Here is a 56,803-nt window from a genome sequence, read left to right as displayed (position 1 = left end):
AAATGCGCCAGGCACCGTTCATGCTGTGGATAACTGACCTGTCGATCAAAGACCCGTTCTTTATCCTGCCGATCATCATGGGCGCGACCATGTTTATCCAGCAGCGCCTGAACCCGACGCCGCCGGATCCGATGCAGGCCAAGGTGATGAAAATGATGCCAATCATCTTCACCTTCTTCTTCCTGTGGTTCCCGGCTGGCCTGGTTCTGTACTGGGTGGTCAACAACGTGTTGTCGATCTCTCAACAGTGGTACATCACACGTAAAATCGAAGCGGCTACCAAAAAAGCCGAGGCGTAATTTACTCTGTGGGTAACCACTCAAGACGCCCCCTAGTGGGGCGTTTTGCTTTCCGTCACTTTTATTCTGGAACCTGCTGATGAGCGCTCCTCGTGAAACCATCGCTGCTGTCGCTACCGCTCAGGGTCGCGGCGGTGTCGGTATCGTTCGTATTTCCGGACCGCTCGCCGGTATTGCCGCGAAGGCCATCAGCGGGCGAGAGTTGAAGCCGCGCTATGCCCATTACGGCCCGTTCCTCGGCTCTGATGAGGAAGTATTGGACGAAGGCCTGGCCCTGTATTTCCCGGGACCCAACTCCTTCACGGGCGAAGACGTGCTGGAATTGCAGGGGCACGGCGGCCCGATCGTTCTGGATATGTTGCTGCAACGCTGCCTGCAGTTGGGTTGCCGCCTGGCTCGCCCAGGTGAGTTCAGTGAGCGGGCATTCCTCAACGACAAGCTCGACCTGGCACAGGCCGAGGCGATTGCCGATTTGATCGAGGCCAGTTCTGCGCAAGCTGCACGCAATGCGCTGCGCTCTCTGCAGGGCGCTTTTTCCCTGCGTGTGCATAACTTGACCGAACAGTTGATCAGCCTGCGCATCTACGTCGAGGCGGCGATTGATTTTCCTGAAGAGGAAATCGACTTCCTTGCCGATGGCCATGTATTGGCGATGCTGGATAAGGTCCGTGATGAGTTATCCACAGTCCTTCGGGAAGCCGGGCAAGGCGCGTTGCTGCGAGACGGCATGACCGTCGTGATCGCCGGGCGTCCCAATGCGGGCAAATCCAGCCTGCTCAATGCGCTGGCGGGGCGTGAAGCAGCCATTGTCACCGAGATCGCCGGCACCACCCGGGATATCCTGCGCGAACATATCCACATCGATGGCATGCCGTTGCACGTCGTCGACACCGCCGGTTTACGCAATACCGATGACCAGGTGGAAAAGATCGGCGTGGAACGCGCGCTCAAAGCCATCGGCGAAGCGGACCGGGTACTGCTGGTGGTGGACGCCACCGCGCCGGAGGCTGTGGATCCTTTTGCATTGTGGCCGGAATTCCTCGAACAACGGCCAGACCCGGCCAAAGTCACCTTGATTCGTAACAAAGCCGACCTGACGGGTGAAACCATTGCGATGGAAACCAGCACTGATGGCCACGTCACTATCAGCCTGAGCGCCAAGTCTGCGGGTGAGGGCCTGGAATTGCTGCGCGAGCATCTCAAGGCCTGCATGGGTTACGAGCAGACGTCGGAAAGCAGCTTCAGTGCGCGCCGCAGGCACCTGGAGGCGCTGCGCCATGCAAGCGCGGCATTGGAGCACGGCCGGGCGCAGTTGACCTTGGCGGGGGCGGGGGAGCTGCTGGCTGAGGATCTTCGCCAGGCGCAGCAGCTGTTGGGAGAAATCACCGGCGCATTCAGCTCCGATGATTTGTTGGGACGGATCTTCTCCAGCTTCTGTATCGGCAAGTAGGAGTTGGCTTGCCAGCGATAGCGGCTTGAAGAATATTTTTGATTCTTCAGGCCTTCGTCCATCACCAGTTGTACGAAACAGTCCCAAGCAGTGTACGACTGTCACCCCAGTAGCAGCGGCCCGCGTCGTTGCAGCCAGAAACATACTCCTTGTCGAACAGGTTCTTGGCGTTCACGTCCACTGACCAGTGCTTGTCGATCTGATAGCCGACGGCTGCGTCCACCAGAGTGACGCTCCCAGCATCCAGCTTTCCGTACAGGCTTGGCTGGGTGTAAGAAAACGTACTGTCGAAATAGCGCACACCGCCGCCCAGGGACAAGCCCTTGAGTTGGCCATCGAGGAAGCGGTACTTGCCCCACACCGAGGCCTGGTTGCGCGGAACCCCCGTCATCTGATGCCCCTCGACCAGCGAGGTAGCCGAGTCCTTGGTAATACGAGCGTCAGTGTAGGTGTAGGCTGCGGTCACATTCAGGTTGGGCGTGATGTTGCTGTTCACCTCGACCTCGGCCCCTTTGGCCCGGCTTTCGCCCACCTGGCGGTAGCTGTTGGTGGTGGCGTCGAGGTAGGTGTCGTCTTCCTTGCGCAAGTCATACACCGACAGGGTCATCGCCGTATCCCAGCCGACCGGTTCGTACTTCACACCCACTTCGTACTGACTGCTGGTGATCGGTTTCAACGGTGAGCCGGCGTTGGAGATCTGCTGTACGGGCACAAATGCGGTGGAGTAGCTCACGTACGGTGTCAGGCCGTTGTCGAACTGGTACATCACCCCGCCCTGGTAGGTAAACTTGCGGTCTTCGGAGCCGGTGTTGCTGGCCTTGTTGACCTTGTCGCGGAAATCACTGTCGACCCAGTCCTGGCGGCCGCCCAGCAGGAACAACCAGTGGTCATACTTGCTCTGGATTTGTGCATAAACACCCTTCATCTGCTGCTCGAGCAAGGTGTTTTGCACAGCCACCGGGGTAAGCGGCTCACGCAGGTACACGGGGTTATACACATTGATGGTGCCGGCGAAGCCTGCGTCCCAATCCTGGTTGAACGAAGTGCGGTCATAACTGGCGCCGAACAGCACCGTATTTTCCAGGTCCCCTACCTGGAATTTGCCTTCCAACTGGTTATCCAGGGAGTAGACCATCGACTTGTTGTAGCGGTCGTAGGCCGTCATGTTCAATTGGGTGCCGAAACCGCCATTGTTCAATGTGCCCGGCCAGGTTTCGTGACGGTTGATGCGCGATTGCATGTACCGCGAGTTCTGGCGGAACTGCCACTCATCATTGAAGCTGTGGCTGAATTCGTAGCCGCTGCTCCAGGCTTCACGTTCGAACGTATTCCAGTCCGGGTCGCCGAGCATGGTGTGCTTGGACAGCTTTCCGTTCGGATTTGTAAGCAAGGTCCCCGCGGCGGGTAGGCCGAGTTCCAGATTGGTGTGGTCCTTTTGGTAATTGGCCAACAGCGTGAGCGTGTTGAAGTCGTCGAAATTCAGGGTCAATGAAGGCGCGATGTACAGGCGATCATCAGGAACATGGTCAGTCTGCGTATCGGACTTGCGGCCGAGCATCACCACCCGGCCAAGGATGTTGCCGCTGTCGTTGAGTGGACCAGAGATATCCACACCCAACTGACGCCGATTATTCGAGCCATAACCGAGCTGCACTTCACCTTGCGGCGTGGCAGTCGGATGTTTGCTCACCAGGTTCACTAAACCGCCAGGCGCGTTTTCACCGTACAGCAGGGAAGAGGGCCCACGGAAAATTTCGACCCGCTCCAGGCCATAAGGCTCACTGGTGGTGTCGTACCGATTGCCTTGTACACGCAGGCCATCTCGCAGCAGGCCGTAGCCGTAATCCGTGGCATTGAAACCGCGGATGAAGAACAAGTCACCCGCGAGACCGTCGCCAGCAGCAAAGGGCGGCGCGAAGATACCTGGCACGTAGCCCAATACTTCAGTCAGGGACTGCGACTTCTGGTCCTTGATGCGCTGGCCGGTGACGACCGATACCGAACGCGGTGTTTCCGACAGAGGCGTGCTGGTCTTGGTGCCGATACGGCTGTTTTGCGCTTTGTAGCCCACATCCCCGGCAATCTCTTGATTGAACCCAGCCTGTTGATAAGTGCTGACCGTGGTGGGCGCGAGCGTGAGTTGCCCTGTAGGAATGGCCTGCAGGACATAGCTGCCTGGCGCCTGGACTACCGCTTGTAACCCCGAGTTCTGCAGCAACAGTGCAAAGCCTTGCTCAACCGAATAGTCACCTTCCAGCCCGGTGGTGTTCAAGCGCGCGGTTTGTTGGGGCGAGAAAGACAGAATCACATTCGCCCTGGCGGCAAATTGGCTCAAGGCATTGTCCAGGGGACCGGCCGCAATGGCGTAATGCTGCACCGCGCTGGCGGCCATGGCGTCACTGGATAGCAAAACACCGGCTGTGGCTGCTGTGCCGAGCAGCAGGCTGCACGTCATACCGTGGTAGGAAAGTCGCTGGCGGAGCTTGGTGCGAAGGCGCATAGGTGGGTAAGCCCTGAAGGTGGCGTCGTGATTACCTTTAGGGCCGTGCCAGGTAAAAAAAAGATAACCCCTTGTGAGGATATTTTTTGCGATCAAGCGATTCGCTTCACCGAAACCCAATAGCGCGTGAAGTATTTCACCTGAATGGGCAAGGTTGCCTGCAGATTCGCCAGTACCGCATCGGTGGAGTCGAGGCGGAAAGTCCCGGAAACACGTAGGCGTGCACTAGCCAAGTCGCATTTCAGGACGCCGGGACGGTAGCGGGCAAGGTCTTCGATCACATCCCCGAGGCGAGCATCCAATACGATCAGCTGGCCATCGACCCAGGCAGCCTGGGACCCGCTATACGTGTGGCCAAGCCCTATGTTTTGACGATCAAAGTCAGCGCTTTCACCGGCACCGAGCAGTCGAGCATGGTTGGGCCGGTCACCAGGGGCGACACTTACGCGATCCTCCAGAACACCGACACGCGTGGAATCTGGCAACTGGCGCACTGTAAACCGAGTACCCAGAGCCTGGACTCGGCCTTGGCGGGTTTCGACATAAAAGGGCGTTTGCCCGCCCAGCTTGCCGGTGTGGATAAGTACTTCACCTTCACGCAGCCGGATCAAACGTTGGCGCCCGTCGAAGATCACGTCAATCGCCGTGCTGGTATTCAGATCAATCCGTGTGCCGTCAGCCAATGCGATACGCCGGCGCTCACCCACGGACGTCCGGTAGTCGGCCCATACATTGCCCAGGGAGGTGTGTTGCTGGACATTCCAGCCCAGGTACCCGGTACCGCCCATTACCAGCATCCACTTCAATACCTGACGACGTTGTTGTGTGGTCGATAATGCCCGGCGGGTGAAATCCTGGGGCAGGGCGCCGAGACTGCGCTGCAATTGCTCCATCTGGTTCCACGCCGCCTGATGGGACGGATCGCCGTTGAGCCATTGTTGCCAGGCAAGGCGTTCAGCGGCCGTAGGCGTTTGGGATTGAAACTGTACATACCAGTTAGCAGCGGCCTCGAAGGTCTTGCGATCGGGGGCGGCCATTACAGGCTGGCCATGATCAGCGAGCATTCAGTCAATGAACGGATCATGTGCTTCTTCACCGTGGTCAGCGACACCTGCAGTTGATCGGCGATCTGTTGATAAGTCAGCCCTTCGATCTGCGACAACAGGAAGATCCGTCGCGCTCGCTCACCGAGGCCGGACAGGGCTTTATCCACAGCCACCAGCGTCTCGATGATGATGGCTTTGTCTTCTTCACTGATGGCCGTGGCTTCAGGCCGTTCGGCCAAGGTTTGCTTGTAGGCCTGCTCGATGGCATGCCGGCGATAACGATCAATCACCAGGCCCCTGGCGATGGTTGCCAGATAGTCACGCGGTTCAACGATCTGAGCTGCATGCCGCCCAACCAGAATGCGCACGAACGTATCGTGCGCCACATCGGCTGCATCGCAGGCGTTATGCAACTTACCTTTGAGCCACCCGTGCAACCAGGAATGGTGCTGCTCGTAGATGTTCTGAACCGCAGCCGTGTGTGAAGAAGGAGACATAGGGCATGACAAGGCAGGTTAATGATAATCGCTATTATTAACTGCCTGGCTGTTTTCTCACAATAGATCTCTTTTTAACGTGCTCACCCCCGAATAGAAAGATTCGGTTGGCTTCGCCGTGGGCGAAATTCACATCATTGCACGGATTTCTGTGGATTAAGCTCTGTGAATAACCGCCCCTGTGCCCAGTTGATAACAGGGCTCGAAACCTGAGTAAAAACCCCTCTGTGGATAACCACCTGTTTAATCCACAGGCTTAAAGCACTTATCCAAGGGTCTCGTTGGCACATGAACACAGACTTTTGAATCGCTGTACACATTGTAAATAAAGGCCTGTAGAGATCTATCCACAGAAACGGTGCCCAGTAGAAATAAACATAAAAACAAAGATTTAATAAATTTCTCTCTTTTAATTTCTATTGTCTGTGATTCATCCACAGCTGGTTAAATTTTGTGCAAAGGGTTCTTTAGGAAGGGCGAAGTCCCTATACTTGCCGCCAAAGCTCCAAAACCCTTTCAACAAACAATTCCTGATTACCTACATAAGCAGGCACGAGGTGCGTGGTGGATTTCCCTTCCCGTTTTGAAGTGATCGTCATCGGCGGCGGTCATGCCGGTACCGAGGCAGCACTGGCGTCAGCACGCATGGGCGTAAAAACCCTGTTGCTGACGCATAACGTGGAAACCCTCGGGGCCATGAGTTGCAACCCCGCCATTGGTGGGATCGGCAAAAGCCATCTGGTCAAGGAAATCGACGCCCTTGGTGGCGTGATGGCCGAGGCTACCGACAAGGGTGGTATTCAATTTCGCGTGCTCAACAGCCGCAAAGGCCCGGCCGTGCGTGCCACTCGGGCCCAGGCAGACCGCATCCTGTACAAAGCCGCGGTCCGCGAAACCCTGGAAAACCAGTCCAACCTGTGGATATTTCAACAAGCCGCCGATGACTTGATCGTCGAACAGGACGTGGTTCGCGGTGTAGTTACCCAAATGGGCCTGCGTTTCTTCGCAGAATCCGTGGTGTTGACCACCGGTACGTTCCTCGGTGGACTTATCCACATCGGCATGCAGAACTATTCGGGTGGCCGCGCCGGTGATCCTCCGTCGATTGCCCTGGCAAAACGCCTGCGCGAATTGCCGCTGCGCGTGGGTCGCCTGAAAACCGGGACCCCGCCGCGTATCGACGGGCGTTCCGTGGATTTCTCGGTGATGACCGAACAAGCAGGCGATACTCCGATCCCGGTGATGTCGTTCATGGGTTCCAAGGAGCAGCACCCCAAACAGGTGAGCTGCTGGATTACCCATACCAATGCGCGCACTCACGAAATCATTGCCGCGAACCTCGACCGTTCGCCGATGTACTCCGGGGTAATCGAAGGTATTGGCCCACGTTACTGCCCGTCGATCGAAGACAAGATCCACCGCTTTGCCGACAAGGAAAGCCACCAGGTCTTCATCGAGCCGGAAGGTCTGACTACCCACGAGCTGTACCCGAACGGGATTTCCACTTCCCTGCCGTTCGATGTACAAATCCAGATCGTGCAATCGATTCGCGGCATGGAAAACGCACACATCGTGCGTCCGGGCTACGCCATCGAATACGACTACTTCGATCCGCGTGACCTGAAGTACAGCCTGGAAACCAAGGTTATCGGCGGCCTGTTCTTCGCCGGGCAAATCAACGGCACCACCGGCTACGAAGAAGCCGGCGCCCAGGGTTTGCTGGCCGGGACCAACGCCGCATTGCGTGCACAAGGCAAAGACAGCTGGTGCCCGCGGCGCGATGAAGCGTATATCGGCGTGTTGGTCGACGACCTGATTACCCTGGGAACCCAGGAACCGTATCGGATGTTCACTTCCCGAGCGGAATACCGCCTGATCCTGCGCGAAGACAACGCCGACCTGCGCCTGACCGAAAAAGGCCGTGAACTGGGCCTGGTCGACGATGCGCGCTGGGCGGCTTTCTGCAAAAAACGCGAAAGCATCGAGCTTGAAGAGCAGCGCTTGAAAAGTACCTGGGTTCGCCCCGGGACCGAGCAGGGCGACGCGATTGCGGAAAAATTCGGCACGCCGCTGACTCATGAATACAACCTGCTGAACCTGCTGTCCCGTCCGGAAATCGACTACGCTGGCCTGGTCGAAGTGACCGGCGGTGGCGCCGATGATCCACAGGTTGCCGAGCAGGTCGAAATCAAGACCAAGTACGCCGGTTACATTGATCGCCAGCAGGACGAGATCGCTCGTCTGCGCGCCAGTGAAGACACCAGGCTGCCTGTGGATATCGATTACACCGGTATTTCCGGATTGTCGAAAGAAATCCAAAGCAAGCTGGGGATAACTCGCCCCGAGACCCTCGGCCAGGCTTCACGTATCCCCGGCGTCACCCCGGCAGCCATTTCGCTGTTGATGATTCATTTGAAAAAACGCGGCGCGGGCCGTCAGTTGGAGCAAAGCGCTTGAGTTCGTTGGTCACCTCGCAACACGCCGAAGAGTTATCCACAGGTGCGCGCCAATTGGGCGTGGACTTGACCGAGGCCCAGCACGATTTGCTGCTGGGCTACCTGGCCCTGTTGATCAAATGGAACAAGGCTTACAACCTGACGGCTGTGCGTGACCCCGACGAAATGGTTTCCCGTCACTTGCTCGACAGTCTGAGCGTGATTCCGTTTATCGAAAACGGTCGTTGGCTCGATGTCGGCAGTGGTGGCGGTATGCCTGGCATTCCACTGGCTATCCTGTTTCCTGAATCGCAAGTGACCTGCCTGGACAGCAACGGCAAGAAAACCCGCTTCCTGACCCAGGTCAAACTCGAACTCAAGCTGGATAACCTGCACGTTATCCACAGTCGCGTCGAAGCCTTCACGCCTGAGTTGCCCTTCAACGGAATTGTTTCCCGGGCGTTCAGCAGCATGGAGAACTTCAGCAACTGGACCCGTCACCTGGGCGACCGCGACACCCGCTGGCTGGCAATGAAGGGCGTCCATCCAAGCGATGAGCTGTTAGCATTGCCAGCAGACTTCCACCTCGATAGCGAACACGCCTTGGCCGTACCCGGTTGCCAAGGCCAACGCCATCTGCTGATACTGCGCCGCACGGCATGATTGGGAACACAAGCAAGAATGGCTAAGGTATTCGCGATAGCGAACCAGAAAGGTGGCGTGGGCAAAACCACCACCTGCATCAACCTCGCAGCATCCCTGGTCGCCACCAAGCGTCGGGTGCTGTTGATCGATCTCGATCCACAGGGCAACGCCACCATGGGTAGCGGTGTGGATAAACACGGCTTGGAAAACTCGGTCTACGACTTGCTGATTGGCGAGTGCGACCTGGCCCAGGCCATGCACTACTCCGAGCATGGCGGTTATCAACTGCTGCCGGCCAACCGCGATTTGACTGCGGCGGAAGTGGTGCTGCTGGAAATGCAGATGAAGGAAAGCCGTCTGCGCAGCGCTTTGGCACCGATCCGCGAGAACTACGACTACATTTTGATCGACTGCCCACCGTCGCTGTCGATGCTCACGCTTAACGCATTGGTGGCTGCCGATGGGGTGATTATCCCCATGCAGTGCGAGTACTACGCGCTGGAAGGGTTGAGCGACCTTGTGGATAACATCAAGCGTATTGCCGAGCTGCTCAACCCGAACCTGCAGATCGAAGGCCTGCTGCGGACCATGTTCGATCCGCGCCTGAGCCTGATGAACGATGTGTCGGCGCAGCTCAAGGAACACTTTGGCGACCAGCTGTACGACACCGTGATTCCACGCAACATCCGCCTGGCCGAAGCGCCAAGCTATGGCATGCCCGCGCTGGCGTATGACAAATCATCCCGTGGCGCCATTGCCTACCTGGCATTGGCCGGCGAGATGGTTCGTCGTCAACGCCGCAACTCACGCACCGCTGCAGCCCAGCCAACTTAAGGAATCCCCATGGCCGTCAAGAAACGAGGTCTCGGACGTGGACTGGATGCACTGCTGAGTGGTCCGACCGTCACATCGCTTGAAGAACAAGCGGTGCAGGCTGACGAACGCGAGCTGCAGCACCTGCCCCTGGACCTGATCCAGCGCGGCAAATACCAGCCACGCCGGGACATGGACCCCCAGGCCCTGGAAGAACTGGCCAATTCGATCAAGGCCCAGGGCGTGATGCAGCCGATTGTGGTGCGCCCGATTGGCGGCGGCCGCTTTGAAATCATCGCTGGTGAACGCCGCTGGCGCGCCAGCCAGCAGGCGGGCAAGGACACCATCCCTGCGATGGTGCGCGATGTACCGGATGAAACCGCCATCGCCATGGCGTTGATCGAGAATATCCAGCGTGAAGACCTCAATCCCATCGAGGAAGCGATCGCCTTGCAGCGTTTGCAGCAGGAATTCCAGCTGACCCAGCAACAGGTCGCCGAGGCCGTGGGTAAATCCCGTGTCACCGTGTCCAACTTGCTGCGCCTGATCGCGCTGCCGGAAGTCATCAAGACCATGTTGTCCCATGGCGACCTCGAGATGGGCCACGCCCGTGCTTTGCTCGGTTTGCCGGAAAATCAACAGGTTGAAGGGGCGCGACACGTTGTCGCACGAGGGCTCACCGTTCGTCAGACCGAGGCCCTGGTTCGCCAGTGGCTCAGCGGCAAACCTGCACCGGTCGAAACGGCCAAACCTGATCCGGATATTGCGCGTCTTGAGCAGCGCCTGGCCGAGCGCCTGGGCTCTGCGGTACAAATTCGCCACGGCAAGAAAGGCAAAGGGCAATTGGTCATCGGATATAACTCCCTTGATGAGCTTCAGGGCGTCCTTGCCCACATCCGCTGAAACATTTGCTTATGTAGCGCGTGATCGGAAATCACTACCCGGCAGTTGAATAGGGGCAGAACCGCCCCTATACTCTGCGCGCATTTTGTCGGCACAAATTATGCCAAGTTATTGATTTCCGGCAGCCGACTATTGAGGAGCAAGAGTGATGGAAACCCGCACGCCAAACACGTTGCCCTTCCATCGCTTGGCTGTTTTTCCGGTTTTATTGGCTCAATTTGTCATTTTGCTGATCGCCGCATTGGCGCTTTGGTACTGGCATGGAGTCGTAGCCGGATATTCAGGACTTTGCGGAGGCCTGATAGCCTTGCTGCCCAATATGTATTTTGCTCACAGGGCCTTTCGGTTTTCCGGCGCCCGAGCAGCCCAGGCTATCGTCCGGTCTTTTTATGCCGGCGAGGCGGGGAAACTGATTTTGACGGCAGTGCTGTTTGCACTGACCTTTGCAGGTGTGAAGCCATTGGCGCCGCTGGCTGTATTCGGCGTCTTCGTGTTGACCCAACTGGTCAGCTGGTTCGCTCCCCTGCTGATGAAAACAAGACTTTCGAAACCTTAGGGCGTTTGAGGCAACCATGGCAGAAACAACCGCTTCGGGCTATATCCAGCACCACTTGCAGAACCTGACCTTCGGTCAGCTTCCCAACGGCGGCTGGGGCTTTGCCCACTCCGCAGCAGAAGCAAAAGAAATGGGCTTCTGGGCTTTCCACCTGGATACTCTGGGCTGGTCGGTCGCTTTGGGTCTGATCTTCGTCCTGATTTTCCGCATGGCGGCAAAGAAGGCGACTTCCGGTCAGCCAGGTGCTTTGCAGAACTTCGTTGAAGTACTGGTCGAATTCGTCGATGGCAGCGTGAAAGACAGCTTCCATGGCCGTAGCCCGGTGATTGCACCGTTGGCACTGACCATCTTCGTCTGGGTGTTCCTGATGAACGCCGTCGACCTGATCCCGGTTGACTGGATTCCTCAGTTGGCCATGGCGATTTCCGGCGACCCGCACATTCCATTCCGTGCCGTATCGACCACTGACCCGAACGCTACCCTGGGCATGGCCCTGTCGGTATTTGCGTTGATCATTTTCTACAGCATCAAGATCAAGGGCATCGGCGGCTTCATCGGCGAACTGACCCTGCACCCGTTCGGCAGCAAGAACATCTTTGTTCAAGCCCTGCTGATCCCGGTGAACTTCCTGCTGGAATTCGTCACCCTGATCGCCAAGCCGATCTCCCTGGCCCTGCGACTGTTCGGCAACATGTATGCCGGCGAGCTGGTGTTCATTCTGATCGCTGTGATGTTCGGCAGCGGCCTGCTCTGGCTTAGCGGCCTGGGCATTGTTCTGCAGTGGGCGTGGGCTGTGTTCCACATCCTGATCATCACCCTGCAGGCCTTCATCTTCATGATGCTGACCATCGTCTACCTGTCGATGGCGCACGAAGAGAACCATTAAGGCCAGTCTCGACTAGTCTGATGTCCTTCCCGGTGAAACGGGAAGGTGGCCCACCAGGGCTATGAAACGATTTGTTTTACCGCTTTAAAATCTAAAAAACCTAAACCATACGACGTAAAAGTCGGGAGGAAAGATGGAAACTGTAGTTGGTCTAACCGCTATCGCTGTTGCACTGTTGATCGGCCTGGGCGCCCTGGGTACTGCCATTGGTTTCGGCCTGCTGGGCGGCAAGTTCCTGGAAGGCGCAGCGCGTCAGCCAGAAATGGTTCCAATGCTGCAAGTTAAAATGTTCATCGTTGCCGGCCTGCTCGACGCCGTGACCATGATCGGCGTTGGTATCGCTCTGTTCTTCACCTTCGCGAACCCCTTCGTTGGTCAACTCGCCGGTTAATCACTCGTTTTTCGAGTGATTGGTGTGTTGTGCAACGAATGAGCGAGGTATTGGCGTGAACATTAATGCAACCATTATTGGTCAGTCCTTAGCGTTCTTGATTTTTGTCGTTTTCTGCATGAAGTTCGTATGGCCTCCGGTCATCGCAGCTTTGCACGAACGTCAAAAGAAGATCGCGGATGGACTGGACGCTGCCGCACGAGCAGCTCGCGACCTGGAGTTGGCCCAAGATAAAGCGGGTCAGCAACTGCGCGAAGCGAAAGCTCAAGCAGCCGAAATCATTGAGCAAGCCAAGAAACGCGGTAACCAGATTGTTGAAGAGGCTGTTGAAAAAGCCCGTATCGACGCTGACCGTGTGAAGGTTCAGGCTCAAGCCGAGATCGAGCAGGAACTGAACGGTGTCAAAGATGCGCTGCGTGCCCAACTGGGTGCTCTGGCCGTCGGCGGTGCTGAGAAGATCCTGGGTGCCACAATTGATCAAAACGCGCACGCGGAGCTGGTTAACAAACTGGCTGCTGAAATTTAAGCGAGGGCGATCATGGCAGAATTGACCACGTTGGCCCGACCTTACGCTAAGGCAGCCTTCGAGCACGCCCAGGCCCACCAGCAGCTGGCCTCTTGGTCAGCCATGCTCGGCCTGGCTGCAGCAGTGTCGCAAGACGGCACCATGCAGCGCGTGCTCAAGGCCCCGCGACTGACGAGCGCAGACAAGGCCGCCACTTTTATTGAAGTGTGCGGCGACAAGTTTGATGTGAAAGTGCAGAACTTCATCAATGTCATCGCCGAAAACGACCGTCTCCTGCTTTTGCCGGAGATTGCCGCTCTGTTCGACCTGTACAAGGCCGAGCAAGAGAAATCGGTAGACGTTGAAGTGACCAGTGCTTTTGCATTGAACCAAGAACAGCAAGACAAACTCGCCAAGGTTCTCAGTGCACGACTCGACCGGGAAGTGCGCCTGCAAGTTGCGGAAGACCCATCCCTTATTGGGGGTGTTGTCATTCGCGCCGGCGACCTGGTTATCGATGGCTCGATTCGCGGCAAACTCGCGAATCTTGCCGAAGCATTGAAATCTTGAGTTTGAAGGGGCAGCAGAGCAATGCAGCAACTCAATCCTTCCGAAATAAGTGAAATTATCAAGGGCCGCATCGACAAGCTCGATGTGACCTCCCAAGCCCGTAACGAAGGCACTGTCGTCAGCGTATCTGACGGCATCGTGCGGATTCACGGTCTGGCCGACGTTATGTACGGCGAGATGATCGAGTTTCCGGGCGGCGTCTACGGTATGGCCCTCAACCTGGAGCAAGACTCCGTAGGTGCCGTTGTATTGGGCGCGTACACCAGTCTGGCTGAAGGCATGAGCGCCAAGTGCACTGGCCGCATCCTGGAGGTTCCGGTTGGTAAGGAATTGCTGGGTCGTGTAGTCGACGCACTGGGTAACCCTGTTGACGGTAAAGGTCCACTGGGCAACACCGAGACCGACGCGGTCGAGAAAGTTGCTCCAGGCGTGATCTGGCGTAAGTCGGTAGACCAGCCTGTACAGACTGGCTACAAGGCTGTCGATGCCATGATCCCAGTCGGCCGTGGCCAGCGTGAGCTGATCATCGGTGACCGTCAGATCGGTAAAACCGCTCTGGCGATCGACGCGATCATCAACCAGAAGAACAGCGGCATTTTCTGCGTCTACGTAGCGATCGGTCAGAAGCAATCGACCATCGCCAACGTGGTTCGCAAGCTGGAAGAAAACGGCGCCCTGGCCAACACGATCATCGTGGCTGCCAGTGCTTCGGAATCTCCTGCGCTGCAATTCCTGGCACCGTACTCCGGTTGCACCATGGGTGAATTCTTCCGCGACCGCGGTGAAGACGCGCTGATCGTTTATGACGATCTGTCCAAGCAAGCAGTGGCTTACCGCCAGATTTCCCTGCTGCTGCGCCGTCCACCAGGCCGTGAAGCCTACCCAGGCGACGTGTTCTATCTCCACTCCCGTCTGCTGGAGCGCGCATCCCGCGTTTCGGAAGAGTACGTAGAGAAGTTCACCAACGGCGCAGTGACCGGCAAAACCGGTTCCCTGACCGCACTTCCGATCATCGAAACCCAGGCTGGCGACGTTTCCGCGTTCGTTCCGACCAACGTGATTTCCATCACCGACGGTCAGATCTTCCTGGAATCGGCCATGTTCAACTCGGGCATCCGCCCTGCAGTGAACGCCGGTGTTTCGGTATCCCGTGTGGGTGGTGCCGCTCAGACCAAGATCATCAAGAAGCTCTCCGGTGGTATCCGTACCGCTCTGGCTCAGTACCGTGAACTGGCGGCATTCGCCCAGTTCGCTTCTGACCTGGACGAAGCGACCCGTAAGCAACTTGAGCATGGTCAGCGCGTTACCGAGCTGATGAAGCAGAAGCAATACGCCCCAATGTCGATCGCTGACATGGCGTTGTCGCTGTATGCCGCTGAGCGTGGGTTCCTGACCGACGTTGAAATCGCCAAGGTCGGCAGCTTTGAACAAGCGCTGATTGCTTACTTCAACCGCGATCACGCCGAATTGATGGCGAAGATCAACGTGAAGGGTGACTTCAATGACGATATCGACGCTGGCATGAAAGCCGGTATCGAGAAGTTCAAGGCCACCCAAACCTGGTAAGCCGCAGCGGGAGCCGCAAGGCTCCCGCTTGCTAACCTGATAGGTGTTACATGGCAGGCGCAAAAGAGATTCGCAGTAAGATTGCGAGCATCAAAAGCACGCAAAAAATTACCAGCGCCATGGAAAAAGTGGCGGTCAGCAAAATGCGCAAGGCACAAATGCGCATGGCTGCTAGCCGTCCTTATGCGGAGCGTATCCGCCAGGTAATTGGGCATCTGGCCAACGCCAACCCGGAATACCGCCACCCCTTCATGATCGAGCGCGCCGTCAAGCGTGTGGGTTATGTGGTAGTGAGCAGTGACCGTGGTTTGTGCGGTGGTTTGAATACCAACCTGTTCAAGGCCCTGGTCAAGGACATGGCGGTAAACCGCGAAAACGGCGTCGAGATCGATCTGTGTGTTGTTGGTAGCAAGGGTGCGGCCTTTTTCCGCAACTTCGGCGGTAACGTCGTTGCAGCTATCAGCCACCTGGGTGAAGAGCCGTCGATCAATGATTTGATCGGCAGTGTGAAGGTGATGCTGGATGCGTACCTGGAAGGCCGGATTGACCGCCTCTCCGTGGTATCCAACAAGTTCATCAACACCATGACCCAGCAGCCAACCGTGGAGCAATTGATTCCACTGGTGGCGACTCCGGATCAGGAACTCAAGCACCACTGGGACTACCTCTACGAACCAGACGCCAAAGAGCTGCTTGACGGCTTGATGGTGCGCTACGTGGAGTCGCAGGTGTACCAGGCGGTGGTCGAGAACAACGCAGCTGAACAAGCGGCGCGGATGATCGCGATGAAAAACGCTACCGATAACGCCGGTGATCTGATCAGCGATTTGCAGCTGATCTACAACAAGGCGCGTCAGGCTGCGATCACCCAAGAGATCTCGGAAATCGTCGGCGGCGCTGCCGCGGTTTAACGGTTCAAATATTCAGAGGATCCAGCTATGAGTAGCGGACGTATCGTTCAAATCATCGGCGCCGTTATCGACGTGGAATTTCCACGCGACAGCGTACCGAGCATCTACAACGCGCTGAAAGTACAAGGCGCGGAAACTACTCTGGAAGTTCAGCAGCAGCTGGGCGACGGCGTAGTTCGTACCATTGCGATGGGTTCCACCGAAGGCTTGAAGCGCGGTCTGGACGTTATCGACTCTGGCGCTGCCATCTCCGTACCGGTCGGTAAAGCGACCCTGGGCCGGATCATGGACGTACTGGGCAACCCGATTGACGAAGCTGGCCCGATCGACACCGAAGAGCGCTGGGGCATTCACCGTCCGGCACCTTCGTTCGCGGAACAAGCTGGCGGCAACGACCTGCTGGAAACCGGCATCAAGGTTATCGACCTGGTTTGCCCGTTCGCCAAGGGCGGTAAAGTCGGTCTGTTCGGTGGTGCCGGTGTAGGCAAGACCGTAAACATGATGGAACTGATCCGTAACATCGCCATCGAGCACAGCGGTTATTCCGTGTTCGCCGGTGTGGGTGAGCGTACTCGTGAGGGTAACGACTTCTACCACGAGATGAAGGACTCCAACGTTCTGGACAAAGTGGCACTGGTCTACGGTCAGATGAACGAGCCGCCGGGAAACCGTCTGCGCGTAGCACTGACTGGCCTGACCATGGCAGAGAAGTTCCGTGACGAAGGTAACGACGTTCTGCTGTTCGTCGACAACATCTACCGTTACACCCTGGCCGGTACTGAAGTATCCGCACTGCTGGGCCGTATGCCTTCCGCAGTAGGTTACCAGCCGACCCTGGCTGAAGAGATGGGCGTTCTGCAGGAACGTATCACTTCGACCAAGGAAGGTTCGATCACTTCGATCCAAGCGGTATACGTACCTGCGGATGACTTGACCGACCCATCGCCTGCGACCACCTTCGCCCACTTGGACGCCACCGTCGTTCTGTCCCGTGACATCGCCTCCCTGGGTATCTACCCAGCGGTCGATCCACTCGACTCGACTTCGCGCCAGCTGGACCCGAACGTGATCGGCCAGGAGCACTACGACACCGCTCGCGGCGTTCAGTACGTGCTGCAGCGTTACAAAGAACTGAAGGACATCATTGCGATCCTGGGTATGGACGAGCTGTCGGAAGCCGACAAGCAGTTGGTAAACCGTGCTCGTAAGATCCAGCGCTTCTTGTCGCAGCCGTTCTTCGTGGCTGAAGTCTTCACCGGTGCTTCGGGTAAATACGTTTCCCTGAAAGACACCATTGCTGGCTTCAAAGGCATCCTCAACGGTGACTACGACCACCTGCCAGAACAAGCGTTCTACATGGTCGGCGGCATCGAAGAAGCGATCGAGAAAGCCAAGAAACTGTAATCCAGGCGCCCGGAAACGGGCGCTCATCAGGTTGAGGCAATCAGATGGCTATGACAGTCCATTGCGATATCGTCAGCGCGGAAGGGGAAATCTTCTCCGGTCTGGTAGAAATGGTGATTGCACACGGCGAACTCGGTGACCTGGGTATTGCCATGGGCCACGCGCCATTGATCACCAGCTTGAAGCCAGGTCCGATCACTCTGACCAAGCAAGGCGGGGAAAAGGAGGTGTTTTACATCTCCGGTGGTTTCCTTGAGGTTCAGCCGAACATGGTCAAGGTACTTGCCGACACCGTGCAACGTGCTGGCGACCTGGATGAAGCCTCCGCTCAGGAAGCCGTCAAGGCTGCCGAGAAGGCCCTGAACGAAAAGGGTGCGGACTTCGACTACAGCGCTGCTGCTGTACGTCTGGCCGAGGCTGCAGCCCAGCTGCGCACGCTCCAGCAGATCCGCAAGAAGTAAGCGGCAAAGCCGTGATGCTTATGCGCGATTGATTAAAAAGGGTAGCCTCGGCTACCCTTTTTCTTTTTTAGCAAAACACATCTTTGGTCTGAAGCCGGACCGCCCAGGATTGGTAGCCATTCATGTCTCTTGAAATCGTCATTCTCGCCGCAGGCCAGGGCACCCGCATGCGTTCGGCCCTGCCGAAGGTGCTGCACCCGGTCGCGGGCAATTCCATGCTTGGACATGTTATCCACAGCGCTCGTCAACTGGACCCGCAACGTATCCACGTGGTGATCGGCCACGGTGCTGATGTGGTGCGCGAGCGCCTGGCGGCGGATGACCTGAATTTCGTATTGCAGGACAAACAACTGGGCACTGGCCACGCCACCGCGCAAGCTGTGCCGTTCATTACCGCCGACACCGTGCTGATCCTCTACGGCGACGTGCCGCTGATCGAAGTGGAAACCCTGCAACGCCTGCTCAAGCATGTGGTGCCCGGCCAGATGGGCCTGCTCACCGTTGAGCTGGATGATCCAACGGGCTACGGGCGCATCGTGCGCGGTGCCGACGGCAAGGTCGCGGCGATCGTCGAGCACAAGGACGCCAGTGAAGCCCAGCGAGCTATCACCGAAGGCAACACCGGTATTCTCGCCGTCCCTGCCAATAAGCTCGCCGACTGGATGAGCCGCCTGTCCAACAACAACGCCCAGGGCGAGTACTACCTCACCGACGTGATCGAGATGGCCGTGAGTGATGGCCTGCTGGTCGCCACCGAACAGCCCCACGACCCGATAGAAGTGCAGGGCGCGAATGATCGCAAGCAGCTTGCAGAGCTCGAGCGTCACTACCAACTGCGTGAAGGCCGCCGCCTGATGGCCCTGGGCGTGACCCTGCGCGACCCTGCGCGTTTTGACGTACGCGGTGAGGTCACCGTGGGCCGCGATGTGCTGATCGACATCAACGTGATCCTCGAAGGCCGCGTGATCATCGAAGACGACGTGGTCATTGGCCCGAACTGCGTGATCAAGGACAGCACCCTGCGCAAGGGCGTGGTGATCAAGGCCAACAGCCATATCGACGGCGCCGTAATGGGCGAGGGCAGCGATGCCGGTCCGTTTGCGCGGTTGCGTCCGGGCACTGTGATGGGCGCCAGGGCGCACGTCGGCAATTTTGTCGAACTGAAAAATGCACGCATGGGCGACGATGCAAAGGCCGGCCACCTGGCTTACTTGGGGGATGCGGTGATCGGTGCGCGCAGCAACATCGGCGCTGGCGCAATCACCTGCAACTACGACGGTGCCAACAAGTACCAGACCACTATTGGTGAGGACGTCTTCATCGGCTCGAATAACTCGCTGATTGCACCTGTGACGATCGGTGATGGTTCAAACACTGCCGCAGGCTCAACCATCAATCAGGATGTGGATAAGTCCCAACTGGCCGTAGCCCGTGCCCGCCAACGCAATATCGACGGCTGGAAACGCCCGGTCAAAATCAAGAAAAGCTGAGTTATCCACAGCCTCATCAGCAATGCTATCCAAATGTGGGAGGGGGCTTGTCCCCCGATGGCGGATTTTCAGTCAATGTTTTAGTCGACTGATCTACTGCAATCGGGGGCAAGCCCCTTCCACATTTGAACTGCGTCGTTGGAAAAATCTGTTTCCGACGCTTGACGATATCTTCCCAATAGGTTTTGATTGCCTTCGTTATCTTTCGAAACGAAACTTATCATCACCATGTCGAAACGAAATACACCCCAACGACGCCACAACATCCTGACCTTGCTCAACGAACAGGGCGAAGTCAGCGTGGACGAATTGGCCAAGCGTTTCGAAACCTCGGAAGTCACTATCCGCAAGGACTTGGCCGCGCTCGAAAGTAACGGCCTGTTGCTGCGTCGCTACGGTGGCGCGATCACCATGCCTCAGGAACTGGTGGGCGACCCCGCCCAACCGGTCTCGGCCTACAAACGTGCGATCGCCCGTGCTGCGGTGATGCGTTTGCGTGAACACGCCCGCATCATCATCGACAGCGGCAGCACCACCGCCGCCATGATCCCGGAACTGGGCCACCAGCCCGGCCTGGTGGTCATGACCAACTCCCTGCATGTGGCCAGTGCCTTGAGCGAACTGGAACACGAACCGGTGCTGTTGATGACCGGCGGCACCTGGGACCCGCATTCGGACTCGTTCCAAGGCCAGGTCGCCGAGCAGGTGTTGCGTTCCTACGACTTTGATCAACTGTTCATCGGCGCCGACGGCATCGATCTGCAACGTGGCACCACCACCTTCAACGAATTACTGGGCCTGAGCCGTGTGATGGCTGAGGTCGCCCGCGAGGTGGTGGTGATGGTCGAATCCGACAAGATCGGCCGCAAGATTCCCAACCTGGAACTGCCCTGGAGCAGCGTCCATACCCTTATTACCGATGATCGCCTGCCGCTTGAGGCCCGCGACCAGATCCAAGCCCGCGGCATTACGCTGATATGCGCGGCAATCATCTAGGAGAAGCACCATGTGTGGAATTGTTGGCGCAGTCGCCGAACGTAACGTTACTGCCATCCTGCTCGAAGGCCTCAAGCGCCTGGAATACCGCGGCTACGACAGCGCCGGTGTGGCCGTCTTCACCAACGCTGGCAAGCTTGAGCGCATGCGCCGCCCAGGCAAGGTCAGCGAATTGGAGCTGGCGTTGGCCGGCGAACCGCTGGTAGGTCGCCTGGGGATTGCCCACACCCGCTGGGCCACCCACGGCGCACCGTGCGAGCGCAACGCCCACCCGCACTTCTCCGGTGACTTGGCCGTGGTGCACAACGGCATCATCGAAAACCACGAAGTGCTGCGCGAACAGCTCAAGAGCATGGGCTACGTGTTCACCTCGGACACCGACACCGAAGTCATCGCCCACCTGCTCAACCACAAGCTCAAGGACCACAGCGACCTGACCGCCGCCCTCAAGGCCACGGTCAAGGAACTGCACGGCGCCTATGGTCTGGCCGTGGTCAGCGCCAGCCAGCCGGACCGCGTGGTTGCCGCCCGCAGTGGCAGCCCGCTGGTGATCGGCCTGGGCCTGGGCGAGAACTTTCTCGCCTCCGACCAACTGGCCCTGCGCCAGGTGACCGACCGCTTCATGTACCTGGAGGAGGGCGATATTGCCGACATTCGCCGTGAAAGCGTGGCGATCTGGGACGTGAACGGTAATTCCGTCGAACGCGAAGCGGTGCAATACCGCGACGGTGCCGAGGCCGCTGACAAAGGCGAGTTCCGCCACTTCATGCTCAAGGAAATCCACGAACAACCGGCTGTGGTGCAGCGCACCCTGGAAGGCCGCCTTGGCGACAAGCAAGTGCTGGTCAACGCCTTCGGCCCCCAGGCCGCCGAGCTGTTCGCCAAAGTGCGCAATGTGCAGATCGTGGCCTGCGGCACCAGCTACCACGCCGGCATGGTTGCCCGTTACTGGCTGGAAGAACTGGCCGGCATCCCGTGCCAGGTCGAAGTCGCCAGTGAGTTCCGCTACCGCAAGGTGGTGGTGCAGCCCGACACGCTGTTCGTGACCATTTCCCAGTCCGGCGAAACCGCCGACACCCTGGCCGCGCTGCGCAATGCCAAGGAGCTGGGCTTCCTCGCCAGCCTGGCGATCTGCAACGTCAGCATCAGCTCCCTGGTGCGTGAGTCCGACCTGACCCTGCTGACCCAGGCCGGTCGCGAAATCGGTGTGGCGTCCACCAAAGCGTTCACCACCCAGTTGGTTGGCCTGTTGCTGCTGACCCTGTCCCTGGGCCAGGTTCGCGGCACCTTGGCTACCGGCGTCGAAGCCACCCTGGTGGAAGAACTGCGCCGCCTGCCGACCCGCCTGGGCGAAGCCTTGGCCATGGACAGCACCGTGGAAAAAGTCGCCGAGTTGTTTGCCGACAAGAACCACACCCTGTTCCTCGGCCGTGGCGCGCAGTACCCGGTGGCGATGGAAGGCTCGCTGAAGCTCAAGGAAATTTCGTACATCCACGCCGAAGCCTACCCGGCCGGTGAGCTCAAACACGGCCCGTTGGCCCTGGTGGACGACGACATGCCGGTGGTCACCGTCGCGCCGAACAACGAACTGCTGGAGAAGCTCAAGTCCAACCTGCAGGAAGTCCGCGCCCGTGGCGGCCAACTGATCGTGTTCGCCGACGAAAAAGCCGGCATGACCAACGGCGAAGGCACCCACGTCATCAACATGCCGCACATCCACGACACCCTGTCGCCGATCCTCTACACCATCCCGCTGCAACTGCTGTCGTACTACGTCGCCGTGCTCAAAGGCACCGACGTTGACCAGCCGCGCAACCTGGCGAAGTCGGTGACGGTGGAGTAACCCGCTCCACCCTGGAGGCCCGCCCGGGTCTCCAGGTACCCGAAAGGACGCGCCTTCGATGAACACCCCCTCGAAAATCCACGAGCGTTTGCACAACCGCCGATTCACCGTCGCCAATAACACCCACGGGCTCTCCGGCGCGGGCACGGTGTTTCATTACCTTGTCGAGGGCGATGCCATTTCCGGCACCTACCAAGGCGGCCGAATTCGCCTGGGTACGCAGGTCGGCCGCGTCACAGGCCCAGACTCTATCGAGCTGCTGTATCAGTGCCTGACACTGGAAGGTGGGCTGCTGGCCGGCTGGTCGCGGGGTATCATCGGTGTCGATGCTGCCGGGCGTACCACGCTGAGTTTCGTGTGGGGTTGGTTGTCGGGGGCGACGGGAGGCGGGGAGTCGAACTACGTGGAGCTTGCAGAGTGTGATGGCCACTCCTAAGGCACAAACTCCACCCTCAACCCCCGACTCGCACTGCGCCCCTGATCATCACTGACCCGCAGCCGATACTCCCCCGACTTGCCCGGCCGCCAGTTCAATGTGGCTTGCGGCGGGCCTTGGCCGATCAAGGTTTGATCAGCAAACCAGTACAGCGTCGCCGCATCGCTGGCCGCATTCGCGTTCAGCGGGATGCTTTCCTGGGGTTGGGACAGGCGCAACTGATAGCTCACTTGAGTCAGCGGCGAGCGAATCTGCGGGGCTTCGCTCTGGTCGCTGATGCGGTTGGGCTGGCAGTTTTTCATCACGTTGGGTGGCGTGCGGCGGGGCAGACCGGCGGCGCGGTACAGGCGTTGGATGTCGCTGGGCCAGAATTCGAAGACTTCCTCGCGGGTGTATTGCGCCTCGAACGGTGGGCACGCGGCTTTGCCGGTACGGGTGTCGATCAGTACCGGGCGGTGCAGGTTGGACACGCGAATCGGTGACACGCCGGGGATGTACCAGGTCTTGCGGGTTTGCGGGCACCAGCGGTTGGGCAATTCGCCCGAGGCGGCGCAGACGTCGATGCGCACCAGGCCGGCGGGTGGTTTGTCGGCCTTGATCACGACGTTGGGCAAGGCCAGGGGCAGGGCGTCGGCGATACGGAAGAACAGCGGCGCGGCGGTCTTGGCACCGATAAACGCCGGGTTGGGGCGACCATCGAAGTTGCCCACCCACACCACCAGCACGTAAGGGCCGACCAGGCCCGCGCTCCACGCATCATGGAACCCCCAGGACGTGCCGGTTTTCCAGGCGGTGCGCCAGTGCCGCGCGGGCAGGCCATCGGGGCGTGGGTTACGGCGCAGCATGTCACGCACCATAAAGGCCGCCTGCGGGGTGAGGAGCTGCGGGCCGGTAGCCTGGGGCTGCTCCTGCAGATAGCGCAACGGCCGCAGATGGCCGTCGCCCGCCAGCATCAGATACAGCCGCGCCAGTTCCTCGGGGGTCATCTCACCGCCACCGAGGGCCAGGGCCAGGCCGTAATGGCTTTCACCGCGCAGGCCCTTGACCCCGGCGCGTTGCAGCAACCCATACAACGACGGCGACTTCACCTGGCTGGCCAGCCACACCGCCGGGATATTCCGGCTACGGATCAATGCATCCCGTGCGGTCAGAGGCCCGACAAAACTGCCGTCGAAATTTTCCGGCTGGAAGTAGCCGAAGTTACTGGGCAAATCCTTGAGGATACTCATGGGGTGGATCACCCCTTGATCCAGCGCCAGCCCGTAGAGAAACGGCTTGAGGGTCGACCCCGGCGAACGGCGTGACAACACGCCGTTGACCTGGCCGTGGATGCCTGTGGATAAGTAATCCGCCGAGCCCACCAGCGCCTTGACGCTCTGGTCGCGGCTGTCGATCAGGATGGCCGTGGCATTTTCCACACCGGTGCTGCGCCGCTCGGCGATAAAGCCGCTGATCAGGCGTTCGAGCAGTTGCTGCAAGGGCAGGTTGAGGGTGCTGTTGAGTTCGTTACCGGGCTGGGAGGCCAACAGCTGCTCGCTCAGATGCGGCGCCAGGAATGGGATCTGCTGGCGATTGCGGGCTTCCAGGGGCAGCTCGAGCAAACTGGCGTTACGCGGGTCTTGTGGATATGTTTCGCGCCAGTCATTCATCAAGCGCAGTCGCGCGTTTTGCAGTGACGGCCCAAAGCGCGCGCGCCGCCCCGGCTGCTGGGGAATCACCGCCAGCGCCAAGGCTTCGGACAACGACAACTGCGCCGCCGCCTTGCCGAAGTAGATGCGACTGGCCGCTTCGGCGCCTTCGATATTGCCGCCCATGGGCGCCAGGTTCAGGTACGCCTCGAGGATGTCGTGCTTGCTGTAGCGCGCTTCCAGCCACAAGGCCAACGCCATCTGCTGCAATTTGCCGGGTACCTGGCGGGTGTTGAGATCCCACAGGCGTCGCGCCAGTTGCATGCTCAAGGTCGAGCCGCCCTGGCGTTGGCCGCCGCTGTAGGTGGCCAGGGCCGCGCGCAGCAACGCCGGGGGATTGATCCCCGGGTGCCAATGGAAATTGCGGTCTTCCTTGAGCAGCAAGGCCTCCACCAGTGACGGCGAGATGCGCTCCAGCGGCAGCCATAAGCGGTATTGGCCGTCATCCGCCAGGGTCATGCGCAGCAGCGAACCGTCATCGGCCAGCACCACCCGTGACGACGTCACAGCCTGTTCCAGCGGAGCGTGGGGCCACAGCCGCAGCCCCGCCAGCACCAGCGCCGCTGCCAGCAGCGGCGCCAGGCGTTTAAGGCTTGGTAATTTCAAGCTGGCCTACTTTGCCGCGCCCTTGCAGGGTGGGTTCGTACATGCCTTCGGCGTAGGCCGGTGGCGTATTGAACGTGCCGGCGTTGGTGGCGCGCACGCGATAGACGAAGGTGCCTACGTCACGCAGTGCCGTGCCGTACAACACCACCCGATCATCACGCACATCCACGTAGTCCGGCTGCCAGTTGCTCAGCTCGGTTTCGCCGATGGGCGCTTGCCAGGCATCGGCTTCTTGTTCGCTTTCTTCTACGTATTCGGACGCTTCGCCTTCACTGTCCTCGCTGCTGGCGGCTTCCGGCTCCGGCGGCAAGTTATACACAGGCTCGACGCCACCGGGCAGCAGGTCGACCACCGCCACTTGCTGCACCTGGTCACGGTCGGTGGCACGCAGGCGCAAGCGCACCAGGAACTCATCGCCCACCGCCACTGTGCTCACCGGGTCGCCTTTGAGGTCGACGTATTCGTGGATGATCTCCAGCCCGTTGTTGATCGGCTTGAGCTTGGCACCCTTGTCGAAACCGGCTTCGCTGAGCATGTAGAACGCCGCCGGGCCGTCGGATTTTTCCATCAGCAGTTTTTGCGTGGCGCCCGGTACCGCCGCGCGCGGTGGCTGGCCGGCCATTTCCAGCAGTTGTTGCTGCTTGTCGCCCAACCAGGCAGTGGCCTTGAGGGTCATATCGCTTTGCGCGCGCTGGCCGTAGTTATCCAAGGCACGCAGTAACAGCGCCGCCGACAGCGAGTTGTAGCGCTGTTCGTTGAGGCGCTTGCCGAGTTTATCCAGCAGGGCGGTAGGAACATCGTCCAGCAACTCGGGGAAATGGCGAGCGAGCAGATGCAGGTGCTCGGCATCGTGGACCAGCGGGTCGTAATACAGGCCGTCGCTGTCCCACTTATCCACAAGCGAACGCCAAGGGATCTTGCGGAACACGGTGTCGGCCTGGCGATCCTGCTTGAGCAGTTTGTAGCTGGCCGCCAGGTAGGCGGCGCCCAGGTCGTTCTGCCAGCTGTCCTTGAAGTAGCTTTCGTAGCGTTCGCGGATATCGCTCAAGGCGCCGCTCACCAGAATCCCCTGACGACTCAGCAGGTAACTGGCGTAGGCGCGGTTGCGCAATTCCGACAGGCCTTCGCTCGGGCCGTTGGCCAGGTCCGTCAGATAGCTGTTGGCGCGCAGCAGCAGGTCTTCCGGCACCGGCAGCCCGCGCTCCTTGGCTTCGATCAGGAAATCGGTGGCGTACAGGCTGGCGTAGGGCGCCACATCCGGGTTGGCGGCCCACAAACCAAAGCCGCCGGCCTGGTTCTGGCGCTGGCGCAACATACGCACCGCGCTGCTGAAGGCCTGTTCTGCCTCGGGTGCGGTACCGCCCCAGATCAACGCCGGCATGGCCTTGGACACCAATTGCTCGGTGCAGGCATAACCGTAGTCATCCAGGTAATGCTTGAGGCCGTTGGCCCATACCAGCGGCGAGGCAGCCACACCCAGTTGCACGTCACGCAACTGGCTGAACAGTTCACGGGTGGGCTTGAGCTCTTTGCTGGCGCTGTCGAAACGGCCCAGGCTCAGGGCCACGCGATGCTCGCTCAGGGGACGGATCGAGGTGGTTTCCGCCACCTGGATCCGCTTGCCATCCGGCAACACGGCGACAAAGCGCAAATCCGCCGAACCGAGGGTTTCGCCGACCCTGATCTTGAACTCGGCGGTGCCCTCCTTGCGCGGTTGCAGGGACAAGGTGCTGGCTTTGTCGCCCTGCACCACCAGGCCGTCGCTGGTCTGCACTTCAAACTTCACGTCCGCTGCCGCCTCAAGGTTGCTGAATACCCCGGCGCTGACGTTGAACACATCACCCGGCGCCACGAAAGCCGGCACGTTCGGCGTGATGACGATCGGGCCACGGACCTCGGTATTGGCCTCGCTGACGCCCACGCTGTCGGCGTCCACAGCCACCGCGAACAGGTGCAGCTTGCCGTTGAAGCTGTCCGGCACTTGGTAATGCAGCACAGTTTCACCGGCGGGCAAGTCCACCAGCCCGGACCACCAGGCCACTGGCGGCTGATGTTTACGCTTGAACGGGTTGAGGTGATTGGCCAGGGCGCCTTCCGTATCGCCACCGGGCGCCGCCCCACTGAGCAGGCGGCTGAATTCCGGCAGGATCAGGTCAAGGATCTGACTGGTGCCGACTTCCAGCGCACGCTTCTGGAAGAAGAAACCCAGCGGGTCGGGCGTCTGGTAGCGGGCTACCTGCAGGATGCCTTCGTCCACTGCATACACCACCGCGCGGCCCGGGCGGTCGGCGTTGACCTTGATGTCCAGCGTCTGCCCCGGCTCGATTTTCGTCGGGCCCTCGACCTTCAACGCCATGCGCCGCGCATCCAGGTTGATGCTGAACGGCACCACCCCGTAGGACAGCGGGCTCATGTAGACCTCGGACGAGCCGATGTCGCGCACAAACTGCACGTTGACGTAGGCATTGCCCTCAAGCCCCGCAGGCACGCGGATATGTTGCACGCTGTTGGTACTGTCGGCCTTGAACCACTGCTGGGTGTAGACCTTGTCCCGCTCGATGGTGATCAGGCCCGCACCGGTGTAAGGCGCGCGGATGCTGATCGCGATCTCATCGCCGGTGGCGTAGCTGCGTTTATCCAGGCGCAGTTGCAGCTCGGCGTTGCGTTCCAGGGAGCGTGAGGTATTCCCGCGTCCGGCCACGCTGTAGTCGATCTGGTTGAGCAGGTTGCCGTTGGCGTCCTTCACTTGCAGGGTGAAATCCCCTGGGGTGGCGGTGTTCAGGGTCTGTCTGGCGCCGTCCTTGGTCATCACCAGCGGCGAGGCCGGCTGGCTGATGTTCTTGATACGCGACTCGTACTTGTAGGTGCCGTTGGACTGTTTCACCAGTACCGACACGTAGCGGTGCTCGACCACTTCGCTGGTCAGGCCATCCACCGCCAACGGGGTGAGGTCTGGCGCGACGGCCAGCCATTGCACCTGGCGCGGGGCGTCCTTGGCGACGTACGACAGCGAGTCCTGACTTTTCACACCCACAAGGTAGGGCGCGGACGACACCAGCAAGGCACTTTGCGCCGCCACGTTACGACCCCCTTCGGCCTCGAACACTTGGGTCATCACCTGCAGGCGATAGGTGCTGTTGGCGAAGCGTTGCAGGTTGAGGTCGAGTACGGCCTGGCCGTTGTCGTCGACGGTGGTTTCGGCCAGGTCTTCGGTGCTGGCCTCTTCCAGGGAGTCGTTGAGGCGGAAGCGGTAGTCGGGGTAACGCTCGAATGCCGCGAGCGTCGGGCTCAGGGACATCTTCGCGGTGACGCGACGGCCGGCCGCCGGGGCGCCGAACAGGTGCATCGCGGTGACCTTGGCAACCACCTGGTCCGGTGGAATCCAGCCCTGTACCGGGGTGTCGTGCAGGCTCAGGCTGACTTTCATGCGGTCCGGTTCGAAATCGCGGACCTTGAAGCTGACACTGCCGAGGTCGGTGCGGGTCTGTTTCTGGCCAATCAACTGCAAGGTCGCGGTGTAGTCACCGGCGGGGGCGACTTCGCTGCTGGGGAAATCAAAGGTTTCAAAACCGCTGGCAGACAGCTTCAGCGGCTGGCGAATCACTTCCAGGCCGCGCGGGTCGGTGATCTGCAGCTCCACGGGCAGGCCTTGCAGGGCACCTTTCCAGTTGCCGCTGCGCACGATCATGCCCAAGTGCGCGGTTTCGCCAGGGCGGTAGAGGCCACGATCGGTGAACAGGTAGGCACTGAGGCGATCAATCGCGCCGTCTTCTTCTAAACCGCCTACGTCAAAGCGCGACAAATCCAGTTGCTGGGATTGACGGGCGATCGGCAGGAACGACTGGTCATTGCCGCGGGTGACCACATACATCAGCGGTGTTTTCTCACGGCGCAGTTCATCCAGCTTGGCGAAATGCACGTGGCCTTCGCCGTCGGTGTGGCCGCTGCTTACCGGCAGACCGTTGCGGCCGATGATGTCGACCTGGGCGTCGGACACCGGCGCACCGTTGCCGATGGATTGCACATACACGTCATGGCTGCCATCGCTGGAGCGCTTGGCGATGATGCCGAGGTCGGTGACCACGATAAAGCGCAGGTCAGAGGTGGTGCTGCGCGAATAGTCGAAGGTGCGTTCGGCCGGCTCATCCTGAGGGCTGAGCTTGAGCACGAAAATGCCGCGACGGCCACCGTTGGCGGTGAGGTAGTGGCTCAGATCGACGTTGTCATACACGGTTTTCGCCGGGTCCGAGGACGACAGCGCAATATCCAGGGACTGGCGTTCAACCATGCGGTCGAAATACTCGTTGCCGAAATTGGGCCGGGCAAAGCTGCCGCTGCTCTGGTCCACCAGGTGCTGCAATTGGTTGGGCAGCAAGCGCGCGATTTCCACATGGGCGCCAGGTACACCACGGGCCATGAAACCCAGGCGTTTTTCGCCATTGAGGCTGAGCAACGCGCCGTCGGACAGGAACTGCAAGGTGCGCGGATAAGCCGGCATGCTGATCAGCGAGGCTGTCGGGTTTTTCGCCAGGTAGCCGCCGATGGCTTCCAGGTTGGCGGGCACGCGCACATACAGCGCACGGCCGGCCGGGGCCTTGAACTTGAAGGCATGCAGGGTGTTCAGCGGTTCGACGCTGGGCACGTGGGTCAGTGTGACCTTGGTACTGCGGGCCAGCAGGGCGTCGTCGATGTCGTTGCTGTTATAGGGACGGGTGTCGTCCTGGGCCTTTTCCGGCAACAGCCAAGCCTGGACCTTACCGGCAATGGTCTCATCAGCCACGGCACTGGAGCTGCTGAACATCAGCACCGGCTCAGGCTCGCCGCGTTCGTTATCCACAAAGCTCACTTCGGCGCCGGTAAAGGTCAGGCGATAGCGGCCGGGCACGGTGACTTCCGCCACCAGCGGCGCGGTGCTGGCGTTGCCGCCGTCGCGGGCCTTGATGCCTTCATCCAACTTGGCGCTGACCGGCGTGCTTTCCAGCGGTGTGGCCAGGGCGGCGGAGCGCACGTAGGCGTTCAGCCTGGTCTCGTCGAAGCTGATGTCCGGGCGGTTGGGCAACTGGGCGTCGCGGTAGGCCAGGCCTTTGCCGAGGGTGACCGAAACGCGCTTGCGCAGGCTGTCTTCATCGACCGGGTGGGAAAAATGGAAGGTCGCCACCAGTTGTTTCAGCGTCGGGTTCGACGGGTCTTGATACAACTCGTTGTATGCCAGGGTGGCGCGGAACGGCTGGGTGGAGAACTGGCTGCTGTACTGGCTGAGCAGTACGCCATCGGCCAGCAAACCTTTCCTGGCCAGATCAAGGGTGTAACCCGCTTCGATGGGCCAGTCTTTCTCCGGTACGAACAGCAGCGTGCGGTCATCGGACCAACGCCAGCTCCCGGCCACATTGGGTTTGAGGGTGATGCCTTCGGTGACCGGCTTGCCAATGGCGGCCAGCGGGGCCACCGATTCGGCAAAACGCACTTGCAAGTTATCCACAACCGGCGGTTGCTGGGTGTAGTCAGTCAGGTTGGGTTTGTGCAGCGAATAGCCCACGGTGTGGGGTTGCGGCAGGTTGGAGTACCAGTGCCAGCCATAGAAGCCAGCGGCCGCCAGCAGCACCAGGCCCAATACGCCGGCACCGGCCTGGCGTGGATACGCGCGGGCTTTGTTACCCAGGTTCGCCAGGCCACGGCCGATGGCGCGTAGCCATAGCGGCGGATGCCATTGGCCGAAAACGGCCCCCACCACAGTCAGAAACACACCGACAACACGACGGCTGATGGCTTTGAGCGAATCGAACATGGTGAGCATCCCTGGCTAAGTGCGGCGTATCTTACAGGGTCTTTGATACAAAAGATGACGCCGATACGCCGCACGGCGGGGATGTTTACCGAGTCAGCTGCGCACGAATGCCAACAGCAGCGCGTAATCATTGGCGTCGGCAGCGCGAAGCGCCTGGATGTAGCGTTGGCGAACTTCGTTCACGATCACCAGGTTACCGTGCCCCCAGGAGAAGGGAGCAAGACCACATTGCCTCAGCAGGCAATCGGTCATGAGGCGAGCATGTCTACCGTTGCCATTGGGGAAAGCGTGTAGCCACACAAGTCGATGATGAAAGCGCACGGCAATCTCTTCTGGCGGGAATACGTTGTGCTCCAGCCAATAAGCCACGTTGTCGAGCAATTGACGCAAGTTGACGGCAATCTGCGTCCAGTCACAGCCAATGTTTTTATCGGATTTGCGGAAAGTGCCGGCCCACTTCCAAGTATCGTCGAACATTTTCACGTGGAGTTCGCGGCAGAAATGAACATTCAGCACATCCAGCTTTTTTTGCCGAGCTACCCAACGCGAGGCTTTGAGGATGTTTTGCGCCTCCCATTCATCCAATTCGCCTTGGATGGCGATGTGTCTCGGTTTCAGCCCAGCGACTTCGTCCGGATCGAGCGGGGTTTGACCTAGTTTAAGTTCCAGTTCTATTGCCATAGGCGTGTCCATGGACCGTCGAGCAATTCTTTGCGACGTTCATCAATCTGACGTTCGATGAAGGCATCAGAAGGACGTTGATCTTCGAGGCTCATGGAATGAGCGACGCCTAGGATTTCTTGCTTGGCCATGAGTTCGGCGCGGTCTTGGATGACTTCATGCAGGGGCTTTTTGGGGACCAGGCCGTACACGAGTTCACAGTCCAGTGCTGCCGCGAGCTTTCTTAGCTGGGCAAGCGAAATGCGATCCTCTGCTTCGGAGCGCTCAGACTTGGTCAAGGTCACTGAAGACACGCCCGCCATTTCGGCCTGGGCTCTTAATGAGCGACCCAACGATTCTCTGATAGAACGCAACCATCCGCCTGGCGGAACGGGTGCGCCTTTAACGGTGTTAAAGGGTTCAATAGCGCGTTCTACTTGAGAAAGGCGCAGCTTGTAGAGGTTGGAAGTACCCATGGTGAAAGACCTTTGTAAGCCTATAGGCTATCAATATTGAAATAAATATTAGCCTATAGGCGTACAGTAAGCACAAAAAATAAGCCTATAAGCTAACAAAATACAGGATTCTGTTTGCCCATAGGCTTACAAAGCAATTCAATTTGTTAGCTTTCAAGAAGTTCAGGTCCACCAGTAGCGCACGAGGTGGAAGAAAATCGGCGCCGCAAAACACACCGAATCCAGCCGATCCAGCATCCCGCCGTGCCCTTCGATCATATGCCCCCAGTCCTTCACCCCCCGGTCGCGCTTGATCGCCGACATCACGATGCCGCCGGCGAAGCCGAGCAGGTTGATCAGCAGTGCGATCAGGAACGACTGCCACGGGTTGAACGGCGTGGTCCACCACAGCGCCGCACCGATCAGGGATGACAGCAAAATCCCGCCGACAAAGCCTTCCACGGTTTTCGACGGCGACAGGTTGGGCGCGATCTTGTGTTTGCCGAACAGCTTGCCGCACACGTACTGCAGCACGTCCGAGAGTTGCACCACGATCACCAGGTACGCGATCAGCAGCAGGTTGCTGCCTTCGTAGCCGGGGATGTCGAGGGTCAGCAGGGCGGGCACGAACGACACGCAGAACACTGCGATCATCAGCCCCCATTGCACTTTGGAGGCGCGTTCCAGGAAGTGCGTGCTGTCGCCGCCGAGGGAGGCGAGGATCGGCAGCAGCAGGAACACATACACCGGGATAAAGATCGAGAACAGCCCGTACCAGTCCGAGTAGATCAGCAGGTATTGCAACGGCAACGCCAGGTAGAACGCGGCCACCAGGGCCGGGTAGTCGCTGCGCCGGGTGGGCGTGAGGGTCAGGAATTCGCGCAGGGCGTAGAACGACACTGCATAGAACAGCAGGATCACCGCACCGGTACCAAGCCAGAAGGCGATACCGATGACCACCACCATCACCCACCAGGCGTTGATGCGGGCGTTGAGGTTGTCGATCACCGCATTGGGCGTGCCACGGGTGCGCAGTTTGAGGATCAGGCCGATCAGCGAAGCGAGCACCAGGATCGCGCCGATGCCGCCAAATAACATCAGGGTTTGGCTATCCATCTCAGGAGTGCTCCGGGGCGAGGGCGAGCAGGGCGTCGCGGGTTCGGGCAAGGAACGCGGCTTTGTCTTCGCCTTCTTCCAATTGCAAGGGGGCGCCGAAGCTGGTGGTGCACAGCAAAGGCAGCGGCAACACGCGGCCCTTGGGCATGACCCGGTTCAGGTTGGCGATCCACACCGGAATCAATTCGGCCTGTGGGTAACTTTTGGCCAGATGGTAGATGCCGCTTTTGAACGGCAGCAAGCCGTCCTCCAGGTTGCGCGTGCCCTCGGGAAAGATGATCAGCGAGTCGCCGCCTTCCAGCGCGGCGAGCATGGGCTGCAGGGGGTTATCCACAGGGTCCTTGCGCTCGCGGTCGATCAGCACGCCATTGAACACGCGGTTGATGATGTAGCGTCGCAGGGCGCTTTTATTCCAGTAATCGCTGCCGGCCACCGGGCGCGTGAATTTGCGCAGGTTCTGTGGCAGTGAGGCCCACAGCAGCACGAAGTCGCCGTGGCTGCTGTGGTTGGCGAAATAGATACGTTGCACCGGCACTGGCGCGCAACCCAGCCACAGGCTGCGGGCGCCGGTGACGGTGCGGGCCATGGAGGTAATCAGCGTGGCGACCACGGGTTCGAACATGGGGGTTCCTTATGCGGCGAAAGGCAGCCAGGGGCTGGCGAGGATCACGGCGAGGGTCAGCAGCGCTTGCGCGCCCAGCAGCCAGGCTTGTTTGCGCAGCAATTTGAGGGCGCCGCGACGGCGCTCGGCCCAGGGCCGGCCGGCCCGCTTGGGCGATTGCAGGCCAAGGGTTTGCAGGGCTTGATCGAGGTCCGCCGTGCGCTCGATGTCGCGGGCCAGCAGGGCGAACAGGTCGGCGTCAAAGGCCACCCGCAGCGCCCAGTACTTTTGCAGCAGCCCGAGGATAATCATCCACAGGCTGAGCAGCAGGCAGATGGTTGAAACACTCGCCATCAGCAACTGGGCCAGGCCGAATAACACCCCGGCCACGGTCAGGCCTGTGGATAACTGATCCAGCGAACGGCCACGGCGCAGCAGGCTGGCGACCACCTGGAGTTCCATATCAGCGGGCATGGGGCAAACCCTCCAACGCTTGACGATGAGCAGGATGCAGGACCACATGGGCCCGCGCTGTACGAATAATAGCCAGCGCTTGGTCCACCGTGGCAGCGCGCCCACTGTGCAGCAGCCAGGCGGCGATGGCGGTGGCGCTGCGTGAGTAGCCAAGGGCGCAGCACACCAGCACCGGGCCGCTTGCACGCAGGCGCTCGATGGCCTCGGCGGCTTGCTGGCAGTCGGCGGGTGTCGGGGCGATCAGGTCCAGCACCGGGATGCTTTGATACGCACGGCCCTGTGGATTAATCGGCAATTCGGCACAGAGGTCGACGATGGCGCTGAATGGACCCTGCTCTTTCGCACTGGGAATCCGCCCCAGCCAGACGTTATCCACAATCAGGTCCGGCTGTGGATGTTTGCGTGTCCACAGGCGCGAATTTATCCACGCCGCGGCCAGGTAGGGTGCGTACAGCCAACGCGCAGCAGGTGTAAGCCGGCCATCGCTGCGTTTTTGAAAGCCCGCAGCGCCGAGCACCAGGTAATTCGCCTTGATCAGGCCCAGGGACACCGCCGGCCAGAGCAGCCATAACCAGCCGCCGCCCAGGGAAAACGCCAGAATCGCCAGTGCCAAGGCTCCCACGCCGTAGCGCAGGCCCACGCGCCAGCGCTTCGTATCCCGGGTCATTCGCGCATTCAGCAAGGGGCTTGGGTGTTCCACCGGCCACAGCCACACGCATAGCCAGCCGGCGAGGGCGCCTGTGGGTAAGTCGATAAAGTGATGTTGATAAGTGGTCAGCACCGAAATACCGATCAAAGCGAACCAGCCGTGCACCAGCCAGCGCCATAACCCTTGGGTGTGGCGCTGATACATGACCCAAAGGATCACCAGCAGCGCGATATGCAGTGAGGGCGCCTGGTTGAACGGTTTGTCGAACCCCGCCAATACGGCAAACAGCCAGCCGAACACGCCATCCAGTTCCGGCCGCTCGAAGGTGAAGCGCAGCGGCCAGACCAGGAAGCAACTTACGGCGATGACCTGCGCGCTGAGCAGGCGCAGCGCGTGTTGCTTCAGCTCATGGCGGCTGTTGGGCAGCAGCAGGGAGAACCCGTAAAGCAGGTCGATGGACCAATAGGGCACGATGGTCCAGGCCCAGAACGGCATATGGGTTTCCCAGCCGAACACCAGGGTGCCGACATCGCTGCGCTGGCTGGTAACCCACGTGGCGAAGCCGTAGGTGCTGAAAAACAGCGGCGCTAACAACAGCAGCCACAGGACCGCTGGTTTCAATAGACCGGGTTCACGCATGGTCAGATCTTCTGGGCCAGGGACACGGTAAAGATGCCCCACTCATCCACACGCTGGGTGATCTTGCGAAAGCCCGCGGCTTCTACCAACTGGTCCATTTCCGCCTGGCTGCGACGGCGCATCACCCAGGCCTGGCCCTGGCGATGGCTGGTCAGTGCGCGGGCGATCAGTTCCAGTTGCGGGTGCCATGGCTGGCCGGTGTATACGAGGTAACCGCCGGGCTCCACGGCTTCGGCCAGGCCGGCCAACGAACCGCCGACCATGGCGTTATCGGCAAACAATTCATACAGCCCGGACACCACCGCCAGCGTCGGCTTGGGTTGCAGGGCCGCCAAATCCAAGCGGTCAAACGCATCGCCTTTGACGAACTGCGCGATGTCTCCCAGGCCTTTCTCACGAATCAGCGCGCCACCGTCGCGCACGTTGATATCGCTGTAGTCGCGCAGCAGGATCGATTCCGGCAGCGGCGACACGCCCTGCAAGGCTTCAAGAATGTAGCGCCCGTGGCCGGCGGCGATGTCGACGATGCGTACTTCGCGCTGTTCATCCCTCAGCTTGGCCATGGCCAGGCGCAGCAGCTCCTCGACGTTCAGCTTGCGCTGGCGAATACCACGCCAGCCGATGGAGTTGAGGTAGTTGGTGTCGATCATGCGGCCCAGCCCGCCTTTGCCGGTGGGCGTGTTGCGGTACACGTAGTCCAGGGTGCTGCCGGAGTCGAAGCCGGTGTCGAAGCCCAGCTTGACGCCGTCCGACAGGTTCTTGCCCAGGCCCATGCTGGCGCGGGTCAGGCGCCAGTACAGGTCGCGCAGGGAATTGCGCGGCAAGGGCGCTGCGAGGGATTCGGATTCGGCGCAGGTGGCGCCCAGTTTGTCGGCGTCCAGCAGGGACGCACGGTCCAGGGGGTGTGCGAAGTTCTGCAGGATAAAGCGCCTGGCGCTGCTCACGGCCACCGCGCGGTCACGCTCGCCGAGGGTGTCGTGGAAAAAACCGGGGAGGATATGCAGTTCTTTTTTCAGGCTGCCAAGGCGGTCGAAAAATTGCTGCTGGGGTTTGCGGTGCACCACAAAGTCGGCGCCCGAGACCAGCAGTTGAGTCGGCACCTGGATCGCCTGGGCATCGGCGACAATCCGGTCGGCGGCTTCGTACAGGCCCAGCAGCACGTTCACCGAGATGGCCTTGGTGATCAACGGGTCGCTGTCGTAGGACGCCACGCGCTCCGGGTCATGGCTGAGAAACTTGGCCTTGACGTAGCTGTTGACGAAGAAGTTGCCGCGAAACCTGCGCATGAGTGCCAGGCCCGGCCGGGCAAAGGGCACGTACAGCTTGACCTTGAACGCCGGGGACGCGAGCACCAGGGCGCGGATTTTCGGCGCGTAGTCATGCACCCAGGTGGCTGCGATCACCGCGCCGACACTTTGGGCAATCACGGCACAGTCTTCCTCCTCGATGCCATAAGTGGCGTCGATATGGTCGCGGAAGGTCTGCACATCGCGGGCGCTGGTGGCGAAGCTCGGGCTGTCGCCGCGTTCGCCGGGCGATTGGCCGTGACCCCGTGCGTCCCAGGCGAAGAAGTCGAACTGCGGCAAGTCCAGTTCATCCACCAGGTGCGCGATACGCCCCGAGTGCTCATGGCCGCGATGGAACAGCAGGATCGCCTTGCGCGGCTCGCCGTCCGCCGGCGCGCTGGCCGGCCAATGACGGTAGAAAAGCTCGACGCCGTCATGGGTACTGAAGGTGTGCTCTTGCTGTTCGCGCATTGCAAAATCCTTATGCAGAAGGGGAGATAGGTTGTTCTTCTTTCAAACCCTGGCGCACCCGGTTGACCAGGGTGTAGGCGAGCAGGGCGGCGACCAGCCACATCACCGTGTCGACCCAGCCAGCGCCGAGCCAGCCCAGCGCTACACCGGTGGCCAGCACGCCGAGGACAAACGCGCGGTCACTCTTGCCCATCGGCCCGTCATAGCGCCGTGACGCGCCGACCATCGGCCCCAGCACCCCGGCGTATTCGCTGAACACCGCCAGCAGCGCCACCAGCAGCACCGGCACCAGGCTCACGCCGGGGATCAGCACGAAGGGCAGGATCAACGCACTGTCGGCAATCACGTCGCACAATTCATTGAGGTAGGCGCCCAGGCGCGACTGCTGGCCGAATTCCCGGGCGAGCATGCCGTCGATGGCGTTGAGGGCCATACGCAGGATCATCCACAGCGGGATCAGCGCAAACAGCCACAGGTGCTGGGCGAAGCTGGCGATCAACAGGCCGACCAGCAGGGAAATGACCCCGGCCAGCACGGTGATCTGGTTGGCCGTGGTGCCATTGTCATAGAGGCGCTGCACGAGGGGACGCAGCAGGTTCTGAAACCGCGGTTTGAGCTGATAGATCGAAATCATGGGGGTGACGCTTCCTTGTCCGAGAGCCCGCGAAAAACTGCCTGGAGTGTGCCGATTATTCATGGCCTATACCAGTGATGGCGCGTGTTTATGGGGGTTTAGTCACGATCTGGAAAGCACTGAGGGACAAATGTGGGAGGGGGCTTGCCCCCGATAGCGGTCTACCGGTTGATGCATGTGCCGGCTGACCCATCGCCATCGGGAGCAAGCCCCCTCCCACAAGAGATTTTTGCCATGTTCAAAAACCCTGTTTAACGAACAAAAATTTCACGCCGCGTGTTATATCGTAACGAATTGTGTACAAGCGGGCGTGAGTGGATGCAAGTGGATCTAGAGGCGGACGGCGCTTCGGTGGAAGGCCTGCCGCGTTTTCAGCAAGGGCTGTTCCATGCCCGCCGATTGCGGCAAGCCGGTATCAGCCTGACGGTGCTGGCCGTTGTCGGTTGGGTGCTGGCGTTGTTTGTCGCGCTGTTTTCGCCGTTGTCGATCTGGCCGGTGGTGTTGATCAACTGTGCATCGGCCCTGCTGGTGCTGGTGGCAGGGCTGCAGTCGGCGTGGTGGGTGGCCGATTGGCGGGCCCAGGCGCTGGAGGCGCCGGCGGCCGAATTGCCCGTTGAAGAAACGGGTCGCTACGCGCGCCTTGTGGAACGCTTTGGCCGGCAGATCGGCGCCCCGGTCTTGTGGCTGGGCGGCTGGTCGCTGCTGGCGCTGGTCAGCATCATCGAATTCTGGAACCTGGGCCTGCCCTCGGCGCCTGTCGGCCAAGCGGCCAGCGTGGGGGCTGCGTTGGCCTTGGCCCTGGCGTTTGGCTTGTTGGTGTTCGAACGGCGCCTGGCTCAGGAAACCACGGCCCAGTGGCCGGAAGCCGCGCAACTGGCGCAGTTGAGCCGGGTGGCGATTACCTGCCTGGTGGTCAGTGCCATTTGCCTGCTGTTTGCCGGGGCCGAGTCGGTCTGGCCGTTGCGCCTGGCGGTGCTGGTCGGGCTGTTGCCGGCGCTGGTAGCGCTGGAGTTTCTATTAAGAGGCCTGCTGTCGCTGTTCAGCCCGCGCCAGCCGCGCCTTGAACCACGCCTGATGGCGCAGAGTTTCATCGCCGGGTTGCTGCGCTGGCCGCCACAACCGTTGCTGGCGTTGCAGCACGAATTACACAACCGTTTCGGCATCGACCTGCGCCAGATCTGGGCGTTTACCTACATGCGCCGGGCGTTTTTGCCGGTGCTGCTGGTGGTGCTGGCGGTCGGCTGGGCGCTGACCGGCGTGCATGAAGTGCCCCTGCAAGGCCGTGGGATTTATGAGCGCTTTGGCAAGCCCGTCGAGGTGTTCGGCCCGGGCCTGCATACCGGCTTGCCCTGGCCCCTGGGCCGCGTGATCAACGTGGAGAACGGCGTGGTGCATGAGTTGGCCACCAGCGTCAGCGAAGCCTCTACTCCGGAGCTGGCGCCTGCCGAAGGCCCGGCACCGCTGGTTGCCAATCGGCTGTGGGATGCCAGCCATGTGAATGACAAATCCCAGGTGATCGCCAGCAGCAGCGGCGACAAGCAGAGCTTCCAGATCGTCAATATGGATGTGCGCTTCGTTTACCGCATCGGCCTCACCGACCAGGCCGCGCTCGCCGCCACCTATAACAGCGCGGATGTGCCGACCCTGATCCGCAGCACCGCCAGCCGCATCCTGGTGCACGATTTTGCCTCGCGTACCCTCGACGAATTGCTCGGCGAACAACGCACGCGCCTGGCCGACGAAATCGGCCGCGCCGTGCAGGCAGACTTGCAGGCACTCGACAGCGGTGTGGAAATCCTCGCCACTGTCGTGGAAGCCATCCACCCACCGGCCGGCGCCGCCAATGCCTACCACGGCGTGCAAGCCGCGCAGATCGGCGCCCAGGCCCTGATCTCCCGTGAGCGCGGCGCCGCCAGCGAACACACCAACCAGGCCTTGCTGCAAGCCAGCACGGCCCGCGACCAGGCCTTGGCCACCGCCCGCGAAGTGAATGCCGGCGCCCAAGCGGCCGACCTGCGCTTTACCGCCGAACAAAAGGCCTACGCCGCGGCCGGTCGGGCCTTTGTGCTGGAACAGTACCTGGGCCAACTCAGCCTGGGCCTGGCCCACGCCAAGCTGCTTATTCTGGATCACCGCCTTGGCGCCGAAGGTGCACCGACGATTGATCTGCGTTCTTTTACTTTGCCGGCCGACCCTTCGCTGCCGCGTAAAGCCGTTCAATAAGGAGTCTGTCTGTTGAGCGCTCATTCTCACGATCATGGTCACCACCACGGCCACCATCACCCTCATCACGGTGATGAACAGGCGGCGGGTCCTTTCCCTTGGCGGCGTATGGCCTGGGCGGTGTTGCTGGTGCTGTTCGCGGTGGCGGCGGCGAGCCTGGTGCAGGTGCGCTCCGGCGAAGCCACGGTGATTACCCGCTTCGGCAACCCGTCGCGGGTGTTGTTGGAACCGGGCCTGGGCTGGCGCTGGCCGGCCCCGTTCGAAGCGGCGATCCCGGTGGACTTGCGCCTGCGCACCACCTCCAGCGGCTTGCAGGATGTGGGCACGCGCGATGGCTTGCGGATTATCGTGCAGGCCTATGTGGCGTGGCAGGTGCAGGGCGATGCCGACAATGTGCAGCGCTTTATGCGCGCCGTGCAGAACCAGCCGGATGAGGCGGCGCGGCAGATCCGCACCTTTGTCGGCTCGGCGCTGGAAACCACGGCGGCCAGCTTTGACCTGTCGAGCTTGATCAACACTGACGCCAGCCAGGTGCGCATTGCCGATTTCGAGGCGCAGCTGCGCCAGCAGATTGATCAACAATTGCTCACCACCTATGGCGTGCGCGTGGCGCAGGTGGGGATCGAGCGGCTGACGTTGCCGTCGGTCACGCTCACCGCCACCGTCGACCGCATGCGTGCCGAGCGTGAAACCATCGCCACCGAACGCACGGCCGTGGGCAAGCGCGAGGCCGCGCAGATTCGCTCCGCGGCTGAGCGTGACGCGCGCATCGTGCAGGCCGATGCCACGGTGAAAGCCGCCGACATCGAAGCCCAGTCACGGGTCGAAGCCGCGCAGATTTATGGGCGTGCCTACGCCGGCAATCCGCAGCTGTATAACCTGCTGCGCTCCCTGGATACCCTGGGCACGGTCGTGACCCCTGGCACCAAAATCATCCTGCGCACCGACGCCGCGCCCTTTCGCGCGTTGGTGGACGGACCCAAGGACGTTCAGCCATGACCGAGCGTGACAGCCCGGACAGCCCCTGGATCCAGGCCGGGCGCCTGACGTTCCTGGCGTTGTACGCGGTGACGGTGTTGGCGGCATTGGCGTGGGCGTTTTCCAATGTGCGGCAGATCGACCCGCAGAACCGTGCGGTGGTGCTGCACTTCGGCGCCCTCGACCGCATCCAGAATGCCGGGCTGCTGCTGGCCTGGCCGCGGCCGTTCGAGCAGGTGGTGTTATTGCCGGCGGCCGACCGGGTGATCGAGCGTCGGGTGGAGAACCTGTTGCGTTCCGATGCGGCGGTGCAGGCTGATCGCGTGGCCAGTTTCGCCACGCCCTTGAGCGACGCCCTGGCCGGCTCCGGCTACCTGCTGACCGGCGATGCCGGAGTGGTGCAGCTGGATGTGCGGGTGTTCTACAAGGTCACCGAACCCTACGCCTTTGTGTTGCAGGGCGCGCATGTGCTGCCGGCCCTGGATCGCCTGGTGACCCGCAGCGCCGTGGCGCTGACGGCGGCGCGCGATCTGGACACGATCCTGGTGGCGCGCCCCGAATTGATCGGTACCGACAACGGCGCCGCCGAGCGTCGCGAGCGGCTGCGGGGTGACTTGGTGCAAGGCATCAACAAGCGCCTGGCCGAGTTGGCCGCCACCGGGCTGGGGCTGGGCATCGAGGTGACGCGGGTCGATGTGCAATCGAGCCTGCCGGGCCCGGCGGTGAATGCGTTCAACGCCGTACTCACCGCCAGTCAACAAGCCGACAAAGCCGTGGCAAACGCCCGGACCGAAGCGGAAAAACTCACCCAGACCGCCAACCAGCAGGCCGACCGCCTGGTGCAGGTTGCCCACGCCCAGGCCAGTGAACGCCTGGCCAATGCCCAGGCGCAAACCGCCACGGTCGCCAGCCTGGCCCAGGTCAAAGACCCGGGCTTGCTGTTGCGCCTGTACCGCGAGCGTATGCCGAAGATTCTCGGCCAGGCCGGTTCGGTGACCACGGTCGATCCTAAAGACGACTCCCGCTTGATCATCCAGGGAGCCGAACAATGAGCGCACCCATGCTGACCTCCGCCGAACAGCGCAGCGCTGCCCGACAATTGACCCTGGCCATGCTCGCCCTGGGCTTGCTGACGCTGGGCCTGGTATGGCGCTGGCTGGCGCCGGACCAGACGGGCGTCAGCCAGTTGCTGCTCGGTGTCGCCTCGTTGCTGGTGGCGGTGCCGGTGATGCGCTCGGCCTGGTACAGCCTGCGTTTTCCCAGCCTGCATGGCATTACCGACCAACTGATCGCCCTGGCGATGCTCGGCGCCTGGGCCACCGGCGATCTGCTCACCGCCGCGCTGCTGCCGATCATCATGATCTTCGGCCACGTATTGGAAGAGCGCAGCGTGATCGGCTCCCAGGAGGCGATTCATGCCCTGGGCAAACTGACCCGCAGCCATGCGCGGCGGGTGCAGGCCGACGGCAGCATCATCGAAGTGGATAACGGCACGCTGAGCACCGGCGATATCGTCGAGGTGCGCGCCGGTGATCGGGTGCCCGCCGATGGCGTGGTGCTGTCGGGCCAGGCGAGCCTGGACACGGCGCCGATCACCGGTGAGTCGGTGCCGTTGGAAGCCAGTGTGGGTGTGCAGGTGTTTGGCGGGGCGATCAACCTCGATGGCCTGTTGCGCCTGCAAGTGACACGTACCGGCAATGAGTCGACCCTGGGCAAAGTCATCGCGCTGATGCAGAACGCCGAACGTTCCAAGCCGCCGATCACGCGGCTGTTGGAGCGTTACGCGGGCAGCTATATGGTGTTGGTATTGCTGCTGGCGGCAGTAACCTGGTTTGTGACCAATGACGCCCAGGCGATGCTCGCGGTGCTGGTGGCGGCGTGCCCCTGCGCCCTGGTGCTGTCGGCACCGGCGACGGCGATTGCCGGAATCGCCGTGGCGGCCCGGCATGGGATCCTGATTCGCAGCTCGGCGTTCCTCGAAGAGTTGGCGGACCTGACCTCGCTGGTGGTGGACAAGACCGGCACCCTGACTTTTGGCACCCTGCGTTTGCAGTCCATCGAGACCTCGTCGACCGATCGCCAGGCGCTGCTCAACCTTGCGGCCAGCCTCGGTTCGGCCAGTAGCCACCCGGTCAGCCGTGCGTTGGCGGGGTTGGCGACTCAGGCGCAACTGCTGGCGCTCACGGATATTCGCGAGCGCCAGGGCCTGGGCGTTGTGGCACAGACCGAGCAGGGCGAAGCGGCGTTGGGCCGTCCCGAGTTGTTCGAGCAATTGGGTATTGTCACGACGACGGTGCCGAACCATGACGGCCCGATTGCCGGGCTGGCCCTGAACGGGCAGTTCCTGGCCTGGCTCCTGCTGGCCGACAGTGTCAAGCCGGAGGCGCGCCAGGCCCTGCAAGAGTTGCGGGATTTGGGCCTGGGTCGTCAACTGCTGCTCACTGGCGACCGTCAAAGCGTGGCCGACAGCCTGGCGCTGGACGTGGGCATCAGCGATGTCGAAGCCCAGGCGTTACCCGAGGACAAGCTCAACCGCGTGCTTGGGGAAATCGGCAGCGGCTTCCGGCCCATGGTGGTCGGTGATGGGATCAACGATTCCCTGGCGCTCAAGGCGGGCGTGGTTGGGGTGGCCATGGGCGCGGGCGGGGCGGACATTGCGCTGGCCTCGGCGGATGTGGTGTTGATCGGCAGCGACCTGCGGCGCCTGGGCACCTGTGTGCGCTTGAGTCGCCAGTGCCGGCGTACGTTGCAGGTCAACGTGGTCATCGGCCTGGGCTGGACCTTGGCCATCGTGGTGTTTGCCGCCTTTGGCTGGTTGGGCGCTGCGGGGGCGATGATTGCGGCGGTGCTGCATAACCTCAGCACCTTGCTGGTACTGGGCAATGCCGGGCGTTTGCTGCGGTTTCAGGAGCCGCTGTCGAAGCTTGAGGATTAATTTCAGGAATATTTGCACACGGCTGTAACGCCGATAAGGGGCCTCACTCTAGTGCTGTGTCGAGACTGGGCAATCCGTTCAGACCGACGCCACTACCGATCATGAGGAATACGAGAATGAAGATTAAATCCGCTGCTGCTGGTGCTGCCCTGGCGATGGCCGCCGCCACCATGTTTGCTGGTGTTGCTACCCAGGTACAGGCCGCAGACGCCACCGTTCACTGCTATGGCGTCAACGCCTGCAAAGGCCAGAACGATTGCAAGACCAAAGACCATGCCTGCAAAGGCCAGGGTGCGTGCAAGGGCCAGGGCTTCCTGTCCATGAGCAAGGCCATGTGCGACCAGAAAGGCGGCACCGTCGGCGAGTAACCGGCCACCGAGTGCAACCGCAGCGGCTGCACCCACCGCTGCGGACACTTTTCCCTGGAGTGTCGTCCTATGCCTGTTTCCCTTCCGAGCCTTGGTTACGGCTTGGGTTTACGCAGTGAGTACTATCAACAGATCCTTGAACAATCGCCACCGGTGGATTGGTTCGAAGTGATTTCCGAGAATTATCTGGTCCAGGGCGGCAAGGCCTTGTACTACCTGGACGCAATAGCCGAGCGATATCCTCTGGTGATGCACGGTGTGTCCCTGTCCATTGGTGGGCCTCATGCCCTCGATATCGATTACCTGAAGCAAATCAAATCCCTGGCCGAGCGCATTCAGCCGGCGTGGATTTCCGATCACCTGTGCTGGAGCCGTGGCAGCGCGCACCAGTTGCATGACCTGCTGCCCCTGCCTTATACCGAAGAAAGCCTCTACCACGTGGCTGCTCGCGTTCGCCAAGTGCAGGATGTGTTGCAGCGCCCGCTGGTGCTGGAAAACGTCTCCAGCTATGTGCGTGCCAAGGCGGATGAATTCACCGAATGGGAATTCCTCAATGCCCTGGCCCACCTGTCGGGCTGCCAGTTGCTGCTGGACGTAAACAACGTGTATGTGAGTGCGCGCAACCATGGCTTCGATGCCTGGACCTTTATCCGCAACCTGCCGCCCGACAGCATCCGCCAGCTGCATCTTGCAGGGCATATGGATTACGGCGACTACGTGGTCGATACCCACGACCATCCGGTGTGCGATCCGGTGTGGGCGCTGTATGAACAGACCCTGGAGCAGGTGGGGCCGGTCTCGACATTGTTGGAGCGCGATGACCATTTCCCGCCGCTCGAAGAACTGCTCACCGAGTTGAGCAAGGCCCGCGAACTGGGGGCCACCGCCCTGGCCAGGAGAGCGTTATGCGCCTGACCGATTGGCAGTTGGCTTTTGAACAGCACCTGTTATCCGAGACGCCGGTTGCCAGCAGCGATTTCGCCGCCACGTTGCTTGGTGGGCCGACACTGGGGGTGGAAACGGGTTTGGCGATTTATCACAATGCCTACCTCTCGCGCTTGCAGGACGTGCTGCGACATGACTTCGGCGCCATCCGGTATTGGCTCGGGGATGATGAGTTTGCGTTGCTCAGTGAAGCCTATGTGCGCCGCCATCCCTCTGCGCATTACAGTTTGCGCTGGCTGGGGGAGCGGTTTGCGGCGTTTATCCTTGAGCATCTGGTGGCCGAACAAAGCGCGCCGCTGGCCGAGCTGGCGCGGTTGGAGTGGGCCTTCACCCTGGCGTTTGACGCGCCCGAAGGGCGGTTGCTGACGCTGGATGACATGGCGTTGTTGCCTGCCGAAGAGTGGCCGGGTCTACAGGTCAACCTGGCGCCTTCAGTGCAGCAGTTACTTTGCCGCTTCAACACGCTGGCGATCTGGCGATCCAGCAAGGATAAATCCAGTTTCCCGGGCAGCGAGGTGCTTGATCCGGCACACATCTGCGTGGTGTGGCGCCACCAGAATGTATGCCGTTACCGCAGCCTGGAACCCTTCGAGGCCTGCGCCTTGGCGGGGATCGTGACCACCGGCTGGGATTTTTCAGAACTGTGTGCGGAGTTGGCAGTCACTTATGGAGAGGGTGCACCACTGCAAGCGGTGACATGGCTGAAACAGTGGATCCAGGACGGTTTGCTCCAGCGCCGAGCCCCATAGAAGAACGCTATCAAATCGATAGCCTCCTACTTTTTCTCGGGATGGTCTACCCTCATTCCAGACGTCTGAAACAAGGGGGGACTACTCATGCTCGCGCAACTTCCACCGGCCTTACAGAATCTACAGCTGCCGCTGCGTCTTCGACTCTGGGATGGCCATGAATTCAACTTGGGCCCCGAGCCCAGTGTGACCATCGTGGTGAAGGACCCCACGGTCGTGCCCAAACTGTCCCACCCCACGCTCGACTCGTTGGGCGAAGCCTTCGTCGAGGGCAAACTGGAGCTGGAAGGCTCCATCAGTGAAGTGATCCGGGTGTGTGATGAGCTGAGTCATGCCTTGGTCGAGGATGAGGCCGGGAGTCTCCCGGTGCGCTCGATCCATGACAAGGTCACCGACGCCGCCGCGATTTCCTACCATTACGACCTGTCCAACGCGTTCTACCAGCTATGGCTGGACCAGGACATGGCGTACTCCTGCGGTTATTTCGAAACCGGCAGCGAATCTATCGACCAGGCCCAGCAAGACAAATTCCGCCACCTGTGCCGCAAACTGCGCTTGCAGCCCGGCGAGTACCTGCTCGACGTAGGCTGTGGCTGGGGCGGGCTGGCACGTTTTGCGGCGCGTGAGTTCGGGGTGAAAGTGTTTGGTATCACCCTGAGCAAGGAACAGCTGGCATTGGCCAAGGAGCGGGTCAAAGCCGAGGGCCTGGAAGACCAGATCGACCTGCAACTGCTCGACTACCGCGATCTGCCTCAGGATGGTCGTTTCGATAAAGTGGTGAGCGTGGGCATGTTCGAGCACGTCGGCCACGCCAACCTGGCGCAATACTGCAAGACCCTGTTTGGTGCCGTGCGCGAAGGTGGCCTGGTGATGAACCATGGCATTACCGCCAAGCACACCGACGGCCGGCCCGTGGGCCGTGGCGCCGGGGAGTTTATCGAGCGTTATGTGTTTCCCAACGGCGAACTGCCGCACCTGGCGATGATGACCGCCGAGATCAGTGAAGTCGGGCTGGAAGTGGTCGACGTCGAAAGCCTGCGCCTGCATTACGCGCGCACCCTGGACCATTGGAGCGAGCGCCTGGAAGACAACCTGGAAGCGGCGGCGAAGCTGGTGCCGGAGCAGGCGTTGCGCATCTGGCGGCTGTACCTGGCCGGGTGTGCCTATGCGTTTGCGCGGGGCTGGATCAACCTGCACCAGATCCTCGCGGTGAAGCCTCACGCGGATGGCAGTCATGAACTGCCGTGGACGCGGGAAGACATTTATCGCTGAGCTGATGTTCCAGAAAGGTGGAGATCCAAATGTGGGAGGGGGCTTGCTCCCTCCCACATTTTTTACCGCATCGGCCGTTAGAGAATCGGTGAGATCAAGCGCGCCACCCGCATGCCCAGTTGCTGCAGGCGGCGGGTCTCGCGGCTTTCTTCCTGGCTCACTTCATGGGCCTGGGCGAAGTCGTCCAGCAGCATCTGTTCCACCTGCTTGGCGAAGGCTTCGTCGACCGTCAGCAACATCACTTCGAAATTCAGCCGGAATGAACGGTTGTCCATGTTCGCACTGCCGATGGCGCTGATCTCGTTGTCCACCAGCACCACCTTCTGATGCAGAAAGCCCGGCGTATAGCGGAACACCCGGACACCAGCGCGCACCGCCTCGATCGCATACAGGCTGGACGCGGCGTACACGATGCGGTGGTCGGGCCGCGATGGCAGCAACAGGCGCACGTCCACGCCCCGCAGGACCGCCAGGCGCAGGGCGGCGAACACCGCTTCGTCGGGGATGAAATATGGGCTGGTGATCCACACGCGCTCGGTGGCCGCATGGATGGCCTCGACGAAAAACAGCGAACAGGTTTCATAGGGATCGGCCGGGCCGCTGGCGAGCAATTGGCAGAGCACGCCGTCTTCGGGGTAGGCGTCCGGCAGGATCAGCGGCGGCAGCTCGCGCGCGGCCCAGAACCAGTCCTCGGCAAACGACTCCTGCAAACACGCCACCACCGGGCCGGTAACTTGCACATGGGTATCGCGCCATGGCGCCAATGGCGGTTTTTTGCCCAGGTATTCATCGCCCACATTGTGCCCACCGACAAACCCGGTGACACCGTCCACCACCACGATCTTGCGGTGGTTGCGGAAGTTGACCTGGAAACGGTTGAGCCAACCGCTCCGGGTGGCGAATGCCTTGACCTGCACCCCGGCGTCGCGCAGCGATTGCACGTACTGATGGGGCAGGGCATGGCTGCCGATGCGGTCGTACATGACGTAGATGCCCACGCCTTGGGCAGCCTTTTCCTTCAACAGCGCCTGCAACTGACGACCGAGTTCATCGTCATGAATGATGAAGAACTGGAACAGCACGGCGGTTTTGGCACTGCGAATGGCGTCGAAGATTGCACTGAAAGTGGCCTCGCCGTTGATCAGCAAGTGCACTTCATTGTTTGCCAGGCACGGCATGCGGCCCAGCTTGGGCATGGCGCGTAACGACGCGTAGGCACTGGAGTTGCGCGCGGCGAGAGCCTCCTCGACCCAGGGGCGCCAGTTCAGCTCGGTGATCGCGGTGTGCATTTCCTGGTTGGCCTGGCGACGCGCCTGGATATACGCGTCGAAGGTGCTGCGGCCAAAGATCAGGTAGGGGATCAGGGTGAGATAGGGCATGAACATCAGTGACAGGGCCCAGGCGATCGAGCCTTGGGCGGTCCTGACGGTCAGCACCGCGTGGATCGCGGCGAGAGTCCCGAGCAAGTGCAGCGTGGCGATGAAGTAGGCGAGCAGGTGCGGGCCAAAGAAATCCATGGACGACGGTACTCCAGACAATCCAATGCCTAACAGACCATGAACGGCTGCGAATGTCGCTATTTTATTTGCCGTGCAACACTGGCACTTTTGCGGCGTCTAACGCCCACAATTGCCCAGGAGTTACCCGATGAATGCTCGTCTGCTTGGTTTGGCCATGGTTGTTGGTTTGTCGTTGCCGGTGGCAGCGCAGGCGCAGATGCTGGCGCCGGGCTTGTGGGAATTGACCACCAGCAACATGAAAGTCGATAACCAGGACCTGCCGGACCTGTCGCTGATCCTCGGTCAGCTCAAGCAACAGATGACCCCCGAACAGCGCGCCATGCTGGAAAAACAAGGCATCACCATGGCCGGCAAAGGCGTGCAGGTGTGCCTCACCCCGGCACAAGTCGCCTCTGATTCGATCCCCCTGACCGACCCGCAATCGGGCTGCAGGCAGGAAGTGACCGACAAGACCGGCAACCAGTGGAAATTCCGCTTCAGTTGCCCTAAAGCCCAGGGCACCGGCATCGCTACCTTCCAGAGCCAGAAAGAATTCACCACCACCGTCAACGGCACCTTCAATGCCACCGGCGTTCAGCAGAAGGGCAGCCTGGATACCCACGCCCAATGGCTGGGCACCGATTGCGGCACGGTCAAGCCTCGCGCTTAACGCAGAAAGTACAGCGGTAAACCCTGGCAGCTGTCGACCACCTGGCCGTTGTGCCAGGCCAGGTGGCCGGAGACCAGGGTGGTGCTCACGCTGTGGCGAAAGCTGCGTTCGGCGAACGGCGTCCAGCCGCAGCGGGCAAGAATCGGCTCGTCCCTGACCGGTTTTCCTTCGGGCTCCGGTTTGATCAGCACCAGGTCGGCCCAATACCCTTCACGCAGATAACCCCGGTCGGGGATGGCAAACAGGTCGGCGACACGGTGGCTGGTCTTGGCCACCAAGGTGGTCAGGGGCAGCAGCCCATCGGCCACCAACTCCAACAACGCCGGCAGCGCGTGTTGCACCAGGGGCAGACCCGCAGGCGCTTCACGATACCTCAACTGTTTTTGCGCCCAGGTATGCGGCGCATGGTCAGTGCCAATCACATCCAGACGATCACTCAGCAAGGCCAGGCGCAGGGCGTCGCGGTCGGCGCGGGTCTTGATCGCCGGGTTGCATTTGATCTGGTGGCCGAGGCGGTGATAGTCACGGTCATCGAACAGCAGGTGGTGCACGCAGACCTCAGCAGTAATGCGTTTTTGCGCCAGGGGTTTGTCTTCGAACAATGCCAACTCGCGGGCGCTGGTCAGGTGCAGTACATGCAGGCGCGTGCCGTGACGCTTGGCCAGTTCCACCGCGAAGGAGGATGAGCGATAGCAGGCTTCGGCATCGCGGATCAGCGGGTGGGCGACGGCGGGGATCCTGTCACCAAAGCGCTCACGCATGCGCTGCTCGTTGGCTTGGATGCTCGGCGTGTGTTCGCAGTGGGCCAGCAGAATGGTCGGCACTTCGGCAAACAGCCGTTCCAGGATCCGTGGGTCGTCCACCAGCATATTGCCGGTAGAGGCGCCCATGAACACTTTGACCCCGGCCACTTCGCGCGGGTCGAGGGCGGCGACGGTGTCGAGGTTGTCGTTGCTGACCCCGAAGTGAAAGCCGTAGTTGGCCACCGAGTGCAGGGCCGCGCGGCGCTTTTTATCGGCCAGGGCTTCCAGGTTCAGCGTGGCCGGGTTGGTGTTGGGCATGTCCATGACGCTGGTGATGCCGCCGGCTACCGCTGCGCGGGACTCGCTGTAGAAGCTGCCCTTGTCCGGCGCGCCGGGGTCGCGAAAGTGCACCTGGTCGTCAATCATGCCCGGCAGCAACCACTGGCCTTGGGCGTCGATGGACACGGGCGCGGCGTTCCCGCCGATGCTGTTGGCGATCTTTTCGATACGGCCATTGGCGACCAGCACGTCGGCGTCGAATTCCTCGCCTTCGTTCACCAGGCGGGCGTTGCGGATCAGCAGGCGGCTCATGGCTTAGAACTCGTTTTGCAGGGCTTTGTAACCGCGCACCAGGTCGACGTTGGTACGTGCCACGTCTTCGGAAAACTCCGAGGCGCTGACACTCACCGGCGGGAATTGCGACAGGTCGGTATTCGGCCCGATGCGGGTGGTGGAGGGCACGTAGAAGGCGGCGGGCAAATCACGGCCGTCGACCACCGAGTTGTGGCGTACCACGCAGCCATCGCCGACGGCGCAGTTGAACAGCACGCTGTTGAAACCGATGAACACCCGGTCGCCGACGGTGCAGGGGCCGTGGACGATGGAGCGATGGGCGATGGATGTAAATTCGCCTATCGTCACCGCCGCGCCGGACTTGGAGTGGATGACCACGCCGTCCTGGATGTTGGAATTGGCGCCGATGGTGATCGGGTCCATGGCGCCGCCGGCGTCGACTTCGTCGGCGCGGATCACGGCGTAGGGGCCGACAAACACGTTCTCGCCGATGATGACTTTGCCGCAGATGATCGCGGTCTTGTCGACGTAGGCCGATTCGGCAATCACCGGCAGATCGCCGGAAGGATTCTTGCGGATCATGCAACTGGCTCCGTAATGATGTGAACATAGGCGCCGTCGATGGCGTTGTAGAAACAGGTGGGGCGGCCGGTGTGGCAGGCCGGGCCTTCTTGGTCGACGATCAGCAGTACCGCGTCGCCGTCACAATCCAGGCGCGCTTCCACCAACTGTTGCCAGTGACCGGAGCGTTCGCCTTTGCGCCACAGCTGTCGGCGCGAGCGCGACCAATAGCAGACCTGCCCGGTAGCCAGTGTTTCGTTGAGGGCCTGGCGATTCATCCAGGCCAGCATCAGCACTTCGCCGCTGCCGTGTTGCTGGGCGATGGCGGCGATCAGGCCGTCGCTGTTCCACGGCAGGGCGTCGAGCACGGCGGCGAGTGGAAAGCGGCTGCCGACGGCAGCCCCTTCCAGTTCGAGCATGCTCAGGGTCACGGCTTGCTCAACGCTGCGCACAGGGTGTTGAGGTTGTACTCGAACAGCCCGGTGAAGGTGCTCGCCGGCCCTTCTGCGGCCAGGGCGTCGGAGTACAGCGTGCCGCCAATCTGCGCGCCGCTTTCATCGGCGATCTGTTTGAGCAGGCGCGAGTCCTTGATGTTTTCCATGAACACCGCCTTGACCTTGTCCTTGCGGATCTGGGTGATCAGCGCGGCGACTTCGGCGGCCGAAGGTTCACGTTCGGTGGACAGGCCTTGCGGTGCGAGGAACTGGATGCCATAGGCCTGGCCCAGGTAACCGAAGGCGTCATGGGAGGTGACGATGCGACGGTTACCCGGTGGCAGCGCGCCGAACTTGGTCTTGGCTTCGGCCAGCAGGCGGTAGATTTCTTTCAGGTAGGCCTGGCTGTTGCGCAGGTAGTCGGCCTTGTTGGCCGGGTCGGCGGCCACCAGCGCCTTGGTGATGTTGTTCACATAGATTTCGGCGTTGGCCAGGTTGTGCCAGGCGTGCGGGTCGGGGATGGTTTCGCCGTCTTCCTCCATGGTGTGGGAAATCACGCCTTTGCTGGCGGTGACCACCGTGGCCTTGGTTTCGGTGCTGGTCACCAGACGGTCCAGCCACGGCTCGAAGCCCAGGCCGTTCTTGATGATCAGCTTGGCCTTGAGCAGCGCCTTGGCGTCGTCCGGGGTTGGCTCGTAGGTATGGGCATCGGCGTCGGGGCCGACCATGTTGCTGATCTGGATGTGATCGCCACCGATCTGGTGGGTGATGTCATCGAGAATACTGAAGCTGGTAACCACCTGGAGTTTGTCGGCGGCCTGGGCCATCGACAACGGCAGCAGCAGACTGAACAGCACGAGTAGAGCGCGCATCGGGAAACACCTCATTGGGATGTAAGCAAAGGCGGGCGGCGCAGCAAGCCGTGCACCGGACCGAAGACCACGGACAGCAGGTACCCACCGCCAGCCACCAGCACAATCGCCGGGCCGCTGGGCAGCGAGAAGTAGAACGACAGCAATAAACCCAACCACACCGACAGGCATCCCAGCACCGCCGATACCGCGATCAACACCGGCAGGCGCCGACTCCAGAAGCGTGAAGCGATGGCCGGCAGCATCATCAAACCCACCACCATCAAGGCGCCGATGGCCTGGAAGCCAATCACCAGGTTCAGGACCACCAGGGTCAGGAACAAGCCGTGGGCCAGGGGGCCAAGGCGGCTGACGGTTTGCAGGAACAGCGGGTCTAGGGTGTCCAGCAGCAGCGGTTTGTAGATCAGCGCCATGGCGATCAGGCTGAATCCGGAAACCCAGAGCATGCCGGTCAGGGTGGTTTCGTCGACGGCCAGGGCCGAGCCGAACAGCAGGTGCAGCAGGTCCAGGCGCTTGCCGGCCAGACCCAGGATCAATACGCCGGCGGCGAGGGAGATGGGGTAGATAGCCGCCAGGCTGGCATCTTCGCGCAGGCCGGTGCGGCGGGTGATCCACGCCGACAGGCCGGCCATGCCCAGGCCAGCGCCCAGGCCGCCGATGGTCAGCGCGGGCAGGCTCAAGCCCGCGAACCAGAAGCCCAGTGCGGCACCGGGCAATATGCCGTGGGCGACGGCGTCACCGATCAGGCTCATGCGGCGCAGGATCAGAAATACGCCGAGCGGAGCGGTGCTGCAGGCTAGCACCAGCCCGCCGATCAGGGCGCGACGCATGAAGACGAAGTCGAGGAAGGGCATCCACAGGTGGGCGGTGAAGTGCATCAGGCCACCTGCATGTGCGGCTGCGGGCGGATCAACTCTTTGCTGGAACCGAACACGCAGCCGCTGCTTTTGATCTGCACCACTTGTTGGGTGTGTTGGCGTACGGAGGCCAGGTCATGGCACACCACCACCAACGTTCGGCCTTCGGCGTGCCAGGCGTGGATATGGCTCCAGCACAGCGCCTGGCCTTCTTCGTCCAGAGCGGCATGGGGCTCGTCAAGCAGTAACACTGGCGACTCGGCAAGGCTCATGCGAGCGAGCAATGCGCGTTGTAGTTGGCCGCCTGACAACGCCATCAGCGGGCGCTGTTCCAGGCCACTGAGGCACCAGTCTTCGAGCACCCTCTGCAGGCGCTCGCTACGTTGTTGCGGAGTGAGTCGCGTGCCCCAGAAGCCGGCGGCGACCAGTTCTTGCAGGCTGATGGGGAACTGGCGGTCAAGGTGTTGTTGCTGGGGCAGGAACGACAGGCCACCTCGGCGTGGAACATCCACGGTTACGTTGCCCTCCAACGGTTTTTGCAGGCCGGCGATGACTTTGAGCAGGCTGCTTTTGCCGCAGCCGTTGGGGCCGATCACGCCGGTGAGGCTGCCTTTTTCCAGGGTGAAATCCACGGCGGGAGTGAGCGGTTGGCCAGGGGCGCCCCAGCGTAAAGCGGTGCAGGTGATCATGCAGGGTTTCTCGTCCAGCGGCTTTCAGCCACGGCATCGTGCGCGTGCAGGCTTTCGGCGTGGATCACTTTGAGGTGGAAGGCTTTGACGGCATCCGAGCGTTTCAAGGCGAGGTTAAGGCGGCGGGCGGCGTCTTCGCAGAACATCAGGTTCTGCCCGTTGGCCAGGGCGAAGGCTTGTTCGTCCGCGCGTTTTACGGCGGTTTGTACGGCGGTGCCGAGGGCGGCTTCGGCAGCGTTGATCAGCTCGGTCAGCGCCAGATGCTCGCCTTGCAGGTGCACGTGCAACTGCGCGCTGCTGCGCTGGCTGTGGGGCGTGGCGACGATACCGTTGGCGCTGCCGAGCCAGGACAGCACGTCTTCATGCTGCAACGGCGTGTTACCGAAGTCTTGGAGAAATTGCTGCTGAATCAACTGCCTGGCGAGGGCGGCGGAACAGGGGCAGGTTGAAGAATAGGTAACGTCAATTTTTAGTTCCACGTGGAACATCTGGTTTTCCAGGCGCGCTTCGATGCTCACCGGGTAGGCCTTCCAGCCGGCCAGTGGGCTGACCAGTGCTGGGCGTTTCAGCAGTAAATTCGTGTGCAGACGCAGGTAGGCGTTCTTAGATAAATCTTCATGACTGTCGAGAAACTGCTGCAGTACATTGCGCAGAAGTGCAGGCGTAACGGGCTGCTGTTCGAGCATCTCCAGTGCCAGGTACAGGCGTGACATATGAATGCCACGGGCGGTGCCATCGTCCAGGCTGACGCCGGCATCGGCGCTGGCGCTCAGGCGTTGGCCGTCAATGAGGATCGGCAGGGCGATGCCACACATGCCCACCCAATCGAGTGGCAAGGCTTGGCTTGAAGCCTGCGCGGCAATATCCGGCAGAGTCAGCGCATTCATAAGCAGGTCCATCGTTGGAAATAATTCGACATGTTATAGTATAACAATAGAGTCGACGATGAATTTTCTGCCTCGGCCTTTTTTCACTCATGTGGAGTACGGACGCTCCTCCATTTGCGGTATTTGTCATGCACAGACGTCAGCTCCTCAACCTGCTCCTGGCCAGCCCTTTGTTTGCTTTGCCGTTCGCCGCCCACGCGACCCAGATCCGCAATGCACGCCTGTGGCGCTCGGACGATAAGCTGCGCCTGGTGTTTGATCTTAGCGGCCCAGTGCAATACAAGACCTTCTCCCTGACTGCTCCGGAACGCTTGATCATCGACCTGAGCGGCGCAGGCCTCAGTGGTGACTTTTCTCAACTTGAGCTGAAGAACAGCGGGATCACCTCGATTCGCTCGGGGCATTTCGGCAAGGCGGATACGCGCATCGTGCTCGACCTGGCCGCGCCGATGCAGCTCAACAGCTTTGTATTGCCGCCTCAGGACGGGCAGGGCCATCGCCTGGTGCTGGACCTGACCAGCGCCACCCGTGCACCGCGTCAAATCGCGGCTGAGGCGGTGCCCTTGGTGGCCGCGGTGAACAAGGCGCACCCCAAGCGCGACATTATCGTGGTGGTCGACCCCGGCCACGGCGGCAAAGACCCCGGCGCTGTCGGCTCCAAGGGCCAGCGCGAAAAAGACGTGGTGTTGTCTATCGCCCAACTGCTGGCCAAGCGTTTGAAGCGCGAAAAGGGTTTTGACGTGAAACTGGTGCGTAACGACGACTTCTTTGTGCCGCTGCGCAAGCGCGTGGACATCGCCCGTCAGCACAAGGCCGATATGTTCATCTCGGTGCATGCCGATGCCGCGCCACGGCTCACTGCCTCGGGCGCCTCGGTGTATGCGCTGTCGGAAGGCGGCGCGACCTCGGCCACGGCGCGCTTTATGGCCCAGCGTGAAAACGGCGCGGATTTGCTGGGCGCCACCACGTTGCTCAATCTCAAGGATAAGGACCCGATGCTGGCCGGGGTGATTCTTGATATGTCGATGAACGCCACCATCGCTTCCAGCCTGCAACTGGGCAGCTCGGTGCTGGGGAGCCTGCAAAGCATCACCAGCCTGCATCAGAAGCGTGTGGAACAGGCGGGGTTCGCGGTGCTCAAGTCACCGGACGTGCCGTCGATCCTGGTGGAGACCGGCTTTATCTCCAATGCCCAGGACGCCCAGCGCCTGGTGACGGCGCGCCATCAACAAGCAGTTGCGGACGGTTTGTTCGAAGGTCTGAAAAATTACTTCCAGAAGAACCCGCCGATGAACAGCTACATGGCCTGGGTCCAGGAACAGAAGAATGCTCAGGCCTAACAGCCGGTAATTCGGCTGCACGTGAATTTGGCAGTGGCGCCCCCGGAGCTGGAAAACCGGTTGATCGTGGTCCAGCCCACGCGCCGCGTGTAGCCCACCCATGCCTCTCCATCCGACGCCAAACCGGTAAAGAACGTCAATTGCCCGTAGCGGCTGTTGGTTTGTGCCCAATAACGTTTCCCGATCACTTCGAAACCGCGCAGATACGTGGTGGTGCCCACCGTCGCTACGCTGTAGGCATTGCCCAGGGGGTCCACACAGGCCAACAGGTTGGCGCTGCGCGTGCACTTGGCCAGCAAGCTTGGCGCTTGGGCGCAGGCAGGCCCCGCGACTGCCAGTAACAGGGCGCACACCAGGTATTTCATAAGGGGTCTCGGGGGCTGGTAAGTGTTCAAGCATTGCGCCCTTCGTCGTAACGAGCAAGGGGGATTGGCTTATTTGTATTGTTATACTATAACATAAAAGCACAGCCTGACCCGTGAACCGCTCCCCATGACCGAACAAGACCTGCTGGCCCAACCGCCCGCCGACTACATGAATG

General features: G+C 60.9%; 52 protein-coding genes (2 of these 52 running past the window's edge). 30 read left to right on the top strand and 22 right to left on the bottom strand.

Going from position 1 to position 56,803, the window contains the following annotated elements; translation table 11 throughout:
• Positions 1 to 299 carry the final stretch of a membrane protein insertase YidC gene (yidC, locus tag NIBR502773_RS15290; protein ID WP_115488320.1) on the top strand. Its footprint begins 1,405 nt before the window's first position, so only the last 299 of its 1,704 coding nucleotides appear in the window; its start codon lies off the left edge, out of view; it ends in the stop codon at positions 297 to 299.
• Positions 300 to 378: 79 nt separating this feature from the next.
• Positions 379 to 1,749: a tRNA uridine-5-carboxymethylaminomethyl(34) synthesis GTPase MnmE gene (gene mnmE, locus NIBR502773_RS15285; RefSeq protein WP_141156366.1), complete on the top strand. Its 1,371-nt coding sequence runs from the start codon at positions 379 to 381 to the stop codon at positions 1,747 to 1,749.
• Between the two features lie 61 nt (positions 1,750 to 1,810).
• Here mnmE and NIBR502773_RS15280 read toward each other — a convergent pair whose 3' ends face one another.
• The 3 genes from NIBR502773_RS15280 to NIBR502773_RS15270 form a co-directional block, all read right to left on the bottom strand.
• Positions 1,811 to 4,249 (bottom strand): TonB-dependent siderophore receptor, encoded by a 2,439-nt coding sequence (locus tag NIBR502773_RS15280; protein ID WP_141156365.1) that lies wholly within the window; start codon positions 4,247 to 4,249, stop codon positions 1,811 to 1,813.
• 92 nt (positions 4,250 to 4,341) lie between these two features.
• Complete coding sequence (locus NIBR502773_RS15275) at positions 4,342 to 5,286, bottom strand: FecR domain-containing protein (protein ID WP_141156364.1); 945 nt, start codon at positions 5,284 to 5,286, stop codon at positions 4,342 to 4,344.
• Entirely contained in the window at positions 5,286 to 5,792 is a 507-nt protein-coding gene (locus tag NIBR502773_RS15270; protein WP_141156363.1) for a sigma-70 family RNA polymerase sigma factor, read from the bottom strand. The genes NIBR502773_RS15275 and NIBR502773_RS15270 overlap by 1 nt, the downstream gene beginning before the upstream one ends.
• Before the next feature lie 564 nt (positions 5,793 to 6,356).
• Here NIBR502773_RS15270 and mnmG point away from each other — a divergent pair.
• From mnmG to NIBR502773_RS15185, 17 genes are all read left to right on the top strand, one after another.
• Positions 6,357 to 8,249 (top strand): tRNA uridine-5-carboxymethylaminomethyl(34) synthesis enzyme MnmG, encoded by a 1,893-nt coding sequence (gene mnmG / locus NIBR502773_RS15265; protein WP_141156362.1) that lies wholly within the window; start codon positions 6,357 to 6,359, stop codon positions 8,247 to 8,249.
• Positions 8,246 to 8,890, top strand: a complete 645-nt coding sequence (gene rsmG, locus NIBR502773_RS15260) for a 16S rRNA (guanine(527)-N(7))-methyltransferase RsmG (protein ID WP_141156361.1) — start codon at positions 8,246 to 8,248, stop codon at positions 8,888 to 8,890. The genes mnmG and rsmG overlap by 4 nt, the downstream gene beginning before the upstream one ends.
• Positions 8,891 to 8,908: 18 nt before the next feature.
• Positions 8,909 to 9,706, top strand: a complete 798-nt coding sequence (locus NIBR502773_RS15255) for a ParA family protein (RefSeq protein ID WP_016978715.1) — start codon at positions 8,909 to 8,911, stop codon at positions 9,704 to 9,706.
• Between the two features lie 9 nt (positions 9,707 to 9,715).
• Positions 9,716 to 10,588: a ParB/RepB/Spo0J family partition protein gene (locus NIBR502773_RS15250; RefSeq protein WP_015886650.1), complete on the top strand. Its 873-nt coding sequence runs from the start codon at positions 9,716 to 9,718 to the stop codon at positions 10,586 to 10,588.
• Positions 10,589 to 10,736: 148 nt separating this feature from the next.
• On the top strand, positions 10,737 to 11,144 hold the full coding sequence (locus tag NIBR502773_RS15245) for a F0F1 ATP synthase subunit I (RefSeq protein WP_010565865.1): 408 nt from the start codon (positions 10,737 to 10,739) through the stop codon (positions 11,142 to 11,144).
• A gap of 16 nt (positions 11,145 to 11,160) precedes the next feature.
• On the top strand, positions 11,161 to 12,030 hold the full coding sequence (atpB, locus tag NIBR502773_RS15240; RefSeq protein ID WP_017736231.1) for a F0F1 ATP synthase subunit A: 870 nt from the start codon (positions 11,161 to 11,163) through the stop codon (positions 12,028 to 12,030).
• A gap of 133 nt (positions 12,031 to 12,163) precedes the next feature.
• Complete coding sequence (gene atpE, locus NIBR502773_RS15235; protein ID WP_002555987.1) at positions 12,164 to 12,421, top strand: F0F1 ATP synthase subunit C; 258 nt, start codon at positions 12,164 to 12,166, stop codon at positions 12,419 to 12,421.
• A 55-nt stretch (positions 12,422 to 12,476) separates the two neighbouring features.
• Positions 12,477 to 12,947 carry a F0F1 ATP synthase subunit B gene (locus tag NIBR502773_RS15230; RefSeq protein ID WP_008439543.1) on the top strand — a complete coding sequence of 157 codons (471 nt, stop codon included), beginning with the start codon at positions 12,477 to 12,479 and terminating at the stop codon, positions 12,945 to 12,947.
• A gap of 12 nt (positions 12,948 to 12,959) precedes the next feature.
• A complete protein-coding gene (locus NIBR502773_RS15225) occupies positions 12,960 to 13,496 on the top strand; it encodes a F0F1 ATP synthase subunit delta (RefSeq protein ID WP_027608176.1) in 537 nt (178 codons plus the stop codon).
• A 21-nt stretch (positions 13,497 to 13,517) separates the two neighbouring features.
• On the top strand, positions 13,518 to 15,062 hold the full coding sequence (atpA, locus tag NIBR502773_RS15220) for a F0F1 ATP synthase subunit alpha (protein ID WP_003177064.1): 1,545 nt from the start codon (positions 13,518 to 13,520) through the stop codon (positions 15,060 to 15,062).
• Between the two features lie 50 nt (positions 15,063 to 15,112).
• The gene (gene atpG, locus NIBR502773_RS15215; RefSeq protein WP_003195829.1) at positions 15,113 to 15,973 is read left to right on the top strand and encodes a F0F1 ATP synthase subunit gamma; all 861 of its coding nucleotides are present in this window, start codon (positions 15,113 to 15,115) and stop codon (positions 15,971 to 15,973) included.
• Between the two features lie 27 nt (positions 15,974 to 16,000).
• A complete protein-coding gene (gene atpD, locus NIBR502773_RS15210) occupies positions 16,001 to 17,377 on the top strand; it encodes a F0F1 ATP synthase subunit beta (protein WP_003177062.1) in 1,377 nt (458 codons plus the stop codon).
• 44 nt (positions 17,378 to 17,421) lie between these two features.
• Positions 17,422 to 17,838: a F0F1 ATP synthase subunit epsilon gene (locus NIBR502773_RS15205; protein WP_003177061.1), complete on the top strand. Its 417-nt coding sequence runs from the start codon at positions 17,422 to 17,424 to the stop codon at positions 17,836 to 17,838.
• 122 nt (positions 17,839 to 17,960) lie between these two features.
• Positions 17,961 to 19,328, top strand: a complete 1,368-nt coding sequence (gene glmU / locus NIBR502773_RS15200) for a bifunctional UDP-N-acetylglucosamine diphosphorylase/glucosamine-1-phosphate N-acetyltransferase GlmU (RefSeq protein ID WP_141156360.1) — start codon at positions 17,961 to 17,963, stop codon at positions 19,326 to 19,328.
• 228 nt (positions 19,329 to 19,556) lie between these two features.
• Positions 19,557 to 20,324 carry a DeoR/GlpR family DNA-binding transcription regulator gene (locus NIBR502773_RS15195; RefSeq protein ID WP_027608178.1) on the top strand — a complete coding sequence of 256 codons (768 nt, stop codon included), beginning with the start codon at positions 19,557 to 19,559 and terminating at the stop codon, positions 20,322 to 20,324.
• Positions 20,325 to 20,334: 10 nt separating this feature from the next.
• Positions 20,335 to 22,167 (top strand): glutamine--fructose-6-phosphate transaminase (isomerizing), encoded by a 1,833-nt coding sequence (glmS, locus tag NIBR502773_RS15190; RefSeq protein WP_141156359.1) that lies wholly within the window; start codon positions 20,335 to 20,337, stop codon positions 22,165 to 22,167.
• A gap of 58 nt (positions 22,168 to 22,225) precedes the next feature.
• Entirely contained in the window at positions 22,226 to 22,603 is a 378-nt protein-coding gene (locus NIBR502773_RS15185; protein WP_141156358.1) for a hypothetical protein, read from the top strand.
• Here NIBR502773_RS15185 and pbpC read toward each other — a convergent pair.
• The 10 genes from pbpC to NIBR502773_RS15135 all read right to left on the bottom strand — a co-directional run bounded on the left by pbpC (position 22,600) and on the right by NIBR502773_RS15135 (position 37,667).
• Complete coding sequence (gene pbpC, locus NIBR502773_RS15180; RefSeq protein WP_141156357.1) at positions 22,600 to 24,897, bottom strand: penicillin-binding protein 1C; 2,298 nt, start codon at positions 24,895 to 24,897, stop codon at positions 22,600 to 22,602. The genes NIBR502773_RS15185 and pbpC overlap by 4 nt on opposite strands.
• The gene (locus NIBR502773_RS15175) at positions 24,878 to 30,682 is read right to left on the bottom strand and encodes an alpha-2-macroglobulin (RefSeq protein ID WP_141156356.1); all 5,805 of its coding nucleotides are present in this window, start codon (positions 30,680 to 30,682) and stop codon (positions 24,878 to 24,880) included. Before NIBR502773_RS15175 ends, pbpC begins: the two co-directional genes overlap by 20 nt.
• 93 nt (positions 30,683 to 30,775) lie before the next feature.
• On the bottom strand, positions 30,776 to 31,363 hold the full coding sequence (locus NIBR502773_RS15170; protein WP_141156355.1) for a mobile mystery protein B: 588 nt from the start codon (positions 31,361 to 31,363) through the stop codon (positions 30,776 to 30,778).
• Positions 31,354 to 31,818, bottom strand: a complete 465-nt coding sequence (locus NIBR502773_RS15165) for a helix-turn-helix domain-containing protein (RefSeq protein ID WP_027608185.1) — start codon at positions 31,816 to 31,818, stop codon at positions 31,354 to 31,356. Before NIBR502773_RS15165 ends, NIBR502773_RS15170 begins: the two co-directional genes overlap by 10 nt.
• Positions 31,819 to 31,980: 162 nt before the next feature.
• Positions 31,981 to 32,913, bottom strand: coding sequence for a phosphatidate cytidylyltransferase (locus NIBR502773_RS15160; protein ID WP_141156354.1), 933 nt, complete (start codon positions 32,911 to 32,913; stop codon positions 31,981 to 31,983).
• A gap of 1 nt (position 32,914) precedes the next feature.
• Positions 32,915 to 33,535, bottom strand: coding sequence for a 1-acyl-sn-glycerol-3-phosphate acyltransferase (locus NIBR502773_RS15155; protein ID WP_027608186.1), 621 nt, complete (start codon positions 33,533 to 33,535; stop codon positions 32,915 to 32,917).
• A gap of 9 nt (positions 33,536 to 33,544) precedes the next feature.
• On the bottom strand, positions 33,545 to 33,988 hold the full coding sequence (locus tag NIBR502773_RS15150) for a hypothetical protein (protein ID WP_115488329.1): 444 nt from the start codon (positions 33,986 to 33,988) through the stop codon (positions 33,545 to 33,547).
• Complete coding sequence (locus tag NIBR502773_RS15145) at positions 33,978 to 35,276, bottom strand: phosphatase PAP2/dual specificity phosphatase family protein (protein ID WP_141156353.1); 1,299 nt, start codon at positions 35,274 to 35,276, stop codon at positions 33,978 to 33,980. Before NIBR502773_RS15145 ends, NIBR502773_RS15150 begins: the two co-directional genes overlap by 11 nt.
• Before the next feature lie 2 nt (positions 35,277 to 35,278).
• On the bottom strand, positions 35,279 to 37,033 hold the full coding sequence (locus tag NIBR502773_RS15140; RefSeq protein ID WP_141156352.1) for a bifunctional alpha/beta hydrolase/class I SAM-dependent methyltransferase: 1,755 nt from the start codon (positions 37,031 to 37,033) through the stop codon (positions 35,279 to 35,281).
• A gap of 10 nt (positions 37,034 to 37,043) precedes the next feature.
• Positions 37,044 to 37,667 carry a CDP-alcohol phosphatidyltransferase family protein gene (locus NIBR502773_RS15135; RefSeq protein ID WP_141156351.1) on the bottom strand — a complete coding sequence of 208 codons (624 nt, stop codon included), beginning with the start codon at positions 37,665 to 37,667 and terminating at the stop codon, positions 37,044 to 37,046.
• Positions 37,668 to 37,985: 318 nt separating this feature from the next.
• Here NIBR502773_RS15135 and hflK (NIBR502773_RS15130) point away from each other — a divergent pair, with 318 nt between their 5' ends.
• From hflK (NIBR502773_RS15130) to cfaB, 8 genes are all read left to right on the top strand, one after another.
• Positions 37,986 to 39,890, top strand: a complete 1,905-nt coding sequence (hflK, locus tag NIBR502773_RS15130) for a protease modulator HflK (protein ID WP_141156350.1) — start codon at positions 37,986 to 37,988, stop codon at positions 39,888 to 39,890.
• A 12-nt stretch (positions 39,891 to 39,902) separates the two neighbouring features.
• Positions 39,903 to 40,889, top strand: coding sequence for a protease modulator HflC (hflC, locus tag NIBR502773_RS15125; RefSeq protein WP_027608192.1), 987 nt, complete (start codon positions 39,903 to 39,905; stop codon positions 40,887 to 40,889).
• Positions 40,886 to 41,920: a protease modulator HflK gene (gene hflK / locus NIBR502773_RS15120; RefSeq protein ID WP_141156349.1), complete on the top strand. Its 1,035-nt coding sequence runs from the start codon at positions 40,886 to 40,888 to the stop codon at positions 41,918 to 41,920. Before hflC ends, hflK (NIBR502773_RS15120) begins: the two co-directional genes overlap by 4 nt.
• Entirely contained in the window at positions 41,917 to 43,803 is a 1,887-nt protein-coding gene (locus tag NIBR502773_RS15115) for a cation-translocating P-type ATPase (protein ID WP_092355971.1), read from the top strand. The genes hflK (NIBR502773_RS15120) and NIBR502773_RS15115 overlap by 4 nt, the downstream gene beginning before the upstream one ends.
• Positions 43,804 to 43,919: 116 nt before the next feature.
• Complete coding sequence (locus NIBR502773_RS15110) at positions 43,920 to 44,171, top strand: hypothetical protein (RefSeq protein ID WP_065937926.1); 252 nt, start codon at positions 43,920 to 43,922, stop codon at positions 44,169 to 44,171.
• Between the two features lie 69 nt (positions 44,172 to 44,240).
• The gene (locus NIBR502773_RS15105; protein WP_141156348.1) at positions 44,241 to 45,086 is read left to right on the top strand and encodes a DUF692 domain-containing protein; all 846 of its coding nucleotides are present in this window, start codon (positions 44,241 to 44,243) and stop codon (positions 45,084 to 45,086) included.
• Positions 45,077 to 45,865: a DNA-binding domain-containing protein gene (locus NIBR502773_RS15100; protein WP_141156347.1), complete on the top strand. Its 789-nt coding sequence runs from the start codon at positions 45,077 to 45,079 to the stop codon at positions 45,863 to 45,865. Before NIBR502773_RS15105 ends, NIBR502773_RS15100 begins: the two co-directional genes overlap by 10 nt.
• Before the next feature lie 87 nt (positions 45,866 to 45,952).
• Positions 45,953 to 47,137: a C17 cyclopropane fatty acid synthase CfaB gene (cfaB, locus tag NIBR502773_RS15095; protein WP_141156346.1), complete on the top strand. Its 1,185-nt coding sequence runs from the start codon at positions 45,953 to 45,955 to the stop codon at positions 47,135 to 47,137.
• Between the two features lie 77 nt (positions 47,138 to 47,214).
• Here the strand turns inward: cfaB and cls are convergent, their stop codons facing one another.
• Positions 47,215 to 48,654, bottom strand: coding sequence for a cardiolipin synthase (gene cls, locus NIBR502773_RS15090; RefSeq protein WP_141156345.1), 1,440 nt, complete (start codon positions 48,652 to 48,654; stop codon positions 47,215 to 47,217).
• Positions 48,655 to 48,784: 130 nt separating this feature from the next.
• On the opposite strand from cls, the gene NIBR502773_RS15085 reads away from it, so the two are divergent.
• Entirely contained in the window at positions 48,785 to 49,306 is a 522-nt protein-coding gene (locus tag NIBR502773_RS15085; RefSeq protein WP_141156344.1) for a DUF3617 domain-containing protein, read from the top strand.
• Here the strand turns inward: NIBR502773_RS15085 and NIBR502773_RS15080 are convergent.
• From NIBR502773_RS15080 to folE2, 7 genes are read right to left on the bottom strand one after another with little or no spacing between them, the layout of a single operon-like run.
• On the bottom strand, positions 49,303 to 50,640 hold the full coding sequence (locus tag NIBR502773_RS15080) for a dihydroorotase (RefSeq protein WP_141156343.1): 1,338 nt from the start codon (positions 50,638 to 50,640) through the stop codon (positions 49,303 to 49,305). The two genes, NIBR502773_RS15085 and NIBR502773_RS15080, sit on opposite strands and share 4 nt — an antisense overlap.
• A 3-nt stretch (positions 50,641 to 50,643) precedes the next feature.
• A complete protein-coding gene (locus tag NIBR502773_RS15075) occupies positions 50,644 to 51,204 on the bottom strand; it encodes a DapH/DapD/GlmU-related protein (RefSeq protein ID WP_027608202.1) in 561 nt (186 codons plus the stop codon).
• Entirely contained in the window at positions 51,201 to 51,614 is a 414-nt protein-coding gene (gene hisI / locus NIBR502773_RS15070) for a phosphoribosyl-AMP cyclohydrolase (protein WP_141156342.1), read from the bottom strand. Before hisI ends, NIBR502773_RS15075 begins: the two co-directional genes overlap by 4 nt.
• Positions 51,611 to 52,489, bottom strand: a complete 879-nt coding sequence (locus NIBR502773_RS15065) for a metal ABC transporter substrate-binding protein (RefSeq protein ID WP_108573487.1) — start codon at positions 52,487 to 52,489, stop codon at positions 51,611 to 51,613. Before NIBR502773_RS15065 ends, hisI begins: the two co-directional genes overlap by 4 nt.
• A gap of 11 nt (positions 52,490 to 52,500) precedes the next feature.
• Positions 52,501 to 53,367 (bottom strand): metal ABC transporter permease, encoded by an 867-nt coding sequence (locus NIBR502773_RS15060; protein ID WP_065926780.1) that lies wholly within the window; start codon positions 53,365 to 53,367, stop codon positions 52,501 to 52,503.
• Positions 53,367 to 54,035: a metal ABC transporter ATP-binding protein gene (locus NIBR502773_RS15055; RefSeq protein ID WP_141156341.1), complete on the bottom strand. Its 669-nt coding sequence runs from the start codon at positions 54,033 to 54,035 to the stop codon at positions 53,367 to 53,369. The genes NIBR502773_RS15060 and NIBR502773_RS15055 overlap by 1 nt, the downstream gene beginning before the upstream one ends.
• Entirely contained in the window at positions 54,032 to 54,922 is an 891-nt protein-coding gene (folE2, locus tag NIBR502773_RS15050; protein ID WP_141156340.1) for a GTP cyclohydrolase FolE2, read from the bottom strand. The genes NIBR502773_RS15055 and folE2 overlap by 4 nt, the downstream gene beginning before the upstream one ends.
• 128 nt (positions 54,923 to 55,050) lie before the next feature.
• Here folE2 and NIBR502773_RS15045 point away from each other — a divergent pair, with 128 nt between their 5' ends.
• Positions 55,051 to 56,262: an N-acetylmuramoyl-L-alanine amidase gene (locus NIBR502773_RS15045; RefSeq protein ID WP_027608208.1), complete on the top strand. Its 1,212-nt coding sequence runs from the start codon at positions 55,051 to 55,053 to the stop codon at positions 56,260 to 56,262.
• Here NIBR502773_RS15045 and NIBR502773_RS15040 read toward each other — a convergent pair.
• Positions 56,259 to 56,627, bottom strand: coding sequence for a glutamine synthetase (locus NIBR502773_RS15040; protein WP_092488160.1), 369 nt, complete (start codon positions 56,625 to 56,627; stop codon positions 56,259 to 56,261). The two genes, NIBR502773_RS15045 and NIBR502773_RS15040, sit on opposite strands and share 4 nt — an antisense overlap.
• 127 nt (positions 56,628 to 56,754) lie before the next feature.
• Between NIBR502773_RS15040 and dksA the strand changes: the two genes are divergently transcribed.
• A protein-coding gene (gene dksA / locus NIBR502773_RS15035) for an RNA polymerase-binding protein DksA (protein ID WP_065937939.1) crosses the window boundary here: on the top strand, positions 56,755 to 56,803 show its start. 356 nt of this gene lie beyond the right edge of the window; 49 of the gene's 405 nt are visible here — the first part of the coding sequence; the start codon lies at positions 56,755 to 56,757; its stop codon lies off the right edge, out of view.

Source organism: Pseudomonas sp. NIBRBAC000502773 (assembly GCF_006517195.1).
Taxonomy (GTDB): domain Bacteria; phylum Pseudomonadota; class Gammaproteobacteria; order Pseudomonadales; family Pseudomonadaceae; genus Aquipseudomonas; species Aquipseudomonas marginalis.
Note: the sequence above shows the minus strand (reverse complement) of the source record. Positions and strands in the feature narration are given on the sequence as shown.

What these genes read in the sequence shown, in the direction of transcription:
- NIBR502773_RS15055 (WP_141156341.1), bottom strand. Translation starts at nt 54,035, where the DNA reads ATGATCACCTGCACCGCTTTACGCTGGGGCGCCCCTGGCCAACCGCTC.
- folE2 (WP_141156340.1), bottom strand. Translation starts at nt 54,922, where the DNA reads ATGAATGCGCTGACTCTGCCGGATATTGCCGCGCAGGCTTCAAGCCAA.
- NIBR502773_RS15160 (WP_141156354.1), bottom strand. Translation starts at nt 32,913, where the DNA reads ATGGATAGCCAAACCCTGATGTTATTTGGCGGCATCGGCGCGATCCTG.
- NIBR502773_RS15115 (WP_092355971.1), top strand. Translation starts at nt 41,917, where the DNA reads ATGAGCGCACCCATGCTGACCTCCGCCGAACAGCGCAGCGCTGCCCGA.
- NIBR502773_RS15165 (WP_027608185.1), bottom strand. Translation starts at nt 31,818, where the DNA reads ATGGGTACTTCCAACCTCTACAAGCTGCGCCTTTCTCAAGTAGAACGC.
- NIBR502773_RS15150 (WP_115488329.1), bottom strand. Translation starts at nt 33,988, where the DNA reads ATGCCCGCTGATATGGAACTCCAGGTGGTCGCCAGCCTGCTGCGCCGT.
- glmU (WP_141156360.1), top strand. Translation starts at nt 17,961, where the DNA reads ATGTCTCTTGAAATCGTCATTCTCGCCGCAGGCCAGGGCACCCGCATG.
- NIBR502773_RS15250 (WP_015886650.1), top strand. Translation starts at nt 9,716, where the DNA reads ATGGCCGTCAAGAAACGAGGTCTCGGACGTGGACTGGATGCACTGCTG.
- NIBR502773_RS15270 (WP_141156363.1), bottom strand. Translation starts at nt 5,792, where the DNA reads ATGTCTCCTTCTTCACACACGGCTGCGGTTCAGAACATCTACGAGCAG.
- NIBR502773_RS15175 (WP_141156356.1), bottom strand. Translation starts at nt 30,682, where the DNA reads ATGTTCGATTCGCTCAAAGCCATCAGCCGTCGTGTTGTCGGTGTGTTT.
- atpA (WP_003177064.1), top strand. Translation starts at nt 13,518, where the DNA reads ATGCAGCAACTCAATCCTTCCGAAATAAGTGAAATTATCAAGGGCCGC.
- NIBR502773_RS15045 (WP_027608208.1), top strand. Translation starts at nt 55,051, where the DNA reads ATGCACAGACGTCAGCTCCTCAACCTGCTCCTGGCCAGCCCTTTGTTT.
- NIBR502773_RS15145 (WP_141156353.1), bottom strand. Translation starts at nt 35,276, where the DNA reads ATGCGTGAACCCGGTCTATTGAAACCAGCGGTCCTGTGGCTGCTGTTG.
- cfaB (WP_141156346.1), top strand. Translation starts at nt 45,953, where the DNA reads ATGCTCGCGCAACTTCCACCGGCCTTACAGAATCTACAGCTGCCGCTG.
- atpD (WP_003177062.1), top strand. Translation starts at nt 16,001, where the DNA reads ATGAGTAGCGGACGTATCGTTCAAATCATCGGCGCCGTTATCGACGTG.
- atpE (WP_002555987.1), top strand. Translation starts at nt 12,164, where the DNA reads ATGGAAACTGTAGTTGGTCTAACCGCTATCGCTGTTGCACTGTTGATC.
- NIBR502773_RS15135 (WP_141156351.1), bottom strand. Translation starts at nt 37,667, where the DNA reads ATGATTTCGATCTATCAGCTCAAACCGCGGTTTCAGAACCTGCTGCGT.
- NIBR502773_RS15245 (WP_010565865.1), top strand. Translation starts at nt 10,737, where the DNA reads ATGGAAACCCGCACGCCAAACACGTTGCCCTTCCATCGCTTGGCTGTT.
- NIBR502773_RS15085 (WP_141156344.1), top strand. Translation starts at nt 48,785, where the DNA reads ATGAATGCTCGTCTGCTTGGTTTGGCCATGGTTGTTGGTTTGTCGTTG.
- NIBR502773_RS15185 (WP_141156358.1), top strand. Translation starts at nt 22,226, where the DNA reads ATGAACACCCCCTCGAAAATCCACGAGCGTTTGCACAACCGCCGATTC.
- NIBR502773_RS15255 (WP_016978715.1), top strand. Translation starts at nt 8,909, where the DNA reads ATGGCTAAGGTATTCGCGATAGCGAACCAGAAAGGTGGCGTGGGCAAA.
- NIBR502773_RS15170 (WP_141156355.1), bottom strand. Translation starts at nt 31,363, where the DNA reads ATGGCAATAGAACTGGAACTTAAACTAGGTCAAACCCCGCTCGATCCG.
- NIBR502773_RS15195 (WP_027608178.1), top strand. Translation starts at nt 19,557, where the DNA reads ATGTCGAAACGAAATACACCCCAACGACGCCACAACATCCTGACCTTG.
- NIBR502773_RS15110 (WP_065937926.1), top strand. Translation starts at nt 43,920, where the DNA reads ATGAAGATTAAATCCGCTGCTGCTGGTGCTGCCCTGGCGATGGCCGCC.
- hflK (WP_141156350.1), top strand. Translation starts at nt 37,986, where the DNA reads ATGCAAGTGGATCTAGAGGCGGACGGCGCTTCGGTGGAAGGCCTGCCG.
- NIBR502773_RS15105 (WP_141156348.1), top strand. Translation starts at nt 44,241, where the DNA reads ATGCCTGTTTCCCTTCCGAGCCTTGGTTACGGCTTGGGTTTACGCAGT.
- mnmE (WP_141156366.1), top strand. Translation starts at nt 379, where the DNA reads ATGAGCGCTCCTCGTGAAACCATCGCTGCTGTCGCTACCGCTCAGGGT.
- atpB (WP_017736231.1), top strand. Translation starts at nt 11,161, where the DNA reads ATGGCAGAAACAACCGCTTCGGGCTATATCCAGCACCACTTGCAGAAC.
- NIBR502773_RS15155 (WP_027608186.1), bottom strand. Translation starts at nt 33,535, where the DNA reads ATGTTCGAACCCGTGGTCGCCACGCTGATTACCTCCATGGCCCGCACC.
- glmS (WP_141156359.1), top strand. Translation starts at nt 20,335, where the DNA reads ATGTGTGGAATTGTTGGCGCAGTCGCCGAACGTAACGTTACTGCCATC.
- atpG (WP_003195829.1), top strand. Translation starts at nt 15,113, where the DNA reads ATGGCAGGCGCAAAAGAGATTCGCAGTAAGATTGCGAGCATCAAAAGC.
- NIBR502773_RS15280 (WP_141156365.1), bottom strand. Translation starts at nt 4,249, where the DNA reads ATGCGCCTTCGCACCAAGCTCCGCCAGCGACTTTCCTACCACGGTATG.
- NIBR502773_RS15205 (WP_003177061.1), top strand. Translation starts at nt 17,422, where the DNA reads ATGGCTATGACAGTCCATTGCGATATCGTCAGCGCGGAAGGGGAAATC.
- NIBR502773_RS15065 (WP_108573487.1), bottom strand. Translation starts at nt 52,489, where the DNA reads ATGCGCGCTCTACTCGTGCTGTTCAGTCTGCTGCTGCCGTTGTCGATG.
- NIBR502773_RS15040 (WP_092488160.1), bottom strand. Translation starts at nt 56,627, where the DNA reads ATGAAATACCTGGTGTGCGCCCTGTTACTGGCAGTCGCGGGGCCTGCC.
- NIBR502773_RS15275 (WP_141156364.1), bottom strand. Translation starts at nt 5,286, where the DNA reads ATGGCCGCCCCCGATCGCAAGACCTTCGAGGCCGCTGCTAACTGGTAT.
- NIBR502773_RS15100 (WP_141156347.1), top strand. Translation starts at nt 45,077, where the DNA reads ATGCGCCTGACCGATTGGCAGTTGGCTTTTGAACAGCACCTGTTATCC.
- NIBR502773_RS15060 (WP_065926780.1), bottom strand. Translation starts at nt 53,367, where the DNA reads ATGCACTTCACCGCCCACCTGTGGATGCCCTTCCTCGACTTCGTCTTC.
- NIBR502773_RS15225 (WP_027608176.1), top strand. Translation starts at nt 12,960, where the DNA reads ATGGCAGAATTGACCACGTTGGCCCGACCTTACGCTAAGGCAGCCTTC.
- cls (WP_141156345.1), bottom strand. Translation starts at nt 48,654, where the DNA reads ATGGATTTCTTTGGCCCGCACCTGCTCGCCTACTTCATCGCCACGCTG.
- NIBR502773_RS15075 (WP_027608202.1), bottom strand. Translation starts at nt 51,204, where the DNA reads ATGATCCGCAAGAATCCTTCCGGCGATCTGCCGGTGATTGCCGAATCG.
- NIBR502773_RS15080 (WP_141156343.1), bottom strand. Translation starts at nt 50,640, where the DNA reads ATGAGCCGCCTGCTGATCCGCAACGCCCGCCTGGTGAACGAAGGCGAG.
- NIBR502773_RS15140 (WP_141156352.1), bottom strand. Translation starts at nt 37,033, where the DNA reads ATGCGCGAACAGCAAGAGCACACCTTCAGTACCCATGACGGCGTCGAG.
- hflK (WP_141156349.1), top strand. Translation starts at nt 40,886, where the DNA reads ATGACCGAGCGTGACAGCCCGGACAGCCCCTGGATCCAGGCCGGGCGC.